Source organism: Massilia haematophila, assembly GCF_042647645.1.
Taxonomy (GTDB): Bacteria; Pseudomonadota; Gammaproteobacteria; order Burkholderiales; family Burkholderiaceae_D; genus Telluria; species Telluria haematophila.
Map to the genome: position 1 here is coordinate 1 of NZ_JBHRVV010000002.1, position 57,671 is coordinate 57,671.

Annotated in this window: 45 protein-coding genes, 3 pseudogenes and 1 other annotated feature (1 of these 49 running past the window's edge); of the genes and pseudogenes, 23 read left to right on the top strand and 25 right to left on the bottom strand. The window is 59.6% G+C overall.

Translation table 11 applies throughout. The annotated features are described in order from the left end of the window. Positions 1–614 precede the first annotated feature (614 nt). The 5 genes from ACFOPH_RS24845 to ACFOPH_RS24865 all read left to right on the top strand — a co-directional run bounded on the left by ACFOPH_RS24845 (position 615) and on the right by ACFOPH_RS24865 (position 4,032). Positions 615–761, top strand: coding sequence for a recombinase family protein (locus tag ACFOPH_RS24845; protein WP_379738190.1), 147 nt, complete (start codon positions 615–617; stop codon positions 759–761). Then, positions 715–1,815 (top strand): recombinase family protein, encoded by a 1,101-nt coding sequence (locus ACFOPH_RS24850; RefSeq protein WP_379738025.1) that lies wholly within the window; start codon positions 715–717, stop codon positions 1,813–1,815. The genes ACFOPH_RS24845 and ACFOPH_RS24850 overlap by 47 nt, the downstream gene beginning before the upstream one ends. Before the next feature lie 318 nt (positions 1,816–2,133). Continuing rightward, positions 2,134–2,808 (top strand): recombinase family protein, encoded by a 675-nt coding sequence (locus tag ACFOPH_RS24855; protein ID WP_379738027.1) that lies wholly within the window; start codon positions 2,134–2,136, stop codon positions 2,806–2,808. Then, positions 2,778–3,632, top strand: a complete 855-nt coding sequence (locus tag ACFOPH_RS24860; protein ID WP_379738029.1) for a recombinase family protein — start codon at positions 2,778–2,780, stop codon at positions 3,630–3,632. The genes ACFOPH_RS24855 and ACFOPH_RS24860 overlap by 31 nt, the downstream gene beginning before the upstream one ends. A gap of 85 nt (positions 3,633–3,717) precedes the next feature. Continuing rightward, complete coding sequence (locus ACFOPH_RS24865) at positions 3,718–4,032, top strand: hypothetical protein (protein WP_379738031.1); 315 nt, start codon at positions 3,718–3,720, stop codon at positions 4,030–4,032. A gap of 185 nt (positions 4,033–4,217) precedes the next feature. Here the strand turns inward: ACFOPH_RS24865 and ACFOPH_RS24870 are convergent, their stop codons facing one another. From ACFOPH_RS24870 to ACFOPH_RS24880, 3 genes are all read right to left on the bottom strand, one after another. Further along, positions 4,218–4,697 (bottom strand): TOTE conflict system archaeo-eukaryotic primase domain-containing protein, encoded by a 480-nt coding sequence (locus ACFOPH_RS24870; protein WP_379738033.1) that lies wholly within the window; start codon positions 4,695–4,697, stop codon positions 4,218–4,220. After that, a complete protein-coding gene (locus ACFOPH_RS24875; protein ID WP_379738035.1) occupies positions 4,690–5,241 on the bottom strand; it encodes a hypothetical protein in 552 nt (183 codons plus the stop codon). The genes ACFOPH_RS24870 and ACFOPH_RS24875 overlap by 8 nt, the downstream gene beginning before the upstream one ends. 446 nt (positions 5,242–5,687) lie before the next feature. After that, positions 5,688–6,404, bottom strand: coding sequence for an IS6 family transposase (locus ACFOPH_RS24880; protein WP_379738037.1), 717 nt, complete (start codon positions 6,402–6,404; stop codon positions 5,688–5,690). 171 nt (positions 6,405–6,575) lie between these two features. On the opposite strand from ACFOPH_RS24880, the gene ACFOPH_RS24885 reads away from it, so the two are divergent. The 6 genes from ACFOPH_RS24885 (at position 6,576) to ACFOPH_RS24910 (ending at position 12,887) form a co-directional block, all read left to right on the top strand. Then, a complete protein-coding gene (locus tag ACFOPH_RS24885; RefSeq protein WP_379738039.1) occupies positions 6,576–6,878 on the top strand; it encodes a hypothetical protein in 303 nt (100 codons plus the stop codon). Between the two features lie 37 nt (positions 6,879–6,915). Continuing rightward, positions 6,916–8,655, top strand: a complete 1,740-nt coding sequence (locus ACFOPH_RS24890; protein WP_379738041.1) for a hypothetical protein — start codon at positions 6,916–6,918, stop codon at positions 8,653–8,655. A 20-nt stretch (positions 8,656–8,675) separates the two neighbouring features. Continuing rightward, positions 8,676–10,790, top strand: a complete 2,115-nt coding sequence (locus ACFOPH_RS24895) for a hypothetical protein (RefSeq protein WP_379738043.1) — start codon at positions 8,676–8,678, stop codon at positions 10,788–10,790. A gap of 8 nt (positions 10,791–10,798) precedes the next feature. After that, positions 10,799–11,470: a hypothetical protein gene (locus ACFOPH_RS24900; RefSeq protein WP_379738045.1), complete on the top strand. Its 672-nt coding sequence runs from the start codon at positions 10,799–10,801 to the stop codon at positions 11,468–11,470. A 179-nt stretch (positions 11,471–11,649) separates the two neighbouring features. Then, positions 11,650–12,279, top strand: coding sequence for a hypothetical protein (locus ACFOPH_RS24905; protein WP_379738047.1), 630 nt, complete (start codon positions 11,650–11,652; stop codon positions 12,277–12,279). A 356-nt stretch (positions 12,280–12,635) separates the two neighbouring features. Continuing rightward, positions 12,636–12,887: a hypothetical protein gene (locus ACFOPH_RS24910; protein WP_379738049.1), complete on the top strand. Its 252-nt coding sequence runs from the start codon at positions 12,636–12,638 to the stop codon at positions 12,885–12,887. A 553-nt stretch (positions 12,888–13,440) separates the two neighbouring features. On the opposite strand, the gene ACFOPH_RS24915 is transcribed toward ACFOPH_RS24910, so the two are convergent. The 3 genes from ACFOPH_RS24915 to ACFOPH_RS24925 all read right to left on the bottom strand — a co-directional run bounded on the left by ACFOPH_RS24915 (position 13,441) and on the right by ACFOPH_RS24925 (position 17,664). After that, positions 13,441–13,581, bottom strand: coding sequence for a hypothetical protein (locus ACFOPH_RS24915; protein ID WP_379738051.1), 141 nt, complete (start codon positions 13,579–13,581; stop codon positions 13,441–13,443). Between the two features lie 68 nt (positions 13,582–13,649). Further along, positions 13,650–14,879, bottom strand: coding sequence for a tyrosine-type recombinase/integrase (locus tag ACFOPH_RS24920; protein WP_379738053.1), 1,230 nt, complete (start codon positions 14,877–14,879; stop codon positions 13,650–13,652). 2,068 nt (positions 14,880–16,947) lie between these two features. Next, positions 16,948–17,664 (bottom strand): YkgJ family cysteine cluster protein, encoded by a 717-nt coding sequence (locus tag ACFOPH_RS24925; RefSeq protein WP_379738055.1) that lies wholly within the window; start codon positions 17,662–17,664, stop codon positions 16,948–16,950. Positions 17,665–17,770: 106 nt separating this feature from the next. Here ACFOPH_RS24925 and ACFOPH_RS24930 point away from each other — a divergent pair, with 106 nt between their 5' ends. The 3 genes from ACFOPH_RS24930 to ACFOPH_RS24940 all read left to right on the top strand — a co-directional run bounded on the left by ACFOPH_RS24930 (position 17,771) and on the right by ACFOPH_RS24940 (position 20,496). Beyond that, positions 17,771–18,109: a helix-turn-helix domain-containing protein gene (locus ACFOPH_RS24930; RefSeq protein WP_379738057.1), complete on the top strand. Its 339-nt coding sequence runs from the start codon at positions 17,771–17,773 to the stop codon at positions 18,107–18,109. Positions 18,110–18,629: 520 nt separating this feature from the next. After that, on the top strand, positions 18,630–19,652 hold the full coding sequence (locus ACFOPH_RS24935; RefSeq protein ID WP_379738059.1) for a tyrosine-type recombinase/integrase: 1,023 nt from the start codon (positions 18,630–18,632) through the stop codon (positions 19,650–19,652). After that, positions 19,639–20,496, top strand: coding sequence for a hypothetical protein (locus ACFOPH_RS24940; RefSeq protein WP_379738061.1), 858 nt, complete (start codon positions 19,639–19,641; stop codon positions 20,494–20,496). The genes ACFOPH_RS24935 and ACFOPH_RS24940 overlap by 14 nt, the downstream gene beginning before the upstream one ends. 27 nt (positions 20,497–20,523) lie before the next feature. Here the strand turns inward: ACFOPH_RS24940 and ACFOPH_RS24945 are convergent, their stop codons facing one another. From ACFOPH_RS24945 to ACFOPH_RS24955, 3 genes are all read right to left on the bottom strand, one after another. Then, positions 20,524–21,855 (bottom strand): replication initiation protein, encoded by a 1,332-nt coding sequence (locus ACFOPH_RS24945; protein WP_379738063.1) that lies wholly within the window; start codon positions 21,853–21,855, stop codon positions 20,524–20,526. 2,482 nt (positions 21,856–24,337) lie between these two features. Continuing rightward, the gene (locus ACFOPH_RS24950) at positions 24,338–25,423 is read right to left on the bottom strand and encodes a ParB/RepB/Spo0J family partition protein (RefSeq protein ID WP_379738065.1); all 1,086 of its coding nucleotides are present in this window, start codon (positions 25,421–25,423) and stop codon (positions 24,338–24,340) included. A gap of 2 nt (positions 25,424–25,425) precedes the next feature. Further along, a complete protein-coding gene (locus ACFOPH_RS24955; protein WP_379738067.1) occupies positions 25,426–26,148 on the bottom strand; it encodes an AAA family ATPase in 723 nt (240 codons plus the stop codon). Positions 26,149–28,683: 2,535 nt separating this feature from the next. Between ACFOPH_RS24955 and ACFOPH_RS24960 the strand changes: the two genes are divergently transcribed. After that, positions 28,684–30,297: a L,D-transpeptidase family protein gene (locus ACFOPH_RS24960; protein ID WP_379738069.1), complete on the top strand. Its 1,614-nt coding sequence runs from the start codon at positions 28,684–28,686 to the stop codon at positions 30,295–30,297. An 801-nt stretch (positions 30,298–31,098) separates the two neighbouring features. On the opposite strand, the gene ACFOPH_RS24965 is transcribed toward ACFOPH_RS24960, so the two are convergent. Continuing rightward, a complete protein-coding gene (locus ACFOPH_RS24965; RefSeq protein ID WP_379738071.1) occupies positions 31,099–31,539 on the bottom strand; it encodes a hypothetical protein in 441 nt (146 codons plus the stop codon). Between the two features lie 100 nt (positions 31,540–31,639). Between ACFOPH_RS24965 and ACFOPH_RS24970 the strand changes: the two genes are divergently transcribed. Next, positions 31,640–32,971, top strand: coding sequence for an IS1182 family transposase (locus tag ACFOPH_RS24970; protein ID WP_379735573.1), 1,332 nt, complete (start codon positions 31,640–31,642; stop codon positions 32,969–32,971). Positions 32,972–33,128: 157 nt separating this feature from the next. Here ACFOPH_RS24970 and ACFOPH_RS24975 read toward each other — a convergent pair whose 3' ends face one another. Both ACFOPH_RS24975 and ACFOPH_RS24980 read right to left on the bottom strand, forming a co-directional pair. Then, positions 33,129–33,302, bottom strand: coding sequence for a hypothetical protein (locus ACFOPH_RS24975; protein ID WP_379738073.1), 174 nt, complete (start codon positions 33,300–33,302; stop codon positions 33,129–33,131). 744 nt (positions 33,303–34,046) lie between these two features. After that, positions 34,047–34,343, bottom strand: a complete 297-nt coding sequence (locus tag ACFOPH_RS24980) for a hypothetical protein (RefSeq protein ID WP_379738075.1) — start codon at positions 34,341–34,343, stop codon at positions 34,047–34,049. A gap of 100 nt (positions 34,344–34,443) precedes the next feature. On the opposite strand from ACFOPH_RS24980, the gene ACFOPH_RS24985 reads away from it, so the two are divergent. Further along, complete coding sequence (locus tag ACFOPH_RS24985; RefSeq protein WP_379738077.1) at positions 34,444–36,348, top strand: putative bifunctional diguanylate cyclase/phosphodiesterase; 1,905 nt, start codon at positions 34,444–34,446, stop codon at positions 36,346–36,348. 8 nt (positions 36,349–36,356) lie between these two features. Here ACFOPH_RS24985 and ACFOPH_RS24990 read toward each other — a convergent pair whose 3' ends face one another. Further along, positions 36,357–37,865 (bottom strand): CYTH and CHAD domain-containing protein, encoded by a 1,509-nt coding sequence (locus tag ACFOPH_RS24990; RefSeq protein WP_379738079.1) that lies wholly within the window; start codon positions 37,863–37,865, stop codon positions 36,357–36,359. Between the two features lie 156 nt (positions 37,866–38,021). Between ACFOPH_RS24990 and ACFOPH_RS24995 the strand changes: the two genes are divergently transcribed. Next, positions 38,022–39,488 (top strand): Ppx/GppA phosphatase family protein, encoded by a 1,467-nt coding sequence (locus tag ACFOPH_RS24995; protein WP_379738081.1) that lies wholly within the window; start codon positions 38,022–38,024, stop codon positions 39,486–39,488. A 39-nt stretch (positions 39,489–39,527) separates the two neighbouring features. On the opposite strand, the gene ACFOPH_RS25000 is transcribed toward ACFOPH_RS24995, so the two are convergent. Continuing rightward, positions 39,528–39,998, bottom strand: a complete 471-nt coding sequence (locus tag ACFOPH_RS25000) for a SixA phosphatase family protein (protein WP_379738083.1) — start codon at positions 39,996–39,998, stop codon at positions 39,528–39,530. A gap of 2 nt (positions 39,999–40,000) precedes the next feature. Next, positions 40,001–42,130 (bottom strand): polyphosphate kinase 1, encoded by a 2,130-nt coding sequence (gene ppk1, locus ACFOPH_RS25005; RefSeq protein ID WP_379738192.1) that lies wholly within the window; start codon positions 42,128–42,130, stop codon positions 40,001–40,003. Between the two features lie 163 nt (positions 42,131–42,293). On the opposite strand from ppk1, the gene ACFOPH_RS25010 reads away from it, so the two are divergent. Beyond that, entirely contained in the window at positions 42,294–43,463 is a 1,170-nt protein-coding gene (locus ACFOPH_RS25010; protein ID WP_379738085.1) for a DUF3616 domain-containing protein, read from the top strand. A 20-nt stretch (positions 43,464–43,483) separates the two neighbouring features. Here the strand turns inward: ACFOPH_RS25010 and ACFOPH_RS25015 are convergent, their stop codons facing one another. Continuing rightward, positions 43,484–44,647, bottom strand: coding sequence for a glycerophosphodiester phosphodiesterase family protein (locus tag ACFOPH_RS25015; protein WP_379738087.1), 1,164 nt, complete (start codon positions 44,645–44,647; stop codon positions 43,484–43,486). Further along, complete coding sequence (locus tag ACFOPH_RS25020) at positions 44,647–47,043, bottom strand: TonB-dependent receptor (protein WP_379738089.1); 2,397 nt, start codon at positions 47,041–47,043, stop codon at positions 44,647–44,649. Before ACFOPH_RS25020 ends, ACFOPH_RS25015 begins: the two co-directional genes overlap by 1 nt. A 238-nt stretch (positions 47,044–47,281) precedes the next feature. Here ACFOPH_RS25020 and ACFOPH_RS25025 point away from each other — a divergent pair, with 238 nt between their 5' ends. Together ACFOPH_RS25025 and ACFOPH_RS25030 are read left to right on the top strand one after the other, a co-directional pair. After that, positions 47,282–47,410 (top strand): hypothetical protein, encoded by a 129-nt coding sequence (locus ACFOPH_RS25025; protein WP_379738091.1) that lies wholly within the window; start codon positions 47,282–47,284, stop codon positions 47,408–47,410. A 25-nt stretch (positions 47,411–47,435) separates the two neighbouring features. Then, positions 47,436–48,152, top strand: a complete 717-nt coding sequence (locus ACFOPH_RS25030) for an IS6 family transposase (protein ID WP_379738093.1) — start codon at positions 47,436–47,438, stop codon at positions 48,150–48,152. A 63-nt stretch (positions 48,153–48,215) separates the two neighbouring features. Here ACFOPH_RS25030 and ACFOPH_RS25035 read toward each other — a convergent pair. The 3 genes and pseudogenes from ACFOPH_RS25035 to ACFOPH_RS25045 all read right to left on the bottom strand — a co-directional run bounded on the left by ACFOPH_RS25035 (position 48,216) and on the right by ACFOPH_RS25045 (position 51,133). Beyond that, a pseudogene (locus ACFOPH_RS25035) lies at positions 48,216–48,874 on the bottom strand (IS6 family transposase). Between the two features lie 454 nt (positions 48,875–49,328). Continuing rightward, positions 49,329–50,021, bottom strand: a complete 693-nt coding sequence (locus tag ACFOPH_RS25040) for an IS6 family transposase (RefSeq protein ID WP_379738095.1) — start codon at positions 50,019–50,021, stop codon at positions 49,329–49,331. Next, positions 49,982–51,133, bottom strand: a complete 1,152-nt coding sequence (locus ACFOPH_RS25045) for a ParA family protein (RefSeq protein WP_379738097.1) — start codon at positions 51,131–51,133, stop codon at positions 49,982–49,984. Before ACFOPH_RS25045 ends, ACFOPH_RS25040 begins: the two co-directional genes overlap by 40 nt. A 529-nt stretch (positions 51,134–51,662) precedes the next feature. On the opposite strand from ACFOPH_RS25045, the gene ACFOPH_RS25050 reads away from it, so the two are divergent. Further along, a complete protein-coding gene (locus ACFOPH_RS25050) occupies positions 51,663–51,980 on the top strand; it encodes a helix-turn-helix domain-containing protein (protein ID WP_379738099.1) in 318 nt (105 codons plus the stop codon). Between the two features lie 623 nt (positions 51,981–52,603). Here the strand turns inward: ACFOPH_RS25050 and ACFOPH_RS25055 are convergent. The 3 genes and pseudogenes from ACFOPH_RS25055 to ACFOPH_RS25065 all read right to left on the bottom strand — a co-directional run bounded on the left by ACFOPH_RS25055 (position 52,604) and on the right by ACFOPH_RS25065 (position 54,588). After that, positions 52,604–52,828: a hypothetical protein gene (locus ACFOPH_RS25055; RefSeq protein ID WP_379738101.1), complete on the bottom strand. Its 225-nt coding sequence runs from the start codon at positions 52,826–52,828 to the stop codon at positions 52,604–52,606. A 291-nt stretch (positions 52,829–53,119) separates the two neighbouring features. Further along, positions 53,120–53,242, bottom strand: a complete 123-nt coding sequence (locus ACFOPH_RS25060; protein WP_379738196.1) for an H-NS histone family protein — start codon at positions 53,240–53,242, stop codon at positions 53,120–53,122. A gap of 124 nt (positions 53,243–53,366) precedes the next feature. After that, positions 53,367–54,588: pseudogene (locus ACFOPH_RS25065) on the bottom strand (IS3 family transposase). Then, positions 54,195–54,310, bottom strand: a sequence feature (AL1L pseudoknot). Its footprint overlaps the pseudogene before it by 116 nt. Before the next feature lie 53 nt (positions 54,589–54,641). Here ACFOPH_RS25065 and ACFOPH_RS25070 point away from each other — a divergent pair. Further along, entirely contained in the window at positions 54,642–55,331 is a 690-nt protein-coding gene (locus ACFOPH_RS25070; protein WP_379738198.1) for an IS6 family transposase, read from the top strand. Positions 55,332–55,381: 50 nt separating this feature from the next. Here ACFOPH_RS25070 and ACFOPH_RS25075 read toward each other — a convergent pair. Together ACFOPH_RS25075 and ACFOPH_RS25080 are read right to left on the bottom strand one after the other, a co-directional pair. Further along, positions 55,382–56,062, bottom strand: a pseudogene (locus ACFOPH_RS25075) (IS5 family transposase); the annotation flags it as partial. Between the two features lie 115 nt (positions 56,063–56,177). Continuing rightward, positions 56,178–57,671, bottom strand: the 3' portion of a protein-coding gene (locus tag ACFOPH_RS25080; RefSeq protein WP_379738103.1) for a hybrid sensor histidine kinase/response regulator. It continues 996 nt past the right edge of the window; the window shows 1,494 of its 2,490 coding nt (coding positions 997–2,490); its start codon lies beyond the right edge, outside the window; it ends in the stop codon at positions 56,178–56,180.

Below are 57,671 nucleotides of genomic sequence, written 5' to 3' on the forward strand. Positions count from 1 at the left end.
ATACAAATGCACCGAATGCAGTCACCGCGGTAGCGTCAATATGCCAGGTGATGGGCACGATGGGGAGCAACACAAGTGCAGTTTCTGCGGTGCTGATGTTTCGTTGGAGTGGGACGGTGGGGTGACTCTTGACGTGCCGCCGCGAAGTGCAACCTGACCTGAAAACGACCATGAGCGAGACGCTCGACGCAATTCGCAAACTAACTCATGCCCTGTCATCGACGATGAGCTTGACTTAGGGAACAGCATCACCGTCACCCTGAACAACTATTCTGTTTGAGAATGAAAAGGGCTGCGGCGCGCGCGCGGCTTCGACACGATGGATCTACATAGTGCTTCGGACCACTATGCTGAACCCAATGCCTGATTCTTGGGGCTGTAAAGGGCCTGGTTTGGGTCGTGCGCGCTCTGAATTCGATCGCTCACCCTCCTTCGGTCTCTTGAGACAGCAAACTTGACTTGCATTCGCCCTCTACTGGTCCGCCATCGGGAGCGCGCGTCGCGCCTTCTTCTATTCGGATACTCTTCTACAGCTCACAGATCCCATCGGTAGCTCAACAAGGAGCGCGTCCGTGTCAATAAGCCAGAAGCTGCAAGCCGCCATCTATGTGCGGATGTCAACCGAGAGCCAAAACTACTCAACTGACCACCAGCGTGCCAAGATCCACGAGTACGCGCTCGCCAATGAGATTGAGATCGTAAAAGAGTATGTTGATGAAGGAAAAAGCGGGCTCGACATTCGGCGCCGTGCGTGGACTTAGCAATTTGATTCGCGACGTCCAAGCGGGCGGAGCTGCCTTTCAGCTCATCATTGTGTACGACGTCAGCCGCTGGGGCCGGTTCCAGGACGTTGACGAAGCTGCCTACCACGAGCACACGTGCCGTCGCGCCGGCATCAAGGTCCTCTACAGTGGCGAACAATTCGCTGACGATGGGACGCCCCTTGGCGCGTTAATGAAGAGCATCAAGCGCACGATGGCAGCTGAGTATAGCCGTGAGCTTTCAACAAAGACGTTCAATGCCCAGTGCCGATTTACCCAGTTCGGCTACAAGCAAGGCGGTCACGCCGGCTATGGCCTGAGGCGCCTAGCCATCACGAAGGACGGTACCCCACGCCGCATACTACAATTCGGAGAAGCTAAAGGAGCTGTTACCGATCGGGTTGTACTCATCCCAGGACCTGAGCATGAGGCAGCGACGGTTCGAAGGGTGTATGCACTCTACCTCGAAAAAAAGTTCAGCGAACCCGCTATTGCCCGCCTCTTGAACGATGAAGGCGTCGCTAGCGAATTCGGCAGGCCCTGGACGCACTCGATGGTTAATTCACTGCTGACGAACCTGAAGTACTGCGGAACGCTGGCGTTCAATCGAAAGTCCGGCAAACTCTCGAGCCGCCGGACATCGAACCCTAGCGAACAATGGATCGTAAATGAAGGCGCCGTTGAACCCCTAGTTTCGGCATCGCTATTTGCCCAAGCACGAGATGAGCGAGCGAGACGCCTCCGACGCTACGCCCTAGACGAGTTATTGGTCCTACTGCGGATATGCTACAAAACCCATGGCAAGGTGAATGCAAAGATCATCGCAGCAGATCCTTTGATGCCAGATCCCCAGCTTTTTGTGCGTGGTTTTGGATCACTTATCGCTGCCTATGAGGCTGCCGGTTTAGACCGCTGTCCCTCGCACGTCTTTGTCGAAACCAAGAGAATCATTGCTGCAAGGTTGCATGACCTTGCTATCGAGGTAGCGGGGCTGGCACGATCCGCAGGCGCCGTGGTCGATGACGGCGCAAGCACCAGATCAATTGATCATTAACGAGTCCATTTGCGTTAAGGTCGAGATAGCAACCCGACGTAGGCCAAGCAGGGCCTGGTGAACTGGAGAGTTAAACCTTGTCCAGGGGCCGATTTCGTCATCACAGCACGACTGCACGGAGACACGCATGAGTTGATTGACTATTTCTTGATTCCGGCAGCGAAGCTGGCCAATGGAGCGCTGTACCTGAAGGAATCGAATTTACCAGAGTTTGCTGACATACGGTACAGGTCGGTCGCTGCAATATTTGGTCAATGAGCTAGTAGCAAGTGTAACTAAGGCCTGACGTATAGGCGTTAGCCTCCTAAGGATTTCACTATGGCTTTGCCTGCTACCCGCGGTGCTGCTCTGTACGTCAGGGCCTCGACTGAACACCAGAACTATTCGACCGACCATCAGGAGTCGGCCCTGCGAGAATATGCAGCGCAGCACGATTTTAAGGTGGTCGCTGTATACCGTGATGAAGGACGAAGCGGTCTTACGCTAGACGGGCGAAACGGGCTGCTGCGCCTTCTTAAAGACGTTCAGTCAGGACAAGCTGATTACTTGGCGGTCCTGGTATACGACGTAAGCCGCTGGGGCCGGTTCCAAGATGTAGACGAAAGTGCCTACTATGAGTACGCATGTCGTAAAGCCGGGATAATGGTCTCGTACTGCGCCGAACCCTTCACGAATGACGGCTCGCCGCTCGCAACCTTGCTCAAAGGTCTGAAACGTGCGATGGCCGCAGAGTACAGTCGGGAACTCTCAGCGAAGGTCTTCAGAGCACAGTGCCGGCTTACCGAGGCTGGATTCAAACAAGGTGGCTCAGCCGGGTACGGCCTCAGGCGCCAGTGTCTATCAGCCGATGGGCGTATGCCGCGGTTACTCGAGATTGGCGAGCGGAAGAGCTTTCCTACTGATCGAGTTGGCTTCGTTCATGGTCCAATCGAAGAAGTCGAAGTAGTGCGTAGATCTTCGACATGTGTACGAGCAAACAAATGCCTGACATAAGAATTGCTCAGGTACTCAATGCCGAAGGGCTGAAGAACCAATACGGCCGATCATGGTCTGCCCACAACGTCAAAGCAATACTCACGAACGAGAAGTATGCCGGTACCCTCATCTTCAACCGGAGTACACAGCGCCTAAAAAGTTCGCGCCGTCCTAATGACTCGCATAAATGGATCAGGGTCGAGGACGCCTTTCCTGGAATTGTCACCAGGAAGATGTTCAACCATACCAGGCAGGTCCGCCTGCGTCGCGGAAAACACTGGACCGATGACGAAATGCTCGACGGCCTGCGCGGCATCCTTGTTGAGCATGGCTCGGTTTCCGCCGATCTCATCGATAACAGTGATCTTCCATCGGCCAAGTCATACGCACTGCGCTTTCGAGGCTTGGTTGCGGCATTTGAGGCCGCTGGGGTGTCTGGACCATCATTATCCCGTGCAACGATCACACGATACAGACTTCGGTGCTTGACCAAAGACATAGTCGCCGAACTCGAACGCTGTGCCGTGCGTGCAAGCGCGCAGATAGAAAAAGTGACGACGCGGACATATCGGGTCAACGGCGTAACTGTGCTTCTGCTATGCACCAGGTGTCGCTACGAACGTAGCCATCCTTGTTGGAAAGTGACTGTGCAGCATGCACCGAAGGTCGACTTCGTTTTATGGGTACGCATGGACCAAGCTAATCAGGAGGTGGCGCAGATTTACCTGCTACCGGTCCAAAATTTTCCCGAGCATCAGTACCTGTGGCCGTCAACACGGACGCTGCCCAGCTACCAACAGTTCGCATACGCCTCGATGGCTCATGTGTTCGGCTTGGGCTAGCTCGAAGCAACTATCAGAAATGATAGGTTCCAGGCTGGCCGGTCAGGGCTAGGATATTGCATTATGTCTAGCTCGGAGCGTAGTCATGTGTTCCTTGTTCAGTACAACCTTTTCGGACGCAACACACGCATGCCAATTGCTGGCAGAGCATGCATCGATAGAACCTGTGTTGGAGGGCTGTGCCTACGTCGGATTCATCGTTCAGTTACAGGATTTCGAGTTTGAAAAACACCTCAAGCTACGTGAGGCGGTTTCAGCTTTTGTACGCATCATCGAAAAACGTATAGAAGCCCATGACTTCACTAACCTCTACATTCATCCTGCGTCAAGCGAGCTAGATTCTACCGGAGCACCTCGCGTGGTATTTGATGCGGGGGGCTGCGTTATCTACAAATGGTAGCGCTGTGGCAAGCTTACGATCGCCGGTACAGTCGCATGCAGCCTGCCAGGGTTACAGGGTGTCGCAAATCGTTCGAAGCGTATTTATTTTTAGGTAATGCTCGCTTTAACGCTTGTCGACTTCTAGTCGATCACGGCTCACCACGCCTCACTTCCGACTGGCTTAACGTTGTCCCATGCAGCCGGTCATCCAGCCGCGGTGCGGAAGACGGTGCTAACAAACTCGGCCGCATGAGAGGTATACAACGCGAAACTCGAAGTTGCCGTAGCTAGATGCCGATGACGTAGCTCGGTGTGCTGGCCGGCCAAATGGTCATAGATCACTGCATCGGTCAGCGGGATCAACAGGCGGTTGGTGCAATCTCCACATTTGATGCGCGGCTTCTCGCAAAGCCCGGCACGCCACTCGTTGGCGCAGGCGGGAGCATAGCCTGACTTGCCCGAAGTTTTACCTTCCCAACGGATCGGGAAGACGTCCATGCGCCCGCGAAACAGGCGTCTGAATAGCGTCACCTTCTCAGTTGTGGAAAACCGTGAGGATTCCGGCTCCCGTCCTACACGAACGGCCGGCTGAGGTGACCGCCATTCTATGCCGTGGGCTTCGAGCAGCGCGATCAGATGGGCGTTTTTGGCCTGAAGGGCTGCAATGGCAGACTGGTCAGTCATCAATCCCGTGCTTAGACAGCAATTCATCCATCTCGTCGCCGACGCCGTAACCGAAATTATGGCTGATACGTCGAACCTCTTTCAAGCGTTCCAAAAAGGATAATCGCGCCGCGTCAGGCAAGGCGACAATGGTTTTCAATGCCTGCCCGAACATCCGCACGAGCGCATCAAAATATCCTTCGTCCTGCAGACCAATATCGTTGCCGAACCCGGCCCCCCTTTCGCAGTAGAAAACGATCAGTTCCGCCAGCCCCTCAGGTTGACCAACTGCCTTCTTGTAGTCTGCAATTGCCTTCTTGGCTTTGGCGACCGACGTGCCCTGGTTCTTGGACATATCCGGCCACAGCCAACGATCAATGGTAGCCTTGTACGATTTCAGCATATCGTCGCCAAGCGCCAAGCGAGTGTTCAGGAAAGTCTGATTGTCCTTGCTGGCCGTATACAGGTCATGTACCAGATCGACCAAGGCGCCGCGATTATAGTCAGCCAGCTTCGTTTTTACATCGCGCCAGGACGGGGAGGGTTTCTTTTTTTCGATATTCATCACTAAGGACCAACGGGCTTTTCGTTTTGCAAGGGTTCAAGGGATGCAAACATCACGCTCAGGCATCGGCAAATCTCGCCAAGCTGAGGTGGCGGAAAGCGCGACTGCCAGAATTTTTCTTCATAATGTCCCTCTAGCCATTGTAATCGCCTACCGGTCGGATCAGATGCGCCATGCAAAAAACGGAAAATTCCTCGGAGCGGGGACTCTATCAGGCTACTTTTGCAAGATGACGGTGTAACGCGTTGGCGCTGATGTGTTCGAATAAATGAAGGCAAAAAGGCGAGCCATCCTCCCCCCCCGTCGCCCCCATGCCGGCACGCGACATCACCCATAGCCCTCACTGCTGTGCCCGCGAAATAGGCATTCATGTTCCCGTGTATCTATCGGCTCTGGTGCAAATTATGGATGAGGGAGGAGCTGACTGAGCGGGCTGTCCCGTCAGCTCAAGCAGCCAGGACAGCTGCCCAGATTTCGGACGGAGTTTTCCCTTGAGGGGCCAGAGCACGCAGGTCAAACTGACCTTTACGAATTCGATGCATCAGCTCAACGCCACGAATTGTGATGGCAGCGGAAGCCAAGCTCTTCAGGCCAAGCATGGCACCCAACCTGGACTTCACGTTTCGATGGTCCTGTTCGATCAAGTTATTCAGGTATTTTGATGAGCGAAGCTTCATCAGTGCGTCAAGTATCCCTTGCTGTTGAAGTTCCCGAATGGCCCGGTGAGACGCGGTGTAGCCGTCCAGCGTGATGGTCTCAGGTGATCGACCTTGCGAACGCACGGCCTTAAGAAAGAAGGCTTTCACCGAGGCGACGTTGCGCCGTGGACTGAGCCGGAAATCGACGGTTTTACCTGCCGCGTCAACAGCACGGTAGAGATAAGCCCACCGGCCGCGGATCCTGACGTACGTCTCATCCACTCTCCAAGAGGTGCCTGCCGGCGCTGAGAAGCGACTCCAGCGCTTATCGAACTCAGGCGCGTAACGTTGTACCCAGCGCAGGATTGTCGTGTGAGCGATCGGGAGGCCTCGCTCGGCCATCATCTCCACCAAGTCGCGGTAGGAAAGCTTGTAGCGCAGGTACCAGCGCACACACAGAATGATGATCTCTTGCTCGAAGTGTCGGCCCTTGAAAAGATCACTTTGGCTTGGACGATTACGCATGCTGGGCAAAGCTCGTCATTCTAGCCGAACGTAAATTTGCACCAGAGCCTAAAATTGCTCGGTAAGAGTTGTTTATTAGAAAAAATAGTGGTTTATCTAGTACACGTTCTTTACAGCAACTAAAAGTTTAGATAATGTCCATGCTCCAAAAAACATAACAGTCGAGCCGACATGTCCAAATCGTTGATCACCACCGTTACCGCCCTCGCCCTGGCGTTCCCCCTAATGGCCGGCTGCGAAAAGAAGGCCGACACCGCGCCCGCCAGCGCAGCGGCAAGCGCCCCGGCCACGCCGGAACCGCCTGCGGCTCCTGAACCCGTGGCGGCCGTTGTCGATGGCGCGCAAGCGCAGGCCCAGCCCGCAGCAGGCGCGCCGGCCAAGGCAACGCCGCCAGCGCCGGCCGCAAACGCCAGCGTCGGCCCGGGCGGCGTCGAAGCCAGCGCCGGCGACGTGTCGGTCAAGCTCCCGAACTGATCCAGGCAAGCAACTCCACCCTCTCGCAGGACACAACATGAAAAAAACCCTTATCGCTTCGGCGCTGTTCGCGCTCGGGCTTGGTCTCGCGCACGCCGAACCGCTTTCCGCCAACGGCTCGATCGAGGTGAGCGTCAAAGCAAACGGTGACCTGATCAAGGCGCGACGCGTGGCGCGCGACCAGGCCGAGAATGATGCCGTGCTGCGCCTGCTGAAACTGAAGCTGGGCGCGGACACCAGCAGCGCCAAGGTCAAGGACGGCCTGGTCGACCTGCGCAAGCAGCTCGCCGACAACATGAAGACCAGCTTCAACGCCGAGGGCGATATCCTGACGGCGAAAACCGTTCTCGAGGTCGACGCCGCGCAGTTCATGGACATGGCACGCGTGCTCGGCATCACCTCGACCGGCTCGGCCTCCGCCTCCAAGGTGCTGTTCTTGATCGACGAATACTACGGGGTAGGCACAAAGCTCGACCCGTCGCAGCCCCTGGTCACGGAAATCGACTACTCGCACGACAAGAGCTCGATGTCGGACTACACCGCGACCAGCTCCGGCGCCAAGAGCGCGTCCAGCAGTTCGGCCAGCGCCGCCAAGTCCAGTTTCGCCGCGGCCTCTTCTGAAAAGTCCGCCTTCGCCGCAAGCTCGTCGTCGGCGGCGGCCGGCAGCGACAAGTCCTCGTTCGCAGGCTCGGACAAGCAGTCGTTCGCGGGTACGGACCGCGGTTCGGTGGCCATGCAGGACGGTTACGGCGGCGCGGCCGCCGGTGCCCGCAGCACCAACGTGGCAGGCGCCCGCGATACCCGGGTGGCCGGTTCGAGCGACTCGCGGTTCGCCGCCTCCCAGAAGTCGGCCGCTGCCGGCAGCGCCTCGTCGCAGGCCGCGGTGAGCGCTGCCTCGTCCAGCGCCAGCGCATCGAAGTCGGCCAGCGCGTCCAGTTTTGCTTCGCGCCAGAACGCGGTCGAGAAGCAGAACGACGTCGTGAACCTGAAGGTGCGCCAGGTGTTCCCCGGCATCGATAACGCCAAGCCGTCGGACGATTCAGCTGCCATGATCAGCCAGAAGCTGCAGCAGGTGGTGAAGGAACACGGCATCTCGTGGACCGACGAAAAGGACTTCCGTATCGAGAACGGCCGCCGCCTGACCAACTCCGAGATCGCCCGCCAGCAAAAGTTCGACATGTACCTGCAAAAAGCAGCACATGGCAACTACAAGGCCAAGTACCTGGTCTATGGCACGGCCGTCATGAACTCGGAGGGCGCGACCCCGAGCGGCCAGGTTTCCTGCGCCGGCCAACTAATGCTGACCTCCTCGAACGTCGACACTGGCGACGGATTCATCTCCGGCACCATCGTCAAGCGCGCATCCGGCTCGTCGGACCAGAACTGCCGCGCCAACCTGTCCGAAGCGATGGCGAGCGCGCTGGCCGAGAGCGTTGGCACCAGCGCCCAGCGGGAAGTGCAGATCGCGGCAACCCGGGGCCGGTCATACGTCGTGGCGCTCTACAGCGACTCGCGCGTGCCCGCCAAACTGCGTCGCGACTTCTCGGCCAAGATCAAGGAAGCGGCGGGCGTGGTCGAGGTCATCGCCGACGACAACGCGAGCGAAGGCATGCGCCGCTGGACAGTAGTCGCGAAAGGCAATTTCGCCGAGACCGTCGAAGACCTGATCGACGAGATCGCGGAAGGCGAAGGTTCCAACTACAAGAACGCCCGCTTCGAGCAGCGCGGCAACAGGATGGTGTTCTGCGTCGAGGGCAAATGCCCAGTGGAGATTTGATGCGGAAACTGGCATGTGCCGTGGCTGCGGCATGCTCGCTGGCGCTGAGCGCCAGCGCATCCGCCGCGCAGTTCTACCTCTTCCCCGTCAAGGAGATCGAGGGCGTGTCGCAGGAGGCGCGCGACAAGTACAAGCTGCTCGACAAGCAGCTCATGGCGCGACTGTTCGACGACGAAGCCGGGAAGCAGGCGCAGCGCCAGCTCATCGGCCAGTTCGTCGAGCGCCTTAATGCGGCCTACCCGGAATCCGTGGTGCACCCGCGCCAGGTGGCCGACGTCAAGGTGCCAGGCGCACACAGGTTCGTCAACGACGACAACCTGCAGTGCAAGGCATCCCCTTCCGTTGCCGTGGCCGACACCTACGCGGTCATGCTGGGTATCACGCGCGCCTCGGTCTACGAGGTGCCCAAGGGCGAGAATATCGATGTGCTGATTCCGGTTACGCTGAACATCCAGTTCGTGCGTCCGAGCCTGGGCAAGGTGGTCTACACGATCAGCGAAACGGTGTACTCGCCGTTTCGGCTGGGCCGCAAGGAATATGAGTCCGGCGCCGCGAACGGCGTGATTCGCGACACCCTGATCCGCAACCTCGGCGAGCAGGCCGCGAGCCTGGTCGCTACCGCACGCCAAGCCTTCGACCCGAAGGATGTAAGCATCGGCATCGTGGGGCGCGACGGCGACTTCTTCGTCACCGACCGCGGCGCCGAGGCAGGCTTCGTCAAGGGCGAGCAGGTCGAAGCGCGGGATGCAGTCGGCAAGGAGTCGATTTTCGATGTCCTGTACGCGGATACGGGCTACGCGGTCATCAAGGTGGCCGCAGGATCGGCATCCGTTGGCAGCAGCCTGAAGTTCATCTTCGAGGGCAGCGCGGACGCCAGCGCCAAGCCGCGCATCATGCCTGTCGTGGCGCAGGACAGCGCCGATCCGTGGCCGAACGCGGTCGCCGGCCTGTTCGAGAAGGATATCGGGTTCAAGGCTACGTTCCAGCTCGCGCCGGTGGACGTCAATTTCACCCAGACCAGGGAACTGCTGACGCGCTCGGCCAACTGCGTGACCTGGCAGAAGATCGCCGGCATGGCGGAGTCGTCGCGCGCGGCCAAGGATGCGCCGGACTACTTCCTGCGCTTTACCCCATCCGTTACCCAGTCTGTCACCCTTACCGGTGCGGGCGGAACCAAGTCCGAAGAGCAGTTCCATACCTTGGTAACGGCGCAGGTCGTCGACCGCCACGGCCGGGTGATCTACTCGGGATTGGGCGAGGACAACTACACCATCAAGCGTATCGGCGGCGAAGGCCTTGGGCTGGCGCAGGCCAAGGAAGTATCGATCAAGAACGCGACCGCCAAGCTGGCGCAGAACTTCGTGGCGAACGTGCGCTTCGCCCCGCGCGACTACACGGTCCAGCGCGTCGACAAGGACAAGGTCTGGGTCAGTGGACTGGCGGGAATGCCGGTAGGTGACAAGGTAGCGTTCGACATCCTGCACCCGCTCGAAGCCAAGGTGGGCGGCAAGAGCGCGCTGCTCGACCTGGAAGCCGGCAGCGGCTCCGGCGGCGCGGTGGCCGAGGGCGACCTGGTCGGCTTCCCGTACGCCGCGGTGAACCCGGCGCTGCCCAAGCCGCGCGGCGGCGACCTGCTGCGCCTGTACACGGACGTGCCGCCGAACGCGACCCGTGTGATCGACTGCGACGAGGCGACATACATCGGCCAGAACAACGTGGCCGACGGGTCCTACTTCGTGCCCCTGTCGCGCCACGCGCTTTATCAGTCGAAGAAGTTCGCCTCCTACGTGGGTGACCCGGCGTTCTATGACCAGGCCAATGCCCTGCTCCGCCTCGGCTTGTTCGAAGCAAAGGTCGAGCGCCCGGCGATCGAGGTGTGCAGCCAGCCGGGTTACCTAGTCAAGGAAGAAGCTTCGAACTGCGACGATCCTGCCAGCTGCAAGGCCACGGTGATGATGGGCGTGCAGGCGCGCCTTAAAAAGGGCGCCGAGGTACAGAAGATTTTCAGCACGGGACTGCGCACTGAATTCAGCGGTTTCCCGTCGCAGAGCAAGAATCCCTTCTACAGCTACAGAGGGCTGGCAAACGGACTGTCGATGCAGGCAGACCTGATCAATAAAATCAACACCAACTAGGAATTTCCATGAAAATTATTCGTAAAGCTGTCGTCGTCGCCGCGTGCCTGATGGCTGCAGGCGCTGCAAATGCACAGTTGGGCGGCCTCGGCTCGATGCTCAGCGGCGGCAAGCCGAGCGCCAGCGGCGGCGACATCAGCGCAGACGTGAATACGTTCGTGTCGAAGAGCGCCGCGCTGAGCGAGCTGACCACTCGCTCGGTCTCGGCGATCACCGCCGCGTTCCAGAGCGACCAGGAGATCGAAAGCCAGCGCTCGAAGCTGGCCGACATCAACAAGATTACCGACCCGGCCGAGAAGGCCGCCAAGTATGCCGAGCTGTACAAGTCGACCCAGGCCGCCGGCCAGGCCCTGCTGGACTCGGGCGAGATGGAAAAGCGCATCGGTACCCTGAGCGCCGACAAGAAGAAGCAGATCGGTAACGCGCTGGTGAACTTCGGCATTGGCAGTCTGCAGGCGGTCGACCTGACCAGGACCGGTCAGTCGCTGGTGGCCAAGGCTGGCGCCAATCCAATGGACCTGCCGAAGATCGTGCCGGTGAAGAACTCGTTGCCGCTGCTGGGGAAGGTCGCGAGCGACTCCGGCTCGTTCATCGTGGGCGTAGCCAAGCTGGCCAAGGGTGCCGACATCTCGGTGCCGAAGGTGACCGCAAGCTCGACCCCGGTTAAATCCGATTTCTAAGGCGTTGCCAGTGGGCGGCCGGCCGGCAGGCCGGTTTCCCTCACCGCTACCGTAAAAGCAGATATGGCGAGGACCTGAGGCTGGCGCCTTGCTACCCGCTTGTTTCCGGCTTGCTCTCCAACCAGCCGGAGCTGCATGGTCCGATCTAGCCGATCACGTGTTTCGCCCCAGGCCGGGTCATGCTGAAGACTATAATTGCCAACATGAAAAGAACCTTCGCCTTGGCTCTATGCGGTACGCTGACGCTGCCACTGCACGCTCAACCTGTCGTGCAAGCGGCGACTGCCCTGCTCCAGCCGCAGATTAGCCGGGACGCCGATGGCTATACTGCCTGCGGCATTCGCGCAATTGTCCTCGACGTCCAACCCAAGGTTGTCGACGCTTACGACTTCTCGTTGTACCTGCGCCGAGAAATACCTGCCGGGACAGTCAAGGCTGGGAAACATCAAACGCCATTCGCCAAGTTTTCGAAAGGGCAAACTGACCAGAAAGTCGTGTTGCCTGGCCCAGAAAAATTCTGGATAGCCAAAGAGTTGGATGCCAAGGCGCTTATTCCATTCAAATCGTTCGCCGGCGACTCGCCAGGCTACATCCTGGGCCTGGCTGACTTAGCCGGGACACACGCGGCGATCGCCAGCATGATGGCCGGTGAGCGAATGCAGTTCGCTGTGCGATACAAGAATCAGCCTTACGATACCGTTGTGAGTTTTGCCGCACAGCTTTCCAGCACCGAGCTTACGCCTCTTGCCGCGTGCATTGACGGTCTCGTTGCTCGAATGCAGTCCGACGCAATAAAGTCAGGCGGATGACGTTCATCCGAACAAATTAGCGTATCTCGATCAAAATGATCGCCGTCGCCATGTTGCTCCCAAAAACCGGTCGATGACCTGCTCTCCGGTAGCGCCAGGCAGGCCTGCGTGGCCGCCGCCGGCCTGATCCTTGTACCAGTCCTGGCATTTGCTTCGCAGGCGGCTGGCGCGCGCTTCCCGCAGGCGGAGGTCGACAAAATACACAGGGAGGCGGCGGCCAAGCCGCGCAGCGAGCAACTGCGCGTTGTCGGCCTCGCCCAGAAGTCTGGCCTGGCGCCACTGCCCCAGGCAGAACTCGATAGCCTGGTTGGGCGCAGAACAAGACGTATCCGAAGACGTCGCCCGACGGGATCCGGATGGACCGCTCGGTCGCCGGGCCCATGATGCTCACCTACTATAAAACCGTGGTCGGCCGCAGCGCCGATGAGTTCGAAGTGAACCCGGCGAATTTCGCTGCATACCGGCCCAGCTTCATCAAGGACGCGTGTTCCAACGCCGGGGTGCGCAACTTGCTCAACAGCGGCATCGCGGTGCGTAACCTTACACGCGACATGCACGGAGTCCTGATCTACGAGCTTACGGTGCGCTCGGCGGATTGCGCACGCTGACCCGGGCCCGACTTGGCCGCGAACCATACGCGGTACCGCGAAGACCGCACTTGTACACTGCCTTGCGCGAGGGTCTGAGTACGGCCAACAGCAGACCTTTAGTACGCGCAACGCGTAAGGCCAGCAATTAGAGGGCACTATGATGTCGGTGAAGCACGCGCTTGTTGCCTGGTCAATGCTTATGTAAGATCTGGACAATGCGAGGGAGGATCTCGAAAGCCTCCTAACGCAGATGCAAAATGATGCTGAGTTTGACTAACAATGGCCTCGATAAGAGCAGGCGGTGTTGAATCATGCAAACTTGAGAGATGGAAGTAAGATCACGTAGCTTGCACAGCTTGCCTAATCGCAGCCTACATAAGGATATGTCGTTTCTGCTCGCACACACGGGCCGTTAGTCAAATAGAATCAGGCAAAGTCGCCGCGATCCTGGCTCCCCCATGGCTGAGCCAGTGTCCCCCGGCGTGCCCGTGGCAGCACTAAGGATGATCGACCTCACGTCAGGCGTCTTCCGGCAGCTGCGTGAAGTCAATTTCCCAACAATGCCGAACGACTATTTGCATGCCCTTCTTATTTCTTCCTTGATGAATCTATAGGCCGAGCGAATCGCGCGGCCCACTGCGACATAGGGCTGGAAGAAAAGCTTGGTATCGGCTACAGCGACACGTTTGAGGTGGTTGAATAAATCGTTCATATGCTTCCTTTGGCTGGTTTATGGTTGCTACTAGAAAACACCATATCAGCGGTCCCTTGTCGCGCAAGTCAACCTTTGGCACGGAGAACAGAGATAGCCGCTGCCTCGAGCGCCGCCAAGTTGGAGCCAGACACCGGAGGAATCCACTCAACACTATGGCGCCGGCTGTAGTGCTCCCATAGGAGCTGAATCTTTCTGGGATCGTCATAAACCTGAATTGCCATTAGCTCAGCGCCGAGGCATGCGCACTGCGCTAGCCGGTCATCAGCGATCGGCCGCAATTGATCGGCCGTAATCGTAGCCAGACACTGCTCAATCATTTCCTTGGCGCGCCCCGGCCCGTCCAGTGTCGTTTCGCGACCGAAACCACCATAGTATGCACCGGTAATAGATTCACGCGAATGTCCTAGATTTTCACTAACCTGCAGCTTGATCAGGTCGCGATCCACGCGCGGCATTTGCCCTGGCGTTCCTCCCAACGTCGGCGGAATAAGGCCTTTCAGCAGGGCCGCGTTCTCTGCAAATTGCGCACGAAGACCATGGCCAGTCACTTCCGCCATCACTTTATTGATGCCGATTTTTTCCATCAAATAATTGTAGCGACGCTTCGAATATTTCAACGAACCGGCACTGCCATCTGCTTTCGTTGGCCAGCCTAAATATTCCTTTCTACCGATCTTTGACTTGATCAGGTCCAATACCGCACGCTGGACCGGCGTGTCGATTTCGATGTCGCGTGGACGGCCGCCTTTGGTCGCATACGCGGCAAATTTGTCTCCCTTATCGTTTTTCCACGGTTGCAGTTGCAGCACTTCCATCCGGCGAAGACCAAACGCCACTTGGGCCATGATCATCAAGCCGAAGCGCCAGTCTAATGCCGCTGCCTCAGCAGCCTTGGCACCAACGTCGATCCCCACTTCTGCCCAGCTTTTGCTTTTCTCTGCAACAGTTTTCACGCGAAGTTCGCCTTTCGGTACGAGTGGCAAATAGTGATAAACATCCTTAACCAGTCCCTTTTTCCCTATCCAACCGCAAAAAGTACGCAGGTGCGACAGGTAACCCTGGATTGTTTTAGGCGATCGGTTAAGCCTGTACCACTCGCCGCAGAGGGCCTTGATATGTTTCTCGTTAATATTTTTAGGGTCTTCTAATCGATACCCCAACTTCACCAAAAGACGAAAGATGGCGCGCAAAGCTTCGCCCGCTGCTTGAACGGTACGTTCACTCGCCACCTTCCCATTTACCCGCGTGTGTGCGTTTGCGGCCAGGATCATGTTCAGTAGTACGATAATTTCCATATTTATTACTCCATCTTCTAGTTCATCGACGCCCTATTGCGTCACGCTCCACGTCCTAGAAAATGGAGTGGAGCAAACCGGATTTGTGCCAGGGGTGAAGGGCCCTAACGTAAGAAGAATGATTTCGCGTTGCCGCCTTCATCGGCTTTCGACAACGCGCCGGCGCCTTTCGGCTACCGATCGCCTGACTTGACGCTGCCAGGACCCGAACATTGACGCAGTTTCTTGCGTAGCGCTCCCGCCATCTCGGCGAGTTCTGGGCGGCGCTAGCACCCGATGTGATTTTTTTTCACGTCCGTAGACGTGCGCAGAGGTCAGCAGTAGCCCGGGCCAGGTGGCCCAGCGCATCCTGTGTCCGGTCGGTGCCGGAGGTCCGCTTTTTTCCCGTAGAGTTATCGAGGCGTGGTACGTCTTGTATGGTCGAAAGCACGCCGGCGACGATCGCGCCAGGCATCGTGTTGGCAATGTACTTTCGGTTCTGTGGGATTGCTGTGTTCAGGAATGTCCGCAAACCCGCATGGTTATCGGGTTTTCTCGACACTCTGTATCCAACCGTGATTCAGAGCGATAGAACAAAAAAACAGCCATTAGGCTGCTCTATCGAAAGACGGCGATGATTGCGCTGCGCCAGCTTGCACTGACGGTTATAGATGGCGCCAGTTTGCACTGACAGCTTCAGATGAGTCCCGCAAAAGCGGTTTTAGAAATCTTTTCACTTCCTTGAGGGAACTGAAAAAGTTGTAGGGTCCAAAAATGCCCCATAGGGACGAACCATTATCCCATCAACCGTTGCTGTGCGTCAACCCCGAACTGACGAGGAAACAGTGTTTTCTGCTCATGGCAGACGGCCGTTCGCTCTGAGATAGCATCGGGATAGCATCGGGATAGCATCGGGATAGCATAGAGAAGTCCCCAAGGGATCATCTAATGGCACCTCATGTCGCTGCTGATCCTGACGACTGGCCCCGACAAACTCACAAGAAGAAAATGCAGTCTTATAGCTGACGCATAGGTTTGATATACCGTGTTCCTAGGATAAATAACCGCTGACAACAGGGCTTGCGCCTCACCGGTCTACGGCCCATGCTACAGCGCTACGGTCAAATTTTATTTTGTGGGCGTCCAGACTTCCGCCCTAGATGTCCGAACTACCTTGTCTAAAAGGCATACCGGATAGAAGGTGGCGGTCTTTCTTTCCTTGACCATGAACTGGCAGAATACCTCTACACTGCCCCTGCCCTCTAGAAATGTCTCTTCCATTCCTCTCCTGGTACCGACTTTGTTCTTATATTTACCGAAAGTCTTTTCAATGACTGGAAGGAACAAGTGACTTAGCAGTTAATAGTCGAATTTGTAATCGGCACGCCTTGCTGTTCCATGAGTTCGTAGATATGCAGGTAGCTCAATGGTTGAGCCAAGTACCAGTAGACAGAAAGGTGCAGGCATCGATGCGAAAATTTGCTGCTTCAATGTTGAGCACAGCGGATATTTAGGGTTCGAGCAGGGCCTGCTGCCCGAGGGCAGGACTTACGAAGTGACAGAACCTACTTTCGTATCTTACTGTATTGGTACATGGAGCTTCATCGCTTTTTGACAAGTAATGTTTAGCGTTGTCACAGCCCTATTACCCTATCTGGCCTACTAAGTCACGTTACCTAGTGTTTAAGCTCCGGGCTTTGCGTTAGATCGCCCTCTTCACTTATTCCGATGTGGAGCCTAACTGCCCTCAAGACAACATCATCTATCAGCCCGGCTTTACATAGTCCATAAGCGTAACCGTCTAAAAACGCCGGTTCGATTTCGGAGCCACAACTGTCAATGAGTTCACCTAAAATTGAGAGTGCCGGATGTGCCAGATCCTGATCAATCGACGGCTCTCCAGACGCGGGAGCTCTACTACCTTCGCGGATTTCTTGTGCGAGCTTTACAAGCCAATGCACATCAGAGTCACAGTCACTCATATTCCATTTTGTGTTAATTTGCGATGACGCTTCCGTTAAGCCTGGTATAGAGCTGAAGTGGTCGCAGTGTTCAAAGCGCGTTGCGCGACATATTGCTTGATTCTTCGTTAGTCCGGGAAGAACTCAGCGATGTTCCCCCAAGGCTCTGCTGGGTTGTGTTTTACGTTTAATTCTATGTATGGTTTCTCAAGGAGGTCGGGGTCATACATTGGCGGACGGGTCTGCTTAGCAGGAGGAATGTCCATGTTGCAGGACGTTGGGTTATCGAGCAAAGAGTGATGCGTTCGACACACGAGAGGACGGTCCTCGTAAACGGAACACTTGTCCTCTCGTAGGAAAGGGCAAGGCTGACCGTTAAATTTTGCGCCTTGAGCAAAAACTTCCTTAATAGGTCTATAAGCCAAACGAACCATTTTGCGTCCCGTGACCTCGGCCAAGCGAATTGCTTCATGTTCGTAGATCATTGTGTTCATGCGGCAGCAATCGCTGCAGCCTATTCCACATGCCACGTAGGGTGAAAGTGCATCGGTTACACGAGTTGCAATCGTGATTATTTTCCTGCGCTTAGACTTGAGACTGGCATTTTCCGCCACGATCCTGCTAAGGTCCTGTTGTAAAAGCTTCGGGGCCATCCAAGCATGTGCTTCAACGAGAGTCCGTAGCTTGCTCTGCACTATGTCCGATTCCATGTGGTGCTGTTCTTGAATTCGAGCTTCCAGCATCTGGGCCATCTCTTCGGCACGCTGTAAAGACTGTTCACTCCCTTGCTTTAGCAAGGCTTCGATTTCGTGTTCAAAGAAATTCAACGTCTCTATGTCTAACATGTGAAGGCTCCTGCTGAACATGTGGCTACTGCATCCCGTGCATGCCACATGCCGATTCTACGTTTTTCGTAGAGAAATATCCACCAAAACCTACGATTATCGTAGGATGCCTGTACGCAATCCATCATCGAACTCCATCATCGGCCTCCGTTTGCGTCAGGCCCGGCAACGCCGCAAATGGGCCCAGGACGAGCTTGGTGTTATGGCTGGCCTGGAAGAATCTTCCAGTAGCGCAAGGATTAGCCGCTACGAGAGTGGAATCCACGAACCTCCTTTTCAGTTCGTCGAGAGCCTCGCCAGAGTTATGGATATATCGCCTGCGTACTTCTACTGCCCCGACGACCGACTGGCAGAGCTAATCCTCATCTATTCCGCCTTGCCTGAAGCAGAACGCCAGACACTGCTTCACTCGATTAAGAACTTATTCGGTCGAGACTTTCTTTAACTATCGCTCAACAGGCCTCTGAGCGCCCCCAATTTCTCAACATGTGCAACGCGACCAAGCGGACGCCGGCATTCCGCCGCTAGAAGCCTGTCCGGGAATTTCCCGATCGTAACAATAGGCACGTTGTTGCCTCAGGCATGATTGTCGCGCCTCGCTATCGCCCCGCCGAGCCATGTGGCATCAGCGCAAGTCATAATTGAAACTAACGAACGGTAAAGACAAATAAGAACATTCCTCCAGACACGCCCCGGGCTACTCAAACTATGCCATTCGCCTGGTCGTCCCCCAAGCGGTGCTAAGAGAGTAAAGGGAACAAAAAGAACAAAGAGAATCCAAAGAATCCCCCCGGCACCTGGCCGGAGCCAGCGGCAGTCGCATCCCCTTGGGTTCGGATAACTTGTCTGTCTGTTAGTTTCAGTTATGGTATCCTTGACATACTCCACACCGGAAAACCCTGACCGTTCGCGCCTTCAGCGCCAGCCGCCCGGCGGCCGCGGCGAACGCACATAACGAGGTGCCTTTGCCTGACCTGAAAACGTGGGACGACGATCCCCTTGCCGCCTTCTCGGCCTTCGTCACGACGCCAGCTTTCGCCAGCACCAGCCGGCGACTTGGCGAGACCGAGCCCGAGGCGATCTCCACGAAGTCGGCTGAGGTCTACATTTTCATGTTCCGCAAGTTCGCGACCTGGCTGGCTGGCCAGAACCGCCGCTTCTCGCAGGTCGAGGAGCGCGACCTAGTGCGCTTCATCAGCCAACTGCGCCGGCGCGGCGAACAGAACAGCGGAATCACGGAACGGTATCTGCGCCTGCTCGAGCGCTGCTACAGCCACCTGCAGATCGCACCGAACCCGGCGACGTCGGCCACCAAGCTCGCAGTCGACAACCACTACCTTGCGCAAAACGTCGGCACCGAAGCACTGGACCCGGCACAGGTAGACGCATTCGTAGCCGCCCTGCCCTCCCGCGAGCCGCCAGGCGCGAACCGGGCCGGGCGGCTGCCCAAAGCGTGGAAGCGCCGGCGCGATCACGCCGTACAGGCAACGCTACTGTTCGGGGGCTTGAAGGTGGCCGAGGCGATCGGGCTGCACCTGGGCGAGGTCGAGAATTCGTTAAGCCCGCTGCCCATTCGGCTCAAAATCAATCCGGAAGACAAGCACGCCACGAGCTACGAGCACGAAACCATCGTCCACGGCTATGGCGCCGACGCGCTGCGCTACTGGCTCATCGAACGGCTGGCCGAAGATGGCAAGGGACAGCGCCTGATCAAAGGGGACCTGGTCTTCCCCGGAGACAAAGATGGCAAGCCGATGTCGAAGGTGACTCTCTGGCGCCAAGTGAAGGAGACATTCGCCCGGGCCGGCATCGACGTCAACAGGAGCGGCGGCCGTACCTTGCGAAACACGTTCGCCGCACAACAATTGAAGGAGCACGGCCGCACGAAAAACGACGTCAAGGGGTATCTCGGCCTGGCCCTGGAACGATCTGCCGACATTTACGAAACCGCCAAGCCAAGAAAGAAGAAGTCCGATGAAGCTCTCTGAAATCACGAGCATCCTGGCCGCGGCCGGACTGCCGGCGCTCTCGCGCGACCAGCTGCTCGAGCTGGCCAGCTCCGGTGGTGGCAAACCGTTCGAAGCGGCCCTCCTCGCCTTCCACGCCGGCGATCGCCAGCAGCGCGACGAGCTGGAGGCAACCGTGCGCGTGCTCGACACGAAGACCCGGTCCACACTGCAGCGCGTCGGCGGCCACCTGCCGGTCGACCAGCTCGTCACGCTTGCGTGCAAAGAGCAGCGCCGGTTTTTTGACGCCATTGACGCGATTGCCATGCGCACGCCACGCGCCGCGGCCGCGCGGAGCTATCTGGCGGAACTTGGCGCAGCAGCCGCGGTAGCCGACAGCACGCCGACACCAGCGGATCCCCCGTACTACAGCTTTAAGATATTTTCGTCGGCAGCGGCGCTGTGCATCGCAGAGGCCACGACCAGGGCGGAGCGCAAGCACACGATCAACATTGAAGGCGCCGTAGCGCTTGCCGGCGGCGGCGCCCGCAAGACGTTCGACTGGTCAAACAAAATCGTGCTCCAGCTCACCGTGCAGGAAGCCTACCAGGTGCTGGCTCTGCTGGAGAACAAGATCCGGTCGCTGCGCTTCGATGGCCACGGCCGCGAGCACGACAAGTCGCTCCAGATCGAGTTTCAGGATTCTCACTATTATTTCAGACTTATCCAGCGCGGTCGGGTCGCGGTCGCGGTACCGGTACGAGCTGTCGATGCGATCCCGTTTCAATCTCTCCTTTATAAACAATTGCTGCGCAATGAGCCACATCTGGATGTGTCAGCGGTACAGGCCATGACTGAACGCATGGCTGCCATGATGTCTGTGTGACGTTGGCACTTCCGCGGCGCGCGATCGCTACTGGCTCTCCTTGGATGCTCGGTGTACGCGAGCGGCGACGAACACGCCGAAGCTGCTACGTACGGCCGGGGCAGATAGATTTTCGCGCAGTTCCTTGACCTCGATTCCTATCTTACGGGCGAGCGGCTTCGCGGTCGGCGACCTGCAAAAATCGGACAGCGCTTCTGCCTGTGCGGAAGAATCGAGTTTGTCAAATGCCTCCCACCCAAGCTCGGCGAGCTGCTGGTTGCGCTGCGCAGCTTCGGCGTCTGTCTTTGCCTTGCGCCGTTCGGCGCCGCTCGAGGCGTCGTCCTTGGCCGCCTTTTCGCCGGCAAGGCGGGCGTGGATCTGCTTATCCAAGGTTCCCAGGCGGTAGCCTTCCCGGAGTGCCTTCATGAGGTAACCACCTGCGCTCAGCTTGACCTTGCCGCGCTCGATGTTGTGTCGGGTGTACTCGATCGCCTGCTGGATACGCTCGTCAGTAAAGACGTCGCGATTGGACATGATCTCGTTAAAATCAGTTTGGTTCAGAGCGAATTCGGTATTGAGCGTTTCATACAGGGAGCGCAGGACGATTAGCTCGATTTTTTGTTCATTTGCTGCCCCATCCTTCAGCCGGGTAAGCGCGAACCGGACTTGGCCAACGCGCTTGGAACCCGGCACGTTCATGGTCACGATCTCGACGTTGAGCTGGGCAACTTCCTTGATCTCCTTTGTCGCCGGTACCAGCACCTTGTTACGGAAATGTTTCCATAAGTCGTAGGTTTTAGTTTCGCACTGCATCCAGGCGCGGAGGGTCTGGAGGTCCAGCCATGGCGTGGTGCCCTCGTCGATGTATTCCTGTAGGCGGTCGAATAGGATCTTCGAATGTACCGAGTTAAACACGTAGCGCAGGCTGAGGAAGTGGAAGGTGGTCGGGTTCTTGATGGCGACCTGAAGGCGCTCGGACAATTCAAACCTAAATTCGCCACCGCGTACGAAGGCCGGTCCTAGCAAAGGGACGGCGCCATAAAAATCATTGGCAGCATTGTCAGGGTCTATCTCGTTGAGCTCGATAGCTGCCTTTTGGGCTTCACGGATGATTTTCGCCAAGTGGCGCTGGTTGCGACTCGTGGTGCCGAGCAACCACCGGAACAGCCCAAGGTCGACCCTGTATTCCTTGTGGAGTTCGGTATCCTCGGCTGCCAGAAAATAGGCGACATCGATCATGCGCCGCCCAGCTAGGCTGAGGTCGACGATCTTGACGAGTGCATTGTTGCGGCGAAAGCCGAGGTCTAGAGGCGCATCATCCACGCCTCTGTCGGTCGGCGAATAGTCGGCGAATAACGCGAGGGCCATTTGTCGTGACATGCTGCTCATCCTTATAGTTCCACAGCAGCATGACAGTCCAAGGTGAACCTGTCAAAACAATTACGGTGACCTTGCTGTTGGCTTGATACAGTTCCGGTAATCGTCGGCGACGTCTGCTGCACACGATACGTGCGCCCGAGCGGTGGTACAAAAAGCGTGACCTTAGATTGGCAGCGCTCTGACATGCTGTCGGGTCATACCGCTAGTTTGCTAGCTCTAGCAAGCACTAGGTTTGTAGGTTTTTCTTATAAACATACCTACTAACAGGGGAGAGTTCGTCTTATAAAAATCAAGTACTTAGCTCGGCAAGGTCACAAAAGAATGACACATGGTCGACAAGAGTGTTCAGCATGGTCGCCATTTCGCGTCAAAGGACACAAAATTTGTGTTCGCCAAAGAAACGTATCTACACAAGGTCACAGAAAATGTAACAAGGTCGAAGTCTTTGTGCGTTTTTCGGGCGCAGCGGCCCACCATGCGCCGTTGCGCTTGGCGGGTTCAGGCAAGGTCACCAGGATTGTTCACACTTCTCATCGAATCGAGATCGATGCAGTTGTGCGCGGTAACGCCTCTGTTGAGCACTGCGCTAATCCTTGACGGAGGACGCCTGATGTCGTTCTAGCCGTACCGAAAACGGGGATGGGATCCGGTTTCCTTGAGGTCCGGTCCATTTGAGCGAAGTTATGTTGGGTTGGTGACCGTCTCGGTGGGAGTGGCTGCACATAAGTTGTGACCTTTTGTTGGCAACTAGGCCAGCTGCTGCCTATTATCCACCTGGGAGCTGGTGTGTTGCTGCGTGCATCTGCAGTTAGTAGGTTCTTTTTAAAAGACAAACCTACTAACAGGAAGGTGGACTTCTATATAAAATCAAGGACTTAGGACGGCAAGGTCACAAATGACGTTCAAATGGTCGACGTAAGTGTGCAGCAAGGTCGCTTTGTGGAAGCATGTGGACACCGGAATTGTGCGGTATGCCGATCTTGGCGAAGGCAAGGTCACAGAAAATGTGAAAAGGTCGATGAGATTGTGTGTTTTCCGTGCAAAGCGAGCAGTTATGCGGGCTCGCAGCCGCCGAGAGGCCTCAAAGGTCACCACCATTGTTCTTGCCTTGCTCACTGAATCTGATGCCTCCTAGTGCGCCTGGCCCGCGCTCCGCCCCTGCAAGGTCACTTTTCTTGTGCAGGTTCACACCTGATGTGTGGTGTTCCATACGCAGTCGATGGCGCTGGCAAGAATGTAAATCGCGCTTTCAGCCGTGTCTTGTGCTCGTTTTGATGGTCGTAGGCATCCGTTTAGGGCAACGTCACTGTTATTGTGCTGGTAGCACCGTCTTTTGATGGCGCAAGGTCACCATAATTGTGTGCTGAAGGCCCCAGCATGGCTTCGACGCCTTCGGCCGCCTCTACTTTTACAATACATGGTCATCGCATGAATGCGTGAAGCTACGTGGGGGCGCTCTGGCGGCAGCTGAACCCCGAATTTCGGGTAGATGTCAAGGCGTCTGGCCACCTATCTACGTCAGGTCATGCTGTTTAGTCGGAATAGGGGTGCTAAACGCTCCCCTCCGCACAATCTCTGTGACCTTGACTGGTTCTTCGAAACAAAACCGCACAATTCCTGTGACCTTTACGGATCGGACGCAAACGGGTCATGATGGTCGGGTCAGACGTCGTGATACATTACCAGATTGTAGGCTTAAGCTTTTCTGGACTGACGATCTTGTACTCGTGCGGCCTCGAGGTTTCCCTGACTCTTCGTAGATGACTCGTCGTATTCTCCTCACTCATCTCCGTGGTCAGATGGGACAGATTTTAGTGAAACCAGTGTATTCATCCGTACAGCGCCGGAATGCATTGAGTTGCATCAGGCGCTGGATGTACAGATCGAGTCATGCGTAGATTGATTCGACCTGCGGCGGCTTGATTTGCGGGGCATATGGGTAGTGCCCACGGTCGCAGTCGAACGCGACCGTGGCCTGCGGCCGACGCAGCGCCCAAGTCGTCTTATCGTCCGACTTCGCAAAAAATGCCACTTGACTGTCAGCTTGCGCGTTTGCTACAGCGCGCGGTTGTGGTGCTTGCGGTTCGCCAATGTGTAAGCGCTCCGCGCGCATCAGTTCCGCGCCTGCCCTTCTCGACCGTATGGCGATTCCGCCTCGCATTACCCCAATCTGCTCTTCTGTGCCTGCGGCACAAGCACGCGCTCTGGCGCGCAACGTGAGCACCAATCGGTGCTGCAATGACGTTGACTGCGTTGTTGCCCATTTATTGTCGCGCATATAGGCTCTGGCAGATGATGTGAACCAAACAATCAGATCGACAAAGTTATGCAATGGTATAGCGTACGCGACGCAGCCCTTCCCAGGTATGCGGCAAATGACGGGTAAGAAATAAAATAGCGCGAACGAAAAGGTCGCGCTACAAGGAGCTTGTCCCAATTGAAGAGCCGACCGCTGATGTAGCGTCTGCTCTCCAGCGTGGCTTCAGCTTTTCGCGCCAAATTTCTCGCGCAGCGAAGCTACAAAGGCGTCACGCATCGATGCATCACCGATGTTGACCTCAAGCGTCACCTTACCGTTTGGCCACTCCTTCAGTGTGCCCTCGTACTTGTTGCCGACGAAGATCGGATAGGGCCGCGACGTCTCTTTGCGCTTGCGAAGTTTCGGCTCAACGATCTGCTTGCGGGCTTCGTTGATCTGGTCACGACCGAGTTTTCCTTCGAGTACCTGGGCTGCCATCGCCACCGTTCTTTCCGTTCCCGCGACTTCCTCGAACAAGGCCAGTTCATACAAGGTGCCAAGTGCAAATTTAGCAGGGGCGGACTCGACTAGCGTCAGGGCGGCAGGCGACAGCCTCAGCGCAGACAGTGTTTTGTTAACGTTCGGCAGCGACATGCCGACGGCCTCCGACAACGACGTTTCATTCTCGTAGATGCCCTGGTCCAACAGCTTCTTCCAGGCCAGCGCATTATCGTAGGCAGTTTGCTCTTGGCGCTCGGCATTTTCACGGTAGCTGGCCTCGTACAGCTCGCGGTCCGACATATTCGGCTTGACGATCAGGTCGATCGTGGCTTTGTCTATCGACGCGGCGTGAATGTGCAGCAGGCCTAAGCGCCGGTAGTGGCCGGCCGCGAGCACGTACCGGCCGTTCCTGACGGTGGCGGTACCTGGTGTGTCCTGGCCATTCTTGGCGAGGCTTGCGGCCATTTCGAGCACCCGCTCGGGCTTGTAGGTCTGGCGCGCATTGTACGGATTTGGGTCCACCTGACTTAAGAGGACAGTCTCGAACCGGCCGCGCCGATTGTCGTCATCGCTCCCCGCCGGCTTGACGGTACCGTAAGGCGCAGCTACCACGTCGCGTTCCCGCTGCGCCTCAGCAGGGCGATCGGGAGCCGAGGTCGGTTCACCCTGCGCCGCTCCCACCGGTAATGCGCTAGTGCCGGTAGGGACCGCGAGAGGGTGTGTGCCGCGTGCTGCCTCACTAGCCTGGCGCATGCGTTCGGCGAGGTCGATTGACTGATTTGCTCCGGTGGCGGCCTTTTGCATCAGTGCTGCCTTGTTCAGTTTCATATTCATTTCTTATTTCCTCGATGTTTCGGCATCTTGACTCCAAGCATGTCGAGCACTTCCTTTCCCAAGGCGTTGAATTCAGCCACTGCCGGGCTCTTGCCAAGCGAATGCACCGTGGTGCCGAACACCTGCGACTCGGGATAAACGTTGCGCAACGCAATGCGGGTCTGGAAAATTGGCAACTGTGCTTGTTTGCGCAAAGCTGCTTCGCAGCTCTCAAACACGTTCCCGCGGCGCACCTGCGACAGCAGATAGCCCGCATGCAGTTCGCCAGAAATCCCGCGATCCCGGCGGGTGGTTCGCGCACGCAGGACCATTTCTTCCATCTGCTTTGATGCCCATACGTTGTCCATCAAGGGAATTACCGGGATGATTGCCAGGTCCGCCGCCATTAGTGCTGCCCAGGGTACCGGCGACTCCACCGCTGGTGGGCAGTCAATGATGATGAACTGATAGTTTTTTGCAGCCGAGACAAGCTTGTCCAGGAAGGCCTCGCGCAGCGGCGCAAGGGACAGTACGGTGGCGGGGAACGGCGTCACGGGATCTGCCTGCAGTGACCACAGCGAAGCCGTGTTCTGCGGGTCCATGTCGGCTACGAATACCGAAAAGCCGGCCTTCTGGAGGGTGCCCGACAGTTGCATCGAGGTCGCGGTTTTACAGCATCCGCCCTTCTGATTCACGACGCAAATAATGATCGGACTTGTAGTTTGCTCGGTAATGGACATTGGGAGAGCGTATTTTTACGCATTATGATAATAAGGAGAATTATAGTCGAAACGGGAACAGATATGCTTCAACATCAAGGTTTTTAAACAGCGATCTTACATTGCGGCCGTTCTGCTTTCACGCGTGAAAGCGCATTATCCGATCTGCAGAGGGCCGGTCGTCGCAATCGCGAAGTGTCGAAGCTAGCTTTCAGGAACAACAAATGCCAGCCTATGTAGTCGGAGGCAAGAATACCTCACCTGCACGTTAATACACTCGCCTCGACAGTGCGCAGCGCTCTTGCCTTGGCGCCCTAGTGCTCTGCGCTGCTGCTAATGGACGGACGTACACTGGTCGGTTCGCGAATCGAGCGCGGCATGCTGATCTCACCTGCTTTCACGCGTGAAAGCAGGACAGGAACAGTCCCGCGAGCGCAGAAGAGCTTTAGTGTCCAGGCTATGCGCCGTCCTAAGCGCCTTTTGGCGTCCAAAATTGATTCACTCGGTCAACAACCTGCGAAGAGCCTCGACTTCATGCTAAGTTATAGCCGATCTACAGCGTGTGGCCACGCCGCAATCGCAGTTCCCCGAGGCGCCGACTTAGGGCTACGCCCACTGCAGACGCTTATCCAAGGTGCTGAGCTCCAATTAAGTTGGCCGCTACCATGCCAAATTAGGCCTCTAAACATCCCTGCCCTACAGCGCAGGCTGCGTTAACAACCGCAGCGGCCCATTGCGCGGATACACCGGTGGCGGAATAGCCTGAGTTGTTCTAGCTTGAAGAAGATTTCGGCCCGATGCCATCAGCCAGGCCAAATGACAGGCATACCGCGCAAGGACCGATCCGTAGTGCTCCACCTCGACGGGCAGATGCGGTTGCGGTCACTCCTCAAAACAAGAACGGCGGAGCAGCGGGCCATGTGCTTTTGAATGCAAGTGTGACGCTATCGCCACCCCGGTAACGGTCGGAGAAATCAGACCGCCCATTTTTGGGCCAACTCACAGTCGCAGCGGTATGCGATGATCGTCGGGCACATGCTGTTCATGCGCTTCACGACGACCACGGAAAGCGAACGTAGAGCTAATACGACTGCCTCCGGAGCATGAGACGAAATATGGTTCGCGCCGTTGCTTCAATCCCAACGTGCTTTCTGGAGAAGAGCACTACACCTGGCGTTGTCATCGTCCGACTCGGCGAAAGGTGAGACCACTCTCAGCAGCGCACTTTCACGCGTGAAAGTGCCCAGTCGAAGGACACGAAACGCGCACATTGCCCCGACTATAAACCATCCTGTGAGCTCAGCCGAACGCACAAAAATGCCTCACCGAGTACAGAAGAGCGGCAGGATGCAATCCTATGCGCCACAAAAAATCGAGAGAGACAACGTTACTAATGGCGCCAGGAGGTTATGCGAGAGGTGGCGGTAACGCACCAGTCTCCGCGCCTCAGCGATACGAATAAAGTCACGCCTAGGAGTTAGCGCGGGACCACGGCCCCTCATGAACACACCATCCAGCTAGGCCGAGAGAAGCGACACGGGCCCGCGCCGTTTGGCAGCCAGTGCGCTGTCAATAAGGAACCGATACCATGTGCGCTCGAGGCCGAGACATTCACGCCTCAAGGTTAGCCCTTGCTCTCGGCGATCCAATGCTTTCACACGAGAAAGCTGAGTCTAGACGACGAACCTTAAAAACATCGGCGATACAAGTTCGCCTATACGTTGACGTCGACTGCGAAACATATTGCATTCTCATAAATTGAACAACAGTGATCTCCTCGGCAGCAATGCGGTCCATGGGTTTTCACGTGTGAAAGTGCTACACCGTGCAAGGTTCAGTTGAGCCCGTATTAGCTAAGCGTGGTATCGCTGGAATTTGCAGACCGGGTTGCTAGGGTCACAGTGCATCTGCGGCGCCATCGAAAGTGATGTATCTGCTTTGCACTCTGCGCCGCGTATTTCCCGTCGTAATGTCCCCTCTCAGAATCGCTTGAATCAAGCAAACTCAGCAGCCGTTTTGTTTGATTTCGACAATCGTTCGGGCAACCGTACGCGTAACTGATACGTCCAGAAGCCTATAGAACCTCAAAATGCTTGCGTCGCAGTCCGCGACGACGGATTTTCACTCAGATTGTTTGCAGTCTCGCGGACTCGCCGTGTTGCATCTGCAGGGCCGTTCGCTCCGAGCCCACCGAACGGGTCGCCCGGCCCCGCAATGCTTTTAACATTGGCCCCCCGACAGGTGCGAGGCTATCGTATACGCCATGCTGGCCGTGAAATCGTGCGTGCTGCAGGTGACCACGACCTGTCCCTTGAGCCGCTTGCTGTCCACCACCGAGCGATGAAGGAACTGTGCGACTGTTAATTAATCAACTCTGTAACTTCTCGGCGGAGATGAAGTGCGTGACAGCTTCGCCAGTGTGAGAAGGTCTCTTGACCCTGTCGCGCAGGGTCGTTCCTGACTCGGGGAGGCGTCTGTGTGTGGCTGGGCATTGCAACTGCTGGAAGGGTATGATGCGGATCGGTAACGTACGGTTGCCAAAGTTCGAAAGTATCAATGAAGCTTAGCCAGAAAATCGCCGCTGCGCTCGCGTTCTGCGTAGTAGCGTTACTCGTCTCCAGTCCGGTCCTCGCGCGGTCCGCCTCCACCACCATTCATACCTTGGCCGTCCAGGCCTCGCAGTCGCCCACTGTACCCACGGGGCCATATGACGAACGCGCCTGGCTTGATCGGTTTTATGCTCCGCGCAAGTATGCGCCAGCCTGGAATCCCTCGACTGCCGCAGCCGCTTTGTGGGTGCTGCGCCAGGCTAGGCTGCAAGGCCTGAACCCGCTCGACTACGGTACGGACTCCCTGCAGCGGCAGCTGCGCTCGGGAGATGCGGATACCGCTCGTTTCGACGTTGAGCTCACGGCGGCCATGCTTCACTACTTGGCCGACCTGCGTGTCGGTCGCGTGCGATCCGAATATCACACCCGCGTACCCGATCCGCGGCTGAGGCAGTATGACCCAGTCGCGCGCCTGCGTGCTGGACTCGCCGCCGGGAAGCTCCAGGCCGCCGTGCAAGCGGCCGAGCCGCAGGTCTGGCAGTACGCGCGGGTCAAGGCGGCGTTGGCACACTACCGCGAGCTGTCTGGGCAGCCGTATCCGACCCTACCGCGACCGGCTGCCAAGGTCGCGCCCGGTGGCGCCTATCCGGACGTGAAGGCGCTGCATGCGCGCCTGGTGCTGCTGGGTGACCTGCGGTCCGATGCGGCGCGTCCGCCTGAGGGTATCTACACCGGGCCGATGGAAGAGGGCGTGCGGCATTTTCAGGCGCGTCACGGGTTGGACGAAGACGGCGTGCTGGGCCGTGGCACTATCGACGCGCTCAATGTAGCGCCAGCTCAGCGCGTGCGCCAGCTCGAGCTGACGCTCGAGCGCATGCGCTGGTTGCCGGATTTCGGCCCCGGCCCGCTGATCATGGTTAACCTGCCGGCTTACCGCCTGTGGGCGCTGCATGACGGCGGCAGCGCGGCGCCACTCGAGATGCGGGTCGTGGTCGGCTCCGCGCTCAAGACCGAAACCCCGCTGTTCGTCGGCCAAATGCGCTACGTCGAATTCAACCCGTACTGGAACATCCCCCGCAGCATTCTCGACAAGGAAATCCTGCCCAAGCTCAAGTGCAACCCTGCGTACCTCGCGCAGAACGGGATGGAAACGGTGCCGTCAGGCGCTAGCGCGGCCGATCTCCAGGCAGGCAAGGCGCGCGTGCGCCAGCGCCCGGGGCCGAAGAACGCACTGGGACCGATTAAGTTCGCGTTGCCTAACCCGATGGACATTTACCTGCACTCGACTCCGGCGCGCGAGGTGTTCGAGCGGCGCCGGCGCGACCTATCCCACGGCTGCATCCGGGTCGAGCATCCGGCCGCTTTGGCCCAATACGTGCTTAGCCAGCATCGTAGATGGGACGCTGACACCATCCAGGACGCGCTGCAGCCTGGACCGACTCGGCACGTCGATCTGACCAATGCGATTCCAGTTGTGATTTTCTACGCCACCGCCAGCGTCGACAGTGACGGAAATCCTCGCTTTGCCACGGATATTTACGGTCGCGACCTAAAGCTCGAGCAGGAACTTGCAGCACGCCGGAGGAAACTTGCTCCTGCGGCAAGTTGGCCGCTGCAATAAGCATTCGGTTTGGCTGCAGTGCGAGGGGAACTACAGCGCATCGAACACCGGAAAACATTCAATCTTACTCGACATTAGAAACCAGAATGTCGAGTTAATTCTGAACGTAGATTAAGCCAGAACTGCCCACAACCATCAGTCATGTCTTTTTGATCTTGTCGAGGTCGTGACCGATGCCGGCCATGATCTGCCCGCCATTGTGCCCAGTGCCGCCAAAGCCCAGGTGGCGTGCTTCCAGCAGGGCGATGTTCTCGAACCCTTTTCAGCCAACTCCAGTTGACGGGCCGCTAGGATTTCAGGGCGAATGCAGGCGCGCTGAATCCGGATTTCGACGACTACCGCCTGGGCTCAGCAAGACCTTTGCGATAAATGGGTCGGTACTGTGCAGGTGGCTCAGAACACGAACAAATCTTTCTTCAATGGCAGCAAGTCGAACCTAAACGAAGGCGATACACGCGACATCGGCAAGCGCCGGCTGGCGCTGGCACTGACCAGAATATTCTGAGCGTGGTGTGCGCCTCCTGACTACCGCGATGCACCAGCTCCAGCGCATGGGCGGGCAATATGCCGTGTGTACCCATATGTCTTGGAATCCTGGCAGATCTCGCGATGGTGATCGTGACTGACGCCGGCACGTTGGTCGCGGCTATGCTACTTGCGAAAGCGGTCGAGCCGATGCCGAATATCGGCGAGATTGAAACGGTTGTACGGCCGGTCGGTTACAAGAGTCCGCCGACGTCTAAAAAGGCTGGCACGCGTTGTCACGCAGTGCTGGCCCTCGACGGCTAATAGTCACCGGCATCAGGCCGGCTTGCCTACTTTTGTAGAAGACTGATTGCCCTGCGGCGCCTGGCGGCCCTGCATATTGCCCTGGAACGAAGCGCGTTCGCCGTCCATCTGGATGTGCGCGCTGGCACCCGCTTCGTCGCCCGTGGCCTGCATGGTGCCGTGAAGGGCAGTGCTGTGATTAGTGCCGCCGTCATTGTGCTGCGTACCGGCGTGCTCGAATGGGTCGCGGAAATTTTTCAGCGATTCTTCCTGATGCCGCATGCTACGGTCGGTTTCTTCAGCGGCAGTGCGTTCGACCTGGTCCGCCAACTGGCGTGTGGTGCGCGCCGTTTCCTGCACGTGCTGCTGCGCGACGCGGGCGAAATCGACCTGGGAATCGGCGACCACGCGCGAAATGTGTTGCTTGTACGCGCGCAGCTTGTCGAGCGCGGGTTGCGAGCGCGCGACCGCCACGGCAATCAGGTCGTTCGGTTCTTTGCTGGTCAGCAGCTAGGAGTCTGCGCGGCAGAGAGGATCGTGTCATCGGATGAGGCAGGGCAAACGTTGAGGGAGGATGACGACCAGTTATCTTCCCTACGATCCTCAGCAGCAGTTTTTGTTGCCGCCCGCGCTGGAGGAATGGCTGCCCGAAGGGCATCTGGCTTATTTCATCAGCGATACGGTCGATTTGCTCGACCTGAGTGCTTTTCATGTCCGCTACGCCGGCGGTGGTCCGCGCAACCAGCCGTTCCACCCCGGGATGATGGTCAAGGTGCTGCTCTATGCCTACGCGAGCGGTGTCTTCTCGTCGCGCAAGATCGCGCGTAAGCTGCATGAGGACGTGGCATTCCGGGTTCTCGCGGCCGGTAACTTTCCGAAGCACCGGACGATCTGCGATTTTCGCGCCTTGCATCTGGATGAGTTGGCCGGACTATTCGTGCAGGTGGTGAAGTTGGCGCGCGAGTGCGGCATGGTAAAGTTGGGGACAGTCGCAATCGATGGCACCAAGGTCAAGGCCTCAGCGTCGCGCCATAAGGCGATGAGCTACCAGCGCATGATCGACACCGAAGCAGAGCTCAAGGCGCAGATCGATCAATTAATGGAGCGTGCCAAGCAAACCGATGCAGCCGAGCGCAATGAGCCGGAACTGGATATTCCGGCCGAGCTTGAGCGACGCGAGCAGAGGCTGAAGGTGATTCAGGCGGCACGCGAGCGGCTCGAAGCGAGGCAGCGCGAAGCGGATCGCAGCAAGGGGCGCAGCGAGGATGACGAACGCATCCCGCGCGACAAGGACGGCAAGCCAAAGAACAAAAACGGCAACCGCTACAAGCGCGACTTCGGCATTCCGGAAGACTCGGCGCAGGAGAATTTCACCGACCCCGACAGCCGCATCATGAAACGTGCTGGTGGCGGCTTTGACCAATGCTACAACGGCCAGACGGCGGTCGATGCCCATGCCCATATCATCGTCGCCGCTGAACTTACCAATTGTGGAGCCGATGCTGGCAACCTGGCACCGATGCTCGCCGCCGTCGAGGCCGCGACAGGCCATGCTCCATGCATCACACTTGCCGATGCCGGCTACCGGGCCGAGGCGACGTTTGCCCAGTTGGCATCACACCCGACCGACCTATATGTCGCTCTTGGCAGAGAAGGACAGGATCTCGCCAAGATCGACGCCAAGGCCAACCCGCATACGCTAGCCATGCGCAGCAAGATGCAGACGCCTTTGGCAAAGGCGGCATATCGACGACGCAAAGCTATCGTCGAAGCTCCCAACGCCTGGATCAAGCATGTGCTGGGCTTTCGCAGCTTCAGCTTGCGGGGCCTTCAGAAAGTGAAGGCCGAGTGGAAGCTCGTTTGTGCCGCTTTGAATTTGCGGCGGATGGGGCAATTCGCCACCTGAAGTGCGAAAAGGAGCGGGCAAATCCGCCGCTATCAGCCTTTGAAAACCCGCGAGAACGAAAATCCGACACGACGCGGCGAGAATCCGACATCAAGCACCCGGCGCGACCTGATTGCGCAACGCCAACCTCATATCAAACCTTCTGCCGCGCAGACTCCTAGCGGCTGGCGGTCGTGCTTTCCTCGAGCAGGGTCTGGCCGAGTTGCATGTTGAGCTGGCAGAGTTCCTGGAACGAGCGCGACATCGATTTCGACATATCGTTTAGGAATGCGGCCTGCGCGTCGAGATGGGCACGGACTGCGGGGGTGACGGATTGCGAGAACGGGAGCATGGCATACCTCATGAAGTGAAGGTTCACAAATAGGCGGGCACGTCAGTTACTGATTGCGGCGTCTGGCGGGCCACGGATTTACGCAACTCAGTTGCAACCCGGCTGTTGGGTTGCGCATTCTCGGGCCCGTATTCCAGGCGCGTTCGCTACCTTAGGCCCGGTTTGTGACAGGCATTTGACATGCCGATGGGGTAGCATGCCGCGCCGACAGCATGCTGACGTAATCTGTCCCAGTCGGGCTTGCCCGAGAACGGCATGCCCGGGGATTCATCAAACGGTCACATTGCCGCTGTAGACTCGCGGCTCGCGCAGCCGGAGTCCGCCAGTCCGGCCAACGAGGCCCATCGGGGCCTGCGCAAGCTTGCGCCGTAGTGGCCTCTGATGTACATGACGAAACCCGCTTCCTCCTCGCTTTCCCGTACCAACCGCTTTCTCGCCGTCCTGTGGCCGGTCCTTGCCATGCTGTGCTGTATTGCGCTATGGATGGTGACGCTGGCGCGCGCCGATACCGAGGCGGAGCGTGCCGAGGCGCTGGTGCTCAAGGAAGCCGACACCTATGCGCAGGCCTACGAACAGTATGTGACGCGGTCGATCGCGCAGATGGACCAGATCACCATGCAGCTCAAGTATGGCTGGGAGAATGCGCACAAGAGCGGCCTGATCGAAGACATGCGGGCCGATGGCATGTTCACCGACCAGGCCTTTGTCTCGGTCAGCATCGTCGGTGCGGACGGCGTTGTGCGCTCATCCACCAGGGGCGCAGGCATGCCGCCGTCCGTGGCGCGAACCGCTTTTTTCCTTCAGCACAAGAACAACAATTCCACCGCGCTGCGCGTCGATCTGGCGCCTGCCGGGTTCGAGGGCGCACGCCAGCCGGTCCTGTTCACGCGCCTGCTCGATCGTGCCGACGACGAATTCGACGGCATCGTCGTGATGGTGGTCGACGGCAGTTACTTCACCTCCTTTGTGGGTGCATCGACACTCGGCCGTGACGGACTGCTGGCCCTGGCCGGCAGCGGCGGCAAGTTCTGGATCGAGCAAGGTGGCGCTGCACGCGCGGCGAACCGGCGTGTCCTGAACCTCCCCGCCATCGGCATCCCCGGAAGCGGGCCGCGGCTGGTCGGCACCGAGGCGTTTCGCGATGGCGTGGCGCGATTCCCCTGTCTATCCAGTGGTGGCCATCGCCGCGCTGTCGCGGTACGAAGGCAATGTCGCCGCGCGCCAGTACTGGGAGGCGAGCCGCGACCGCGCCGTCGCCGCAAGCGCCTGCCTGCTGCTGCTCTCCGGCCTTGCCAGCGTGCTGTCGCTGCGCGCGGCCGCGCGCGAACGCGAGCACGAGGCGGTGCGCCTGGCCTACCGCACCGCCACCGAAAGCGCCAACGACGGCTTTTACATGGCGGCGCCGCTGCGCGACCGCAAGGGCCAGATCGTCGACTTCCGGATCATCGACTGCAACGAGCGCGGCGCCGCCTTTTACGGCTTCCTCCGCGCAGACCTGGTCGGGCGCGCCGTGTCGACGCTCGATCGCGGCCTCGCGGGCGCCGAGGTCATCGCGACCTACCGGCTGGCGATGTCGAACGGTTTTTACGAGGAAGACCGGCGCATGCCGCATGATGACCGGCTCACGATTGCCTGGGGCCGGCGGCGGCTGGTGCGTGTCGGCGATGGCCTAGCCATCACCTTGCAGGACATCAGCGAGCGCAAGCAGCACGAGACCGAGATGGAGCGGCTAGCCAACGAGGACGTGCTAACCGGCCTGCGCAACCGCAGTTGGCTGCTGAATTTCATGCCGACGCTGCTGGGCGGCGCCGCGCCGGACGGCAGTGGACTGGCCTTGCTGTTCATCGACCTCGACGATTTCAAGGGAGTCAACGATTCGCACGGCCATGCCGTCGGCGACGCTTTGCTGGTCGCGGCGGCGCGCCGGCTCGACACCCTGGTGCGGCCCGGCGACCAGATGGTGCGTTTCGGCGGCGACGAATTCATTGTGCTGCTGCGTCCGCCGACCGACGATGCGCCGATCGGCGAGGACCACATTGCGGCCGTGGCCGAACGCATCGTGACGGCCTTCGCGGCGCCGTTTGCACTCGATGGCGGCGTGCAGGCGGCCGTCGGCGCCTCGGTCGGCATCAGCCTGTTCCCGCGCGACGGCCACGACGCCGGTACCCTGATCCGCAATGCCGATATCGCCATGTACGCCGCCAAGGACGAAGGCAAGGGCCAGTACCGCTTCTTCGACCAGTTCCTGTCGGGCCAGATCACCAGGCGCGCGCGCCTCAAGGGACAACTGGCCAAGGCCATCGAGGATGACCAGTTCCTGCTGCACTACCAACCGCGCGTCGATCCCGTCTCGGGCACGCTGCTGAGCATGGAAGCGCTGCTGCGCTGGGAAATGCCCGACGCGGACATGGTTCCGCCCGGCGACTTCATTCCGCTGGCCGAGTCGAGCGGATTGATCCAGCCGATCGGCGCGCTGGTGATCGACAAGGCCTGCGCTCAGCTGGCGGCGTGGCGCGCGGCCGGCATGGACCCGGTGCCGGTGTCGATCAATGTCTCGCCCAAACAGTTCGGGAGCGGCGCCGTGGTGCGCCAGTTCGAAGCGGCGTTACGCCGCTACGACCTGCCGGCCGCGCTGGTCGAGGTCGAGATCACCGAATCGGCCATGATGGGCGAGCAGGCCGACGTCCTGGCGGAACTGGGCGGGCTGCGCGCGCTCGGCATCAAGCTGCACCTGGATGACTTCGGCACCGGCTACTCGTCCTTGTCGCAGCTGCGCACCCTCAAAATGGACGTGCTGAAAGTCGACCGCGCCTTTACCAACGAACTCGAGCAGGGCGAGGGAAGGGTCTTCTTCGAAGCGATCGTCTCGATGGCGCACGCGCTGCGCATGACGGTCGTGGCCGAAGGCGTGGAAACGGCGGCGCAGCTGCGCATCCTGCAGGAACTCGGTTGCGACGAAGTGCAGGGCTTCCACATCTCGCGGCCACTGGCGGCGCAGGACATCGAGGCGCGCTTTCTTGCCGCGCCCCTGGCTGCCCGCGCCTGAAACGGTGGCTAGCGCGGCAGGCGCAGTTTCGCCACCGCCTTCAGCGCGGCCGCCAGTTCGCCGTTATCGGCCTCTGCCGTGGCGGCGAGATAGCCGCGCGCATACGCCGCCTGGCGCGCCACTTCGCCGTTGCCTTTCTGGAGTTCGGGCAGCAAGTGGTCGGCCACGGCGAAGTCGTTCAGCAGTCCCAGGCGGTCCTGCAGTTCCGACAGTTGCGCCACGTAGTGCTTGACCTCTTTGGCGGGCAACAGGTCGCGGAAGAACTCGGCCCCATAACGGGCCTTTTTGGCCGCGATCCGGATCCGGTGGCGGTGTTCCGGTTCCTTGCCGTCGAAGTCAGCAATGCGGCGGCTGAGGCGCTTTTCCGCCTTGCGCAGCAAGGGCAGGCAAGCCTTGGTGGCAGGTTCGGCCAGCGAGGAGCGCTTCGGCAACTTGCCGTCGCTGCGCCACTGACGGGCGTGCAGCCAGCCGTTTACGCTCAGCAGCACTTGCGTGAAGCGCGACGAATGCAGGGTCTGCAACAATTCCTTGTGCAGCTTGTCGGCCCGGGCCCGCGCCGCCAGGCGCAACGGGGCGGGATCGATGCCGTGCACCTGCTCCAGCGTCGAGTCGGCCAGCACGTCCCAGTCGCGCGTGGCGCCGAGTGCGCCCGCCAGCCAGTCGAGCCCTTCGGCGATCTCGGCCGGCGGCGGCGCCAGTTCCCCGAACATGTCGACCAGCGCGCGCAGGCGGCGCAGGCCGACGCGCATCTGGTGCAGGCTTTCGACGTTCTGGTCGAGCACGCCCGGTACATTGGCCTCCATCTGACGCAGGCAGTTCAGGCCGATCAGCTGGAAGGTGTCTTCCAGCGTGGCGTGCTTGCCGAGCTCGACCGCCTGCGCCTTGACCGGCTGCGTCGGAGGGCGCTCGAGCATCGCGAAACCGCGCGCCGCCTTGCTGTCGTTCGACATGCGCAGCGGAATGTCGGCGTGCAGGGCCAGCGCCAGCTCGAACAGGTGGGTCGAGGAGCCGTGTTTGATTTCGAGCTCGAGTTCGGCGATTTCGGTATTGCTGCCGCCGGACTCGATGCGCCCGGCGTCGAGCGCGCATTCGACTTCGTCGCCGTCGGGCCAGCGCAGCGCCCAGGTGGTGCGGCGCGTCAGGTTGCGGAAAATCGGCAGCAGTTGACCGGCCTCGGCATCGGCCAGCGCCTGCGACAGCGCTTCCTGTTTGATCTGGCGCGCCAGCAGCGCCGGTTGTGGCGTAGCATCGGGCAGCGCACACTCCCATTCGCCCCGTTCGTGCAGGCCGGGCGAGGTGGCGGCCGCGGTCTTGACGGTCTGGATCCAGGCGCCGCCGCTTTCGCGCACGCGCAGCGTCAGGCCCTGTTTCCACAGGTCGTGGGCGGCGGTGTCGTAGTAGGTGTCGACCAGTTGGTGTTCCACGGCGCCGGCGGCGGCAAGCTGGGCCAGCATCGGGTGCTGGCGAATTCGTTCGAGCTGGGCAGGCGGAACCTGCAATTTCAGTTCGGTTTCCATATCGGTCCTCCTGACGGTATGTTAGGCAAGGGCGCATGCACGCGCGCCCCGTTGGAATTGACATCAATGACGGTCTTGCATCCTACCCCATCCGTGTTCCCGCTGTCGCGCCCGCGGCTGTATACTCTGTCAATCGAGTTTACGAAAGAAATTCACATGTTCGCAGCAGTAGACCTCGGTTCGAACAGTTTTCGCCTGCACGTCGGCGAACCCGGAAGCGACGACGGCAAGGGCGACATGCGCATCGTGCGCAGCGCGCGCGATCCGGTGCGCCTGGCCGCCGGCCTCGGCGCCGATGGCAACCTGACGGCTGAGGCGATCGCAACGGCGCTGGCCAGCCTGGCGGGCTTTGCCGACATCCTGCGCGAGTACCGGCTCGATGCCGTGCGCGTGGTCGGCACCAATACCCTGCGCGTGGCGCGCAATGCCGCCGAATTCCTGCCGCTGGCGGAAAAGGCGCTTGGTTATCCGATCGAGGTCATCAGCGGTGAAGAAGAGGGCCGGCTGGTGTACATGGGCGTGGCGCGCGCACTGGGCGACCCCGGCCAGCGGCGCCTGGTGATCGACATCGGCGGCGGCTCAACCGAAGTGGTCGCCGGCAACGGCGACACGACCGCGCTGGTCGACTCCTTCAGCATCGGCACCCAGCCGCAGGCGTCGCGCTTCTTTGCGGACGGGCGCATCGAGCACGCCCGCTTCGAGGCGGCCACCACGATGGCGCGGGCAATGTTCGAGGATGCCGCCGGCGCCTACCGCGCGCACGGCTGGAGCGCCGTCTACGGCTCGTCCGGGACCATGCGCGCGATGGCCGAGGCGATCGCGCGCGGTAGCCTGGGCGACGGTACGCTCTCGCTGGCGGGCCTGGGGGCATTGCGCGCGGCGCTGGTCGCGTGCGGGCGCGTCGACCGGGTCGACCTGCCGGGCCTGAAGCGCGAGCGGGTGGTCGCCGTGCTGGGCGGCGTCAGCATCCTGATGGGCGCGATGCGGGAACTCGGCATCGAGCGTGTCTGCGCGATCAATGCCGGCCTGCGCCTGGGCGCCTTGTCCGACCTCGAACTGCGCTCGCTGCAGCACGACCGGCGCGAACTGGCGATCGTGGACTGCATGGAGCGCTTCGGCGTCGACGCCGCGCGCGCCGCACGCACCGCCGCCATCGCGCTGCGCCTGTATGGCCAGCTGGGCGCGGCCGACGCCAGCTGCCTGCACTACCTGGGCTGGGCCTGCATGCTGCACGAAATCGGCCTGACGGTGTCGCATACGGGTGCGCACAAGCACGGCGCCTACCTGGTCGAGCACGTCGACCTGCCGGGTTTCACGACACGCGAACAGCGCCTGATGGCCACCCTGGTGCTTGGCCACAAAGGCAACCTGCGCAAGATCCGCGACACCCTGGGCGAGCCGGCGCTGGCGCGCATGGTGCTGGCCCTGCGCCTGGCCGTGGCCTGCATGCACGCGCGCGTCGACGACGACCTCGACGGCTTCCGGCTGCGCATGAAGAACCGCATCGAGGTCGAGCTGGCACCGGGCTGGCTGACGACCCATCCGACCATGCGTTTCTGGCTCGAACAGGAATGCACGGCCTGGGAAGACGCCGGCCAGACCTTCCAGTTCAGGGAGGCGTGACGCCGGAGAGGTAAGGCTGCCTGCAGTGCAGCCTGTCCTTCAGCGCAGCTTGCCGATCAGTTCCGGACCGACGGCGAGCCGGATGAAGGGGATACTGTCCTCGGCGTCCGAGCCCTTGATCCAGAACATGCCGGCCTTGCGGATCTTCCAGGGCTGTTGCGCGCCTGCCAGGATCAGCGCCGCCAGTTCGCCCAGCAACGGCTGGTGGCCGATCAGCAGGGCGGGAAAGCGGTGCCCCGGCCAGCCGCAGGCCTCGCGCATGCGTTCGGCCGTCGAATCGGTATTCAGGGCTTCGTGGATCGTGTAGCGGCGCCCGAGGCCATCCGCCGTTTGCAGGCAGCGCACGGCCGGGCTGACCAGCACCCGGCATTGTTCCGGCAGCTGATGGTCGAGCCATTCGCCGACGCGGGCCGCATGGCGCTTGCCCTTCGAGGTGAGGGCGCGTTTGGCGTCGGGTGCGTCGGGCTCGCCGTCTTCGGCTTCGGCGTGGCGCCACAGGATCAGGTCCATGTCTATTCCCCTTTCGCGGTATCGCCGTTGGCGCCCGCGCCGAGCATCTCCATCAGCGTATCCTGCGCGTTGCAGGCCTTTTGCCCGGAACGCGGCTTGCGGCGCCGGTACTGGCCGTCGCTGCCCAGCTCCCAGGCGCTGGTATTGTCCTTCAAGTAGGGCTGCAAGCCTTCGCGCAGCAAACGCTTCTTGAGTGCCGGGGAGTTGACCGGAAAGGCGACCTCGATGCGGCGCATCAGGTTGCGGTTCATCCAGTCGGCGCTGCTGAGGTAAATGTCGTGCTTGAGGTTGTTGCGGAAGTAGAAAATGCGGGTATGTTCCAGGAAGCGCCCGACGATCGAGCGCACCTTGATGTTGGCCGACAGTCCCGGCACGCAGGGCCGCAGCGAGCAGGCGCCGCGCACGATCAGGTCGATCCTGACGCCGTCGCCGGACGCATCGTAGAGCGCGCGGATCACGGTTTCGTCGGTCAGCGAATTCATTTTGGCGATGATGCGTGCCGGTTTGCCTTCGCGCGCGATCGCCGCCTCCTGGCGGATCGCGCGCACCATTTCCTTTTGCAGCGTGAACGGCGCCAGCCACATGCAGCTGAGCTGCTTGGGCTTGGTCATGCTGGTGAGATGGATGAAGACCTCGTTGACGTCGGCGGTCAGGTTGGCGTCGGCCGTGAGCAGGCCGAAATCGGAATAGAAGCGTGCCGTGGTCGGGTTGTAGTTGCCGGTGCCGAGGTGGGCATACGGGCGCAGGCCGCCCGGTTCGCGGCGCAGCACCAGCGCCATCTTGGCGTGGGTTTTGAGGCCGACCACGCCGTACACCACCTGGGCGCCGGCTTCTTCCAGGCGCTCGGCCCAGTTGATGTTCGCTTCCTCGTCGAAGCGCGCCATCAGTTCGACGATGACCGTGACTTCCTTGCCACTCTGGGCGGCGCTGATCAGCGCTTCCATCAGCTCGGAATTCATGCCGGCGCGGTAGATGGTCTGCTTGATCGCCACCACCGCCGGGTCGGTCGCCGCCGCCTGGATGAAATCGATCACCGGCTGGAACGACTGGAACGGGTGGTGCAGCAGCACGTCCTGGCGCGCCAGGGTGCCAAAGATGTCGAGCGGGTTGAGCTTGGCCGGGAAACCGGGTGCGAAGGGCGCGAACTTCAATTCGGGGCGGGCGTGGCTGTTGACGATTTCGAGCAGGCGCCCCATGTTGACCGGACCGTCGACGGCGAACACGCGGTTCTCCTCGATGCAGAACTGGTCGCGCAGGAAGTTCGAGAGGTGCGCCGGGCAGCCGCGCCCGACTTCGAGGCGGACCGCGAAACCGTACTGCCTGCTGTGCAGCTCGCTTTGCAGGGCCTGGCGCAGGTTCTTGACTTCTTCTTCGTCGACCCACAGGTCGCTGTTGCGGGTGACGCGGAACTGCGAAAAGGCCACCACTTCGCGCCCGGTGAACAGTTCCGGCAAGTGGGCCTGGATCACCGAGGACAGCAGGCAATAGGAAGCGCCGGGGCGGTCCGACAATTCGTCCGGCAGGCGGATCACGCGCGGCAGCACGCGCGGCGCCTTCATGATGGCGATCGCGGTGCCGCGCCCGAAGGCGTCCTTGCCCGAGAGTTCGACGATGAAGTTCAGGCTCTTGTTGATCACGCGCGGGAAGGGATGGGCCGGATCGAGCCCGACCGGTGTCAGCAGGGGCCGCACTTCCTTGTCGAAGTAGTGTTTCACCCAGGCGCGCTGGGCCGGATTGCGGTCGCCGCGGCGCAGCATATGGATGCCGTTCTCGGACAGGCGCGGCAGGATTTCCTGGTTGAGCAGCGCGTACTGGCGCCCGATCAGGTGCCGGCATTCCTCGCTGGCGCGCGCCAGCATGGCGCCCAGCGTCTGCGGCATGCCGTCCATGCCGCGCTCCATCGTGTGCTGGGCCAGCAGGCTGGCAACCCGCACTTCGAAAAACTCGTCGAGATTGCTGCTGACGATGCACAGGAAGCGCAGCCGTTCGAGGAGCGGCACGCGCTCGTCGTCGGCCTGGGCCAGGACACGGCGATTGAATTCCAACAGCGAAAGTTCACGATTCAGGAACTGGACGGTGCGGTCGAGCACGGGCGCCGGGTGCGCCTCGTCGTGTTTCACCTTCTTTTCCATTTTGCGGCGCGAAGTCATGCTAAAAGATCAGTATGGTCGGCAAATATGACAGGCATGTTACATGCTGAGCGGATGGCCTTGTGCAAGACTACCACTGCTGCATATTCGGGCGCGCCCAGGTCGACAATAACGGTATGCTGGGGCGACAACCATGGGAGAAGGCATGCATCCGACCAATATCGTTCTGCTTCAGTTTCAGCCAGAACACGACAACCTGACGCACGAGAAGGAATTGCGCGACGGCCTTTCGGTCGTGCTGCGCATGGGCCGCACGCTCTGGCTGGCCAACGACGAGACGGTCAGCATCGAGCGCCTCACGCTGGAAGAGAAGGACAGCACCGGCCGCAGCAGCTTCACGCGCGACCACCGGCAGTACCGGCTGCACGACTTCCTGCGCCTGCCGCTGCCGGCGCATGGCGAAGCGGCGGTTGACGGTGGCGAGGGCAAGATCAATGAGGCCGACATCGAAGGCCTGGCCTGCGACGGCAAATACATGTGGATAACGGGCTCGCACAGCCTGCGGCGCAAGCAACCGCGCTCTGACGATGGCGTGAAGAAGGCCCATAAGCGCCTGTGCGCGGTGGAAGCGGACGGCAACCGCTACCTGCTGGCGCGCATTCCCGTCGCCGAAGAAGCCGGACAACCGGGCACCTATACTTTGCTGGAGGAGGCGGGCCGCAAGGACAAGCTGCGCACGGCGGCCATGTTGCGCGGGGATGTGCACGGCAACGAACTGACCGCGCTGCTGGCCGACGACCCGCATTTCGGCCCCTTCCTGGCGATTCCGGGCAAGGACAACGGCTTCGATATCGAGGGCATCGCGGTGGCCGGCAAGCACCTGCTGCTGGGATTGCGCGGCCCGGTGCTGCGAGGCTGGGCGGCCATCCTCGAAGTCGCTCCGGTCGACGATGCCGAAGCCGGCTGGATGCGCCTGGGGCCGGTCGACGCCGACGGCCAGATGCTGCGCAAGCATTTCCTCGACTTGGGCGGCCTCGGCATTCGCGACCTGTGCACGCAGGGCGACGACTTGTTGATCCTGGCCGGGCCGACCATGGACCTGGATGGCCCGGTGTACGTGTATCGCTGGGCGGGCGGCGCGCTGGCGGGACGCGACGCGACCGTACCGGCCGACCGGCTCGAACGCGTGCTGGCGCTGCCGTATGGCGAGGGCGTCGATCATCCCGAAGGCATCACCCTGTTCCACGACAAGGTTGGCACCGGCGACGAGCTGCTGGTGGTCTACGACTCCGCCTCGCCCGGGCGCCAGATCGGCGAGAGCACGGTGCTAGCCGACGTGTTCGCCCTGGCGCCGCCGAAGAAGCGCAAGGGCTGATTTTTTAGCGGAGCGCCGCCTCAGCCGCCGATCGCCCTGCGCGCCAGCGCCGTGTCGTCGGAAAACAGGCCGTCGATGCCGGTCTCGAGGTAGCGGCGCATTTCAGCGATCGAGCCCGCGTCGTTGCGCGCATCCAGGCCGTCGCCGTTGCGGAAGTCGGCGGCCAGGAAGGCGTTCTCGGGCCGGAAGGTCCAGGCCACGACTTGCAGGCCGGCCCGGTGCGCGTCCGTCACCAGCGTCGTCGGCCTGGCCAGGCGCGCGTCGATCCCGAGCGGGATGATGGCGCGCGTGACCGGCGCCACCACGTCGGCGTAGGCCGCCAGCTGGCCCAGGCCGCGCGGGGTCACCATCTCGCCATAGGTCAGGCTGCCGCCCGACAGCGCCACGTCGGCCGGACGCAAGGCGTCGTTGCGTCCGCCCGCGACCACCAGCTGGGCCAGGCGCACCTGCGTCGAGCGGCCCAGCGTCTTCCTCAAGGCCTTCAGGTTGGCCGTCTCGAACGATTGCACCGTGACCGGGGCGCGACGCGTGTAGGCGTGCGCGTTCAGGGTCGCTACCAGGCGTTCTTCCAGCGCCAGGCCGGCGCCGGTGAACCAGGTCGAGTGCTTCAACTCGGGAATCAGGCCGATCGTGCGTCCGTGCACCGCCGCCTCGGCCGCAACGAAATCGATGATTTCCTCGAGGCTGACGATCTGGAACTGGCCGTCGTGGCGGGTGCCGCGCATCTTCGGCAGGCGTTCCACGGCGCGCAGCGTCTTCAGTTCGGCCAGCGTGAAGTCGGAGATGAACCAGCCCTCGTGCGCCGCGCCGTCGATCACCTTGCGCGTCTTGCGCCGGGCGAACTCGGCGCGGGTGGCGATGTCGGTGGTGTCGGTGATCGCATTTTCGTGGCGCGCCACCAGCACGCCGTCCTTCGTGCAGACCAGGTCCGGCTCGACATAGTCGGCGCCGTCCATGATCGCCCGGGCGTAGGCAGCCAGCGTGTGCTCGGGGAAGAGGGCGCTGGCGCCGCGGTGGGCGTACAAGGTGGGGGCCGCGGTGGGGGCCGCGGTGGGGGCAAGTCGCGCGGCCCCCGATTGCGCCCGCGCCAGGCCCGGGAATGCCGCCAGCGCCATGGCGCCGCCGAGGCCCTGCAGCAGGCCACGGCGCAGGCGTGCCGGGTTCGCGGGCAGGATGAGCGGCATCAGATATCCGCCTTCAGCGTGAAGAATCCCATGCGCGGCGGGATCGGATAGGTGGCATAGCTGCCGCTGGCCTGGCCCACGTTCGGCTGCAGCACGCCCTTGCGGTCGGCCAGGTTGGTGACGTTGACGCCCCAGCGCACGTTCTTCAGCAGGGTGGTCGGCAGGGGCAGCTTGCCCGAGACGTTCAGGCCGAGCAGGAAGTAGCTGCCCACGTGCAGGTCGTTGGTATAGGTTGCGTAGCGCTTGCCCACGTAGTCGCCCTGCAGCTGGATCTCGATGTCGGCGCCCGGCTTGATGGTGGCGATGAACTTGTTCATCCATTCCGGCGTGTTCGGCACAATCTTGCCGGCGGTGAGCACGGTGGCGCTGCCGGACTGGTAGTTGTCCTGGTATTCCGAGCGGTTGTACGACACCGCGTTATACAGCGAGAAGGCGCGGCCGAAGTGGAAGGTGCCGCCCAGGTCGACGCCGTCGGTCTTGACGCTGCCGACGTTCGACAGGATGGTGGTGCCGCCGGCGAACGAGGTGATGATGGGGTTCGAGCTGATCGCCAGCTGGCGGTCGCTGAAGTTCACGTGGTACAGCGCCACCTGGCCGTCGAAGCCGGTGAGCGGACCGAGATCAAACGTGCGCGAATCGCGCAGGCCGAGCTCGTAGGTGACCGAGGTTTCCGGCTTGGCGGTGGCCTTGAAATAATCGAAGGCGGCCTGCGACGACAGGCTCCAGGGCGAATTGCCGCCACCGCCATAGGTGACGAACTGGCGCATGTTCTTCTGGATGTTGGCGAAAACCTGGTCGGTGCTGGAGATGTCCCAGCGTGCGCCGACCTGCGGCAGGAACCATTTTTTGGTGGTGATCTTCCCTTCAGGCAGACCCTGCGAGCCGCCGCTCAGGGTGGCCGGCAACTGCTGCACCGGGAAGGTCCCTTCGGCGAACTGCAGGCTCGACTTGAAGCCGCCCTGCAGCGTCAGGTCCTGGCGCAGCTTCCATTCGTCCTGCAGGTGGAATTGCACGACCCGGTTGTCGATGTCGCTGCCGTACTGGGTGATGAGTGGATTCGACGGGCGCTGGTAAGGCGTGCTCGGGTTGTTGACGTCCAGCGGGTACCAGCGGCGGTAGGCGCCCGACGTGTTGTGTTCGAACCAGAGGCCGGCCTGGACCTGGTGCGCGCCCAGGTCCCAGCGCAGGGTCGAGGTCAACCCCTGGCGGTTGATCTTGTATTCGGTGGTGCGGGTCGCGTAGCCGGAATTGCCAAACACGGTTTTCAGGTCCTGGTTCGGGTAATAGGCGCGGAACAGCGCCGGCAAGCCGGCCTGGTTGATCGGGCCGGCCACCACGCCGACGCCGTCGTTGTGGTGGAAGTAGTACTGGTTGCTCCAGGTGAGGTTGTCGTTCAGGTAGGCGTCGTACTTCACGTAGGCCAGCTTGTCGGTGCGCTGGGCGTCGCTGTAATAGTTGCGGAAGTTCGCGCCCACTGCTGCCGGCGGCGCGCCGTTGGCATCCAGGTAGGCCAGTGCGGTGGCGAAGTCCGGATACAGGAAGGGGCGCGTGTAGGGCGCCGCCAGGCCGGCCTGGTGCAGGGTCGAATCCTCGTTCGGTTCGGTCTTGTCGGACCAGTCGGCAAAAATCGTCAGCTTGCCACCCTCGCCTTGGTGCACGAACTTGGCGTTGACCTGGTCGTTGCTCTGGCGGCCATTGAAATCCCAGGCCTTGGCTTCGTGGTGCAGGCCGGAGATGTAAAAGCTGTTGCCGCCGCCAAGGTCGCCCGAATCGAAGCGCACGAAGCTGCGGCTGGCCTTGTGGCTGCCCACGGTTTGCTGCAGGTTGAGGTTGCGGCGGCCTTGCGGGTCGACCGAATAGGTTTCGATGGTGCCGCCGAGGTTGCTGGTCGAGGGCGTGCCGAGGTCGCCGGCGCCGGTCGACAGCACGACGCTGCGCACGTTCTCGCTGGTGAGGGCGCGCTGCGGCGCCAGGCCGTTGTAGTTGCCGTACTGCTGGTCGCCGAGCGGCACGCCATCCATCGTGTAACCGAGCTGCTGGGCATTGAAGCCGTGCACGAACAGCGACAGGTTCTGCTCGTTGTTGCCCCAGGGGTCGGCGGTCTGGAAGCTGACGCCGGGCAGGGCTTGCAGGGCTTTCAGCGGGTTCACGCCTGGCATCACCTTCTGGATTTCGGTGCCGGACATGGCGACCGCGGAGCGTGTCTTGCGGGTCGAGATTTCGACGGTGGCGACGGAGCCGGCCGGCGTGGTGTCCTGTAGCGCAGGCGAATCAACGGCAGACGCAGCGGGGACGGCGTCGGCCGGGGCGGCCTGTGCCAGCGAGGCGCACAGGGCGCCGGCGGCAATGGCGATCAGGGAAGGGCGCAGGGTCACGGCACGGTCGAACTTCTTCATCAGCTTCATCGGATGACTTGGGACGGTTGAAAGTGATCGAAGCTTAAGCTTGCAAGATGACTAACACGTGACAATGCGATGACGACTTGATGACTCATTGATAATTGGAATCGTGCGCACGGCGTGTCATCATCCTGTCATATTGCCGGTGCAGGCTGAGGCATGGGACCCGTTCGGGTACCGGTTCTCGTCCTGGGTATGCGGGACGAGCGCGCTTCATGACCAGTGGAGATCTCTTATGAATGCACCAGCAATCGAACGGCGGTTTTCTTCCCACACCGGCGCCGGCGGCGCCCGCTATGACGCCTGCGTCGTCGAGCGTGCGCTCAAGGTCCAGCAAAGGGCTGTGGTGCAAACCAGCAGCTGAGCTAGAATTTCGCCTTTTGCCCAGAATGCGCAACCGTCCGAGCAAGAGCGCCCTATTCAAGGGCCGACACTTCGAGCAGGAGATCATCATTCTCTGCGTACGCTGGTACCTGCGCTACAAGCTCTCATATCGTGACCTGGTCGAGATGATGGCCGAGCGAGGCCTGCCGATCGCTCACACGACCATCTTGCGCTGGGTACAACGGTATGCGCCAGAGTTTGACAAACGCTGGAATCGCTTCTCGACACAAGCAGGTAATTCCTGGCGAGTGGACGAAACCTATGTCAGGATCCGCGGCCGGTGGGCTTATCTCTACCGGGCGGTCGACGCGGCAGGTAAGACCGTTGACTTCCGGCTCAGCCCACGGCGCAACGTTGCCTCGGTCAAGGCTTTCTTCCGCAAGGCCGTACGTTCTCAGGGTCGCTCACCCGAGACTATTACGCTGGATGGTTACGCAGCATCTCACCGGGCCGTCCGAGAGCTTCAGCGGCAAGGCAGGCTTGCCGAGGTGACGAAGCTTCGCTCGTCGAAATACCTGAACAATCGAATTGAGCAGGACCATCGTAATGTGAAGTCCAGGTTGGGCGTCATGCTGGGCCTGAAAAGTTTCGCTTCCGCCGGCACGACAATTCGGGGCATCGAGCTCATGCATCGGATTCGCAAAGGGCAGTTCGACCTAAGTTCCCTGTCGACTCAGGGGCGAACTACGCCTGAAATCTGGGCAGCTGTTCTGGCTGCGTGATCTACCCATCTGTGGGCCAGTTGACTTGTCCCTCGTCCATAATTTGCACCACAACCCTATAGATCAGGCAGCTATGACAGCTGCCCAGATTTCGGACGGACTTTGCCCCTGAGTGGTTAAGGCGCGCAAGTCGAACTGTCCTTTGCGAATGCGATGCATGAGTTCAATGCCTCGAATTGTCGTGGGGGCGCAAGCAAAGCTTTTGAAGCCTAACATCGGCCCTAGCCTGGACTTGACATTGCGGTGGTCCTGCTCGATGAGATTGTTCAGGTACTTCGACGAGCGAAGTTTCGTCAGCTCGGAAAGCCTGCCTTGCTGCTGAAGTTCGCGAACAGCCCGGTGGGAAGTTGCATAGCCGTCCAGTGTGATTGTCTCAGGCGACCGACCTTGCGAGCGTATTGCCTTGCGAAAGAAGGCCTTTGCCGAGGCGACGTCGCGCCGTGGGCTGAGCCGAAAGTCGACGGTTTGCCTGATGCGTCGACAGCCCGGTAGAGATATGCCCAGCGGCCGCGGATCCTGACGGAGAGTTCGTCTATTCGCCAGGATGTACCTGCAGACGCTAAAAAGCGACCCCGCCGCTCGTCGAACTCAGGCCCACAACGCTGCACCCAGCGCAGGATTGTCGTATGAGCAATCGGTAAGCCGCGCTCGGCCATCATCTCGACCAGGTCACGATACGACAGCTTGTAGCGCAGGTACCAGCGTACGCAGAGGACGATGATCTCTTATTCGAAGTGTCTGCCCTTGAACAGACGCTTTTGCTTGGATAGTCACGCATGCTGGGCAAAGTTCGTCATTGTAGCCGGGTGCAGGTTTGCACCAGAGCCGACTATTTCGTGCCGGGCCTTTGACACCTTCACTAAGATGCAGCATGTGTTGCTGGGAGACCTTTCTATTCCAGTTCGTGCCTTCGTGAGGGTCATTGCTGCACAGAATCACGCTGACCAATGGATTGCCGTTCCTTCCCTGATGATGGAGGCGGACGCATAACGCCGACCGACAACAAGGCGAACAGCGTGGACCTGGAACGTTTTGAAGCTCTGATGGCGAGTAAGTCTAGAGACGACCATGAGCTTCGGCAGCGTTGTGATCAAGGATCGGGACAGGGTCGACGAAATGGTTCTGTCGCGTTGTTGATCAAACGGCGGAAATTGGCCGAAAACGGAGCTGCGCCCCTCACACTGGACGGACCACTCCTGCCATCGCAGAAAATTGGTCGGCGAACGACATCGCCTCGGCGCCGTCGATCTCGAACTGACCTTTGCGGATCATGTGAATCAGCTCAATTCCAGCCAGCACCGAACTGGCGGACCGGAACGATTTGAAGTTGAGCATCGGCCTGGTCACCCGCTTAATAGCGCGATGGTCCTGCTCGACGATGTTGTTGAGGTATTTGACTTGGCGTACCGCAATCCGGACGTCGCGACCAGCGTTGACCTCGTCGATCGCCGCCTTATTGGCACCACTCTTGTCCATCGCGATCTTGTCGGGATTGCCGTTCGCACCCATCGCCTTGTCGAAGAAGCGCTTCGCTGCAGGCATGTCGCGCTTGGCCGTTAGCAGGAAGTCGACAGTCTTGCCCTGCTTGTCGACGGCGCGGTAGAGGTATTTCCAGACCCCTTTGACCTTGATATAGGTCTCATCCATTCGCCAGCTGCCACCGACGGGGCGCTTGTATTTCCGGGCCATCTTCTCGATGAGCGGCAGGAAACGAACCGCCCACCGGTTGATCGACGAATGGTCGACCGACACGCCGCGCTCTTCCATCATCTCCTCGAGGTGCCGGTAACTCAGCGGGTAGGCTGCATACCAACGGATGCAGACCAGGATCACGTCGATAGGAAAACGCATCCCTTTGAAGTTGAGCATATCGATTCGTCCTGGGTTCGGGCGCCGCAGTTTACCCGATTGACCCGTCGACGTTCCCTAATGCGACAGAACCCATCGTTCTGCCCAATCTCGTAAAGGGTCTGGGACTCGGTGCTTGCGGATTTAATGGTATCCGTTTCGACAATCGTCCCGGTTACTACCCATTCGTGGTAGGTATGCTTGATCCATTCTCTTACGACTGCCGTCGTAGCAGACGATGAATTGACCGCTGACATCACAATCTTGATGAACTCAAAATTTTTCTCTATCGTACAGTTGTTGCTGAGGTGCTCAAAGAGGTTAACGAGCTGTTGAAAAAACTGCACAGAAGATACGAAGCCAAGTGTCTCTACTGACACGGGCACGATCAAACCGTCCGTCGCTATATAGGCGGCAACAGTGAGATATGAAAGCGTCGGAGCCGTATCGATAAGGATTACGTCATATTGGGAGCGTAGTGGTTCAAGTGCGGTGTCCAGTACTTTCCCAAAGTCGAAGGAGACATTGTCGGCTTTGTTGTCAGCAAGATGTCGGTTGGCAGCGAAAAGTGCATGGCATGATGGGATTAAGTCGAGCCCATCCCAATATGTGGGCCTTGGCGCGTATCGAAGATCCTTCTGCTGACCATATATCACTGGCAGTACGGTCATTTGTTCGCCAATCTCGGCTTCGGGGACATATCCCATAAGCGTCGTGGCACGGGCCTGGGGATCAAGGTCAATCAAAAGCACCTTATGGCCCTGCAGGGTAAGCCCTTGGGCAAGCGCCACGACACATGTTGCCTTGCCAACATTGGCCTTGAAATTACTAATGGTGCAGATAACGCCTTTCTGGCCTTCTGGACGGGGGCGATATCGCCCATTTGCTCGCACAAACGCCCGCGCCTCGGCAAGCGTAAAGGTCCGACCACGAGAGCCACCAGGGAGGCTACCAATTGGATAGCGTTCCGTCCTGCCACGACTGCAGAGGTAATTGAGGCGAGCTCGTTCGATATGGCAGAGCTTAGCCACCGTGCTGCTGGAGAACGTGGGAGCAAACTTTCTTGGGCTTGACTCAGCTAAGTCGTCGAAAAGCTCTTTAAGTATCTCCTGTGCATGATTGGCGATAGACACGAGTCTCCCAATGTCGACGCGCGAAGGAGCTCTCTTAAGCGACTTCAAACCCATAAACTAGCATTCCTGGCAAAAGGTTAAGCTGGCCACGTAAGGGCGGCGGACCAACGACCACCCACTCACAGTTGCCTAATTGTTGAGACTAACTGCGGCTTTCGGTCTTGCACGTGCGAAAAACGCGTGCGTTAGCTGTTCCGTGCTTGGTTGCCTGCTTAGACCTGCAGGTTCAGTAGGATGGCACGTTCATCGGCGCTTTAACTTAGTCAGAGACAGACCTTCGATGATCAGGCGCCCAAGCCCCGTTAGGCACTGCAACATGTCCGCCGAAGCTGGGCAATACTAGGTCGATTAGTTGTCTGCAGTCATGGGCGGACCACGTTCGCAATCTAGGAACGAGCATGTCCACGCTAGTTAATGTTGCAAAGGTAAGCAACTCCGTCAGATCTGCCGAGACTGCGATGCTACCAATTTGGTAGCTCTTTCGCAAGCCGAACAATGGAACATCGCTCTTTTTAATTGGAAGAGACCGATGTCGGTATTCGGAAGGAGACTAAAGACTGCGCGACTTGAGGGCAAATTGTCACAAGAGCAGCTTGGTCTACTTGCTGGACTTGAGGTGGAGAGCGCAAGTGCGCGCATGAACAGATACGAACGCGGGACACGGGCTCCGACGGTCGAACTCGTGGCAAGGATTGGTTCCGTTCTCAACTTGCCCGTCGCTTACTTTTACGCTATCGATGACGATGAGGCATTCCTCATCGCTGCATTTCACAGAATGCCAACGGACAAAAAAAAGGCACTTCTGGCCACGGCGTTAGCGCTATATCCTGATAAGTCGGCTCCATGAGCGTGAAAGCTGCTCAAAGCAAACCTCAAAACAAGTAACTCGGCCTTCAGAACCGCGAGCGCATGCCTGGATTACCACGTGCGTTACTTGACAGAATCGCTTGACGGCACGTAACGGGAACTACAGCCTCCGGTTCATCGGTATTACCTTGTCGTCCGAGCTTCGCTACGCACCCATGAAACTGGTCTCTTCAAAGGTGAGGAGAGCACAGAAGCTCTGCCTTCAACCATCCGCATGAGCTTGAAGATAGCGATCACCAAGCCCACGTAACGCATTAAAAGGAAGTCAGTGACGGCAGTGACGGCGCCGACGGTTAGTGGTCATGCACTCTCGTCCGCGCGGTTGGTCCCAGTCGTGCATCGCAGGACACACAAACAAACAGTTTTGGAATCGAGAAATCGTTCGCGCGGGGATACGCCTCTACGAGTCCTTGATGCAGCCTAGTGAGTATGGCGGTATGTATCAAACGATATCGTAAACCTGAGGCTACGTGCGGTATCGCCCAACACCCGATGTGACGTTAACGCCTTTTCTATGTTCGGAAGACGGTCTGACGAAGCGCATATTTTCCGACAGAGAACATTGAAGTTTGATCTGTCGATGCTGCACTTAACGAACAGCTTCTAGAAAGGCTTTGCACGTTCTTGTTTGAACGCTCTAACCGCGAACTTGAAAGGCTCGAAATAGAGGATCGTATCCCGGCGGGCGACCTCTTTAAGGTGAGCGCAAAGCGTGGTGCGCTCTGGATCAAAAACTGGCAACACCGTTTCGGTCTTCAACGAGAAGAAGCCTTTAAGCGGCGCGATCGCCAGACGTACGATGCGAGTTAGTCGGGACACGACAGTCATTTTTTCCTCCAGTGCATGTAGCTATTTTGTCACGAGAGCTGCGTTAAGTGGTCCGGAATTCCTATTGCCATTAGCAGCCGCAAGCCTCGAAAGAACACCGTGGCAAGCACCGCGACCTGGGTCGCTGCCCAATTATTGCGCAACTGCCGGAGAGCCGCATGAATGCTAGCTCTCATGGACTTATCAGTAAGTTTATCCACGAAAAATGTGGATATCCATGACTGCACTGAGCAGTCGTTCGGGGCCTGGAGCTGTAGCGATACGCCTTGTGGCAGCAGGGTAGACCGAGACTTAGATTCTGAAATCGTCTAGCGACTTCCCGCCAGCCAATCCCTCAGCAATCCACTTTGGTTGCCGACCACGACCGGTCCACGTCTGCGCATTGTCAGCCGGGTTCTGGTACCGCGCCTGCACCTTTTTACCATTACCTTTCGACTTTGCGCCACCGTTCGCAAGCAGCTCTTCTACCGAGACACCCAAACCCTGAGCAATAGCCAGGTGAACCGCCCCGGCTTTCGAGGAGGCCGGTTGGTGTGAGTCAGGCCGGGATGGCTTGACTGCTCAGTTGCTTGTAATAGTTTGCCTCAGCTTCGGCCGGCGGTATATAGCCAAGCGGTTCCAGCAGACGATGGTGGTTGAACCAGGAAACCCATTCCAGCGTGGCCAGTTCAACGGACTCACGCGTTTTCCAGGGGGCGCGACGGTGGATCAGTTCAGCCTTGTAGAGCCCATTGATCTTCTCGGCCAAGGCATTATCGTGACTGTCGCCTTTGCTGCCCACAGAGGGCTCGATGCCGGCTTCTGCCAGGCGCTCGCTGTACTTTATCGACACGTATTGCGAGCCCCTGTCGCTATGGTGGACGAGCTCGTTTCGTTCCGGCTGACGCGCATACAGCGCCTGTTCCAGTGCGTCGAGCACGAAGTCGGTCCGCATCGAGCTGCTGACTCGCCAGCCGACGATTCGCCGGGCGAAGACGTCGATGACGAAGGCGACGTAGACAAAACCCTGCCAAGTCGAGACGTACGTGAAGTCGGAGACCCACAGCTGGTTCGGTCGCTGGGCCTTGAACTGGCGGTTGACGCGGTCGAGCGGGCATGGCGCCTTCGCGTCGGCCACAGTCGTACGCACGACCTTGCCTCGCATGACGCCACGCAGCCCGGCTTTGCGCATCAGGCGCTCCACGGTGCAGCGCGCCACGTCAGTTCCCTCACGCCGCAGTTGGCGCCAAACCTTGTCGGCCCCGTAGACCTGCAGGTTCGCCTGCCAGACCCGCTCGATGTCGACGCTCAGCACGTCGTCGCGCTGGACACGGGAATAGCGCAGTGATGGGTTGCGTTGCTGCGCAGCGTGGCGCCAGTAGCCCGACGGTGCGACCTGCATCACCTTGCAGATCGCTCGACACCGTAGGCATGGCGGTACCGGTCGATGAAAGCCCTCACGGCTTGAAGTGGCGGCCGAGCTCCGCCTGGGCGAAAAACGCACTCGCCAGGCGCACGATCTCGTTCGCCTTGCGCAGCTCGCGCACTTCCCGCTCGAGCGCCTTGACGCGCTCCTCTTCTGCGGTAGTCGGACCAGGCCGCTGGCCGGTATCGCGCTCCTGCTGGCGTACCCAGCGGCGCAGCGTCTCCGGCGTGCAGCCGATCTTGGCCGCGATCGACGTGATAGCCGCCCACTGCGACTCGTACTGGCTACCGGCTTCGCTGACCATGCGCACGGCGCGCTCGATGACTTCGGGGGAATACTTGGGTTGCTTCTTCATGACTCCATTCTCTCAAACAATGAAGCCTCTACAAAACCCGGGGCGATTCAGACCTGTTCAAGGGCCGACACTTCGAACAAGAGATCATCATCCTTTGCGTGCGCTGGTACCTGCGTTATAAGCTGTCGTACCGAGACCTGGTCGAGATGATGGCTGAGCGAGGCATGCCGATCGCTCACACAACAATCCTGCGTTGGGTTCAGCGGTACGCACCGGAGTTCGACAAACGCTGGAGCCGCTTCGCGACGTCGGCTGGCACCTCCTGGCGGGTGGACGAGACCTACGTCAGGATCCGCGGCCAGTGGGCTTATCTCTACCGGGCTGTCGACTCGACCGGCAATACCGTCGACTTCCGGCTCAGCCCGCGGCGCAACGTCGCTTCGGCCAAGGCATTCTTTCGTAAAGCCATACGTTCTCAAGGCCGGTCGCCCGAGACTATTACGCTGGACGGTTATGCCGCTTCCCACCGTGCCGTTCGCGAACTTCAAGAGCAGGGACGTCTTCCTGACTTGACGAAGCTTCGCTCGTCAAAATATCTGAACAATCTGATCGAGCAGGACCATCGCAATGTCAAATCCAGACTTGGACCGATGCTGGGGTTGAAAAGCTTCACTTCCGCTACCACGACAATACAAGGTATTGAGCTCATGCATCGCATTCGCAAAGGGCAGTTCGACCTACGAGGTCTGGGAACTCAGGGGCAAACTTCGTCCGAAATCTGGGCAGCTGTTCTGGCTGCGTAAACTCAGCCGGCGCACCGGCAGGTTGGCGTACCTTTGTCCATAATTTGCACCAGAGCCCGTTCGACGACCCAACGCCAGCGGCCAAGCCGTTCGCGTGACTCGACGCCATGTCTCGCGATGCGAGCAGAAATACCTCGTCGGCGCAGCCAGGCACGGTGCGCTCGTGATGCATAAGCACGGTCGGCGTGCAGTTTCCTCGGACGCTTACGAGCCCGGCCTGCCAACCCTTTGACGGCCGGGATTGCCTCGACGATCGGTACGAGCAGCCGGGAATCGTGAACTTGCGCTCCTGAGATCTGGGCTACCAACGGCAAGCCACGTTGATCGACCAGGATGTGGTGTTTGCAGCCAAGCTTACCCCGATCAGTAGGGTTTCGTCCGGTGTGCTCGCCGCCTCGTGGCGCAGGCACGCTGGCAGCATCGATGCACGCTCGATCCCATGCGATCTGGTCGTACTCGCGGAGACGACGCAGTATCGCCTCGTGAATACTCTGCCATACACCCGCCTGCATCCATTCGTCTAGGCGACGCCAGCAGGTCATTCCGCTACCGCATCCAAGCTCCCGCGGCAGATACTCCCAGGGTACTCCGGTCCTGAGGACGAACAGAATGCCGGTAAGTGCCGCCCGGTCAGCGATGCGTGGTCGACCTCCTCTCGGAGAGGGCCGGTGTATTGGAAGATGAGCTGCGACAAGGGTCCAGAGCTCGTCGGAAATGAGTGCTTTAGCCATGGCATCATTCCGGCTAAAAACAGGAGCTTGTGTGAATGTCAGACCGTGGCTGTGTACGCTTGAACTCGACGCGATGCGGACTTTGCGCATAAGTGGCTTTCGCTCACTCATACAGTCAAGTATGACCAATCGCGTCAAGTTTGGACGTGAGCGTCTTGATATCGACAGGCTTGACGAGGTGATGGTCGAATCCTGCAGCCAGCGATTGCTCTCGGTCTTTTTCCTGGCCATAGCCGGTAACAGCGATCAGCACCGATTTGGCGGTCTCGGGACAGGCGCGTAGCTGCTGCGCCAATTCGTTGCCATTCATTTCCGGCAGGCCGATATCAAGCAGGCACACCTGCGGGACGTCGGCCTTGGCTCGTGCCAGCGCCCGGCGCGCGTCATGCTCTACGGTTACCTGGTGACCTGACGCTTCCAGCAACATGGCTAGCATCGCCGCTGCATCCACGTTGTCGTCCACCACCATGATGCGCAGGCTCTGCGCTTGCTTCGACAGCCCGGCTTCGGCGGATTGTCCTGTTCGTAGCTTGTCTTCCTGCTGGCACAGGCGAGGCAGGCAGATGGTGAACTTGCTGCCCTTGTCGACCCCAGCGCTTTCGCACGTTACCGTACCATGGTGTAGTCCAACAAGACTCTTGACTAGCGCGAGCCCAAGGCCCAGCCCTCCAGAGGATCGGTCAGACGAGCGCTCGGCTTGCGCAAACAGGTCGAAGGCTCGCGATACCAGGTCGGGTGCCATGCCAATGCCGTTATCCGCTACCTCAATGAGTACGCGCGAGTCACGAACATCAGTCCGCAATCGGATTTTGCCGCCTTCGTACGTGTACTTGGCGGCGTTATTGAGCACGTTGGCAAGCACTTGTACCAACCGTTTCCTGTCTCCTAGTACGATCGTTGCATTCGGAGTCAGATGCACTTCCAGATGATGGCGCCGCGTACGGATCAATGGGGTGACCTGCTCCATGGCATCAGCAACGATGTGGTTGATGTCGACCGGCGCGTTGTCCAGCTCTACCAAGCCACGGGTAACCCGTGACACATCTAACAAGTCATCCACCAGGCTGGTCATATGACGTACTTGCCTGCCGATGATCTGGCTGGTGCGCTGAACACGTTCATCGTTCAGCTTCCCCAGCTGTAGCAGCTCGGCGGCAGCGATGATGGGAGCAAGCGGATTGCGCAACTCATGGGCAAGCATTGCCAGGAACTCGTCCTTTATCCGGTCAGCCTGCCGTAGGCGTTCCTCACTTTCGCGCAATGCTTCTTCATCTGCCTTGCGTTTGGTGATGTCGATGGCCGTACCGATGATGCGTACGCATTTACCCGACTCGTTAAACAGACCCCGGCCTTTTGCAGCAACCCAGCGAATGAGCTGGTCTTCCTTGCCTATCGTCCTGTATTCAGCCTCGTATTGGACGCGCAATTGCGGATCAGCAGTGTTTGCAAACGAAGTCAACGTACGCTCGCGATCGTCCGGGTGGACTCCATCGTAAAAGTCCTGCAGCGTGACCGAAGAGGCAGCCGATATCCCGAACATGGCCTTCACGCGGGGCGGCCAATACATGGTTCCGGTTTCCATGTCGACGTCCCACTCGCCGACGTCCGC

Coding starts and splice junctions, on each gene's coding strand:
- ACFOPH_RS24845 (WP_379738190.1), top strand. CDS start 615: ATGTCAACCGAGAGCCAAAACTACTCAACTGACCACCAGCGTGCCAAG.
- ACFOPH_RS24850 (WP_379738025.1), top strand. CDS start 715: ATGAAGGAAAAAGCGGGCTCGACATTCGGCGCCGTGCGTGGACTTAGC.
- ACFOPH_RS24855 (WP_379738027.1), top strand. CDS start 2,134: ATGGCTTTGCCTGCTACCCGCGGTGCTGCTCTGTACGTCAGGGCCTCG.
- ACFOPH_RS24860 (WP_379738029.1), top strand. CDS start 2,778: ATGTGTACGAGCAAACAAATGCCTGACATAAGAATTGCTCAGGTACTC.
- ACFOPH_RS24865 (WP_379738031.1), top strand. CDS start 3,718: ATGTGTTCCTTGTTCAGTACAACCTTTTCGGACGCAACACACGCATGC.
- ACFOPH_RS24870 (WP_379738033.1), bottom strand. CDS start 4,697: ATGACTGACCAGTCTGCCATTGCAGCCCTTCAGGCCAAAAACGCCCAT.
- ACFOPH_RS24875 (WP_379738035.1), bottom strand. CDS start 5,241: ATGAATATCGAAAAAAAGAAACCCTCCCCGTCCTGGCGCGATGTAAAA.
- ACFOPH_RS24880 (WP_379738037.1), bottom strand. CDS start 6,404: ATGCGTAATCGTCCAAGCCAAAGTGATCTTTTCAAGGGCCGACACTTC.
- ACFOPH_RS24885 (WP_379738039.1), top strand. CDS start 6,576: ATGTCCAAATCGTTGATCACCACCGTTACCGCCCTCGCCCTGGCGTTC.
- ACFOPH_RS24890 (WP_379738041.1), top strand. CDS start 6,916: ATGAAAAAAACCCTTATCGCTTCGGCGCTGTTCGCGCTCGGGCTTGGT.
- ACFOPH_RS24900 (WP_379738045.1), top strand. CDS start 10,799: ATGAAAATTATTCGTAAAGCTGTCGTCGTCGCCGCGTGCCTGATGGCT.
- ACFOPH_RS24905 (WP_379738047.1), top strand. CDS start 11,650: ATGCTGAAGACTATAATTGCCAACATGAAAAGAACCTTCGCCTTGGCT.
- ACFOPH_RS24910 (WP_379738049.1), top strand. CDS start 12,636: ATGGACCGCTCGGTCGCCGGGCCCATGATGCTCACCTACTATAAAACC.
- ACFOPH_RS24915 (WP_379738051.1), bottom strand. CDS start 13,581: ATGAACGATTTATTCAACCACCTCAAACGTGTCGCTGTAGCCGATACC.
- ACFOPH_RS24920 (WP_379738053.1), bottom strand. CDS start 14,879: ATGGAAATTATCGTACTACTGAACATGATCCTGGCCGCAAACGCACAC.
- ACFOPH_RS24925 (WP_379738055.1), bottom strand. CDS start 17,664: ATGTTAGACATAGAGACGTTGAATTTCTTTGAACACGAAATCGAAGCC.
- ACFOPH_RS24930 (WP_379738057.1), top strand. CDS start 17,771: ATGCCTGTACGCAATCCATCATCGAACTCCATCATCGGCCTCCGTTTG.
- ACFOPH_RS24940 (WP_379738061.1), top strand. CDS start 19,639: ATGAAGCTCTCTGAAATCACGAGCATCCTGGCCGCGGCCGGACTGCCG.
- ACFOPH_RS24945 (WP_379738063.1), bottom strand. CDS start 21,855: ATGTCACGACAAATGGCCCTCGCGTTATTCGCCGACTATTCGCCGACC.
- ACFOPH_RS24950 (WP_379738065.1), bottom strand. CDS start 25,423: ATGAAACTGAACAAGGCAGCACTGATGCAAAAGGCCGCCACCGGAGCA.
- ACFOPH_RS24955 (WP_379738067.1), bottom strand. CDS start 26,148: ATGTCCATTACCGAGCAAACTACAAGTCCGATCATTATTTGCGTCGTG.
- ACFOPH_RS24960 (WP_379738069.1), top strand. CDS start 28,684: ATGAAGCTTAGCCAGAAAATCGCCGCTGCGCTCGCGTTCTGCGTAGTA.
- ACFOPH_RS24970 (WP_379735573.1), top strand. CDS start 31,640: ATGACGACCAGTTATCTTCCCTACGATCCTCAGCAGCAGTTTTTGTTG.
- ACFOPH_RS24975 (WP_379738073.1), bottom strand. CDS start 33,302: ATGCTCCCGTTCTCGCAATCCGTCACCCCCGCAGTCCGTGCCCATCTC.
- ACFOPH_RS24985 (WP_379738077.1), top strand. CDS start 34,444: ATGGCGTGGCGCGATTCCCCTGTCTATCCAGTGGTGGCCATCGCCGCG.
- ACFOPH_RS24990 (WP_379738079.1), bottom strand. CDS start 37,865: ATGGAAACCGAACTGAAATTGCAGGTTCCGCCTGCCCAGCTCGAACGA.
- ACFOPH_RS24995 (WP_379738081.1), top strand. CDS start 38,022: ATGTTCGCAGCAGTAGACCTCGGTTCGAACAGTTTTCGCCTGCACGTC.
- ACFOPH_RS25000 (WP_379738083.1), bottom strand. CDS start 39,998: ATGGACCTGATCCTGTGGCGCCACGCCGAAGCCGAAGACGGCGAGCCC.
- ppk1 (WP_379738192.1), bottom strand. CDS start 42,130: ATGGAAAAGAAGGTGAAACACGACGAGGCGCACCCGGCGCCCGTGCTC.
- ACFOPH_RS25010 (WP_379738085.1), top strand. CDS start 42,294: ATGCATCCGACCAATATCGTTCTGCTTCAGTTTCAGCCAGAACACGAC.
- ACFOPH_RS25015 (WP_379738087.1), bottom strand. CDS start 44,647: ATGCCGCTCATCCTGCCCGCGAACCCGGCACGCCTGCGCCGTGGCCTG.
- ACFOPH_RS25020 (WP_379738089.1), bottom strand. CDS start 47,043: ATGAAGAAGTTCGACCGTGCCGTGACCCTGCGCCCTTCCCTGATCGCC.
- ACFOPH_RS25025 (WP_379738091.1), top strand. CDS start 47,282: ATGAATGCACCAGCAATCGAACGGCGGTTTTCTTCCCACACCGGCGCC.
- ACFOPH_RS25030 (WP_379738093.1), top strand. CDS start 47,436: ATGCGCAACCGTCCGAGCAAGAGCGCCCTATTCAAGGGCCGACACTTC.
- ACFOPH_RS25040 (WP_379738095.1), bottom strand. CDS start 50,021: ATGCTCAACTTCAAAGGGATGCGTTTTCCTATCGACGTGATCCTGGTC.
- ACFOPH_RS25050 (WP_379738099.1), top strand. CDS start 51,663: ATGTCGGTATTCGGAAGGAGACTAAAGACTGCGCGACTTGAGGGCAAA.
- ACFOPH_RS25055 (WP_379738101.1), bottom strand. CDS start 52,828: ATGACTGTCGTGTCCCGACTAACTCGCATCGTACGTCTGGCGATCGCG.